Raw genomic sequence first — 50,369 nt, forward strand, 5'->3', positions numbered from 1 at the left:
AAGCTGGCGGCCATCGGCGTCAATCGCGTCGCGCATCGTGCGGAACTTGATCATTTGAAAGGGCTTACCCTCGCGACCGGGCCGGGTTTGTTGGAATAGGACAGGCGAACCCATCTCGCGCTTGATCATTACCGAAATGACAATCAGAATTGGGGAGAAAACGATCAGCCCAATCGCCGCGCCCAAAATATCCAATGCTCGTTTAATCAATTACTGAACTCCTAACACTCTAAACGGTCTATCAACCCGAACGAAGCCTTTTTGCGCGATCTTTCGCTGAACTTCAATCGCGGGAGCCGCCATGCTCCCCCCTGTGAAAAGGCTCCAAACTGAACCCCTTTGCCCATCGTTCCCGTTCCATTCATGGTCCCGCAACTGACGCGCTTCCGGTGACGCCGGATGATGCGACCGACCTGCCCATGGTTGCCATCGCCCTCTACGTCGAAACCGGCGGCACTGTGGCCGATTTCTCGATCCTGCCGCTGGGCACCGTCCGTGTCAGGGCCACCGGAACGACAGCGGCGGGCATCCATGCGCTGGTGCTGGGTGATCTGGCAGCGGCGCGCCGGGCACAGGAACGTCTTAATATCTGGTTGGCGGGCTCCGACGACGACGCCCCCCTGCCCTCGACCGAGTGGATTACTGTCTTTGCTGGCCTTCAACCGCTGGCAGCACGGGCACAACTTGATCTTTCGGTATCACTCTAGCCTGGCGCCACGCCAAAGCTAGAGGTCCATCGCCCTTATCATCACGTGGTTGACCTTGCGCACGTCGTATTTCTCGACCGCGATCCGCCGCGAGGCGACCGTAGCGGCCGTTCTTGGCGTTGTATTCGCGCGCCAACGAGAAGAAGCCGTTCAGGAAGGTGAGCAGCGCTATCAGGATGGCATAGCTCCAGTGCCAGTTCTGCGGTTCGAAATCTTCGACCGCCAAGCCGATCAGCTGGGCGCCAAAAAGAAGCACCACGATGAAGACCACCAGGGTCAGCAACAGAGACACCGTCAGCGCCGCAATCAGGTGGTCTTCCTCCTCCTCGGCGTCCGCGATCTGGTAGAGCGTTTCGATCCTGAGCAGCAGGGCGACACCGATGAAGGTGGAGACCGCGACCACCGCGCTGTACAGACCGAAGTCCGCCGGGGTGAAGAAGAAGGTCAAGAGCGGGTAGGCGGCGAGGTTGACCACCTGGGCGGCCATTCCGGCGGCGACGAGCAACGAAACGTCGTTCGATATCAGCTTGCGCAGGCGCTGGATCATTGGCCGACCTCCCCACGTATCGCGCGCAGCGTCGCTGCACTGCTGCGTCGCGGGGCGGGCAAACCCGGTTGGAGAGTGAGACATGGCAGCACGTCGGGCGCTTCCGGCTCAGGCGCCGGCCGGTTTCAGAGCCGCTTGCAAGACGGCCGCGATGATCCGGTCCTGCGTCTCCGGCTCTATGTAGGGATGCATAGGCAGGCTCATCACCTCCTTGGCCGCTGCGTCGGAATGTGGCACCACCGCGGCCGGTGCGGCGACGGCGGGCTGACGGTTCAGGGGCACGGGGTAGTGCACCGCAGTGGGTACGCCGGCCGCCTGCAACGCCGTCTGTACCGTGTTGCGCTCTACCGCGCGGATTGTGTATAGTGCCCAAGCACTTACGGTACCCTCGGTGACCATCGGCGTGGTGAGCGCTGAGAGGGCGGTGCTGTAGCGCTCAGCCACGGCCTGGCGCGCGGCGATTTCGTTGTCGAGTACGGCAAGCTTCGGCAGTAGGATCGCCGCTTGCAATGTGTCGAGCCGCGAGTTTATCCCGACGCGCACATGATAATAACGCTTTTCTTGGCCATGGCGGGCAATTTGGCGGATCGCTTTGCCCAAATCGGGATCCGAAGTGAAAACGGCGCCGCCATCTCCGTAACAGCCAAGCGGCTTGGACGGGAAAAAGCTGGTGCAGCCGATGGTCGACAGGCTGCATGACTTGCGGCCCTTGTAAGATGCACCGAAGCTTTGTGCACCGGCGATCGCGTTTATCACGTCGAAATCCGCGGGTTGGCCATAAAGCGAAACTGGAATGATCGCCTTGGTGTGCGGCGTGATTGCCGCCGCGATAGCGTCCGGATCGACGTTGTAAGTCACCGGGTCGATGTCAACATAGACAGGCTTGGCGCCCAGCAGGACTGTCGCCTCTGCCGTCGCGATATAGGAAAAGGCGGGCGTGATGACCTCGTCACCGGGCCCGACACCCAAGGCCATCAATGCGATCTGCAGAGCGTCGGTGCCATTGGCGCATGTAATGCAATGCGCGGCGCCCGTATAGGCGGCCAGCTTTTCTTCGAGTTCCTGGACCTCGGGGCCGAGGATGTATTTGCCATGCGACAGAACCCTAGCAATGCCCGCGTCGATTTCCGAGCGCAGTCGGTCTTGCTGGGCGGCTAGGTCGACGAAGGGGATCATGCCGGGATCTCCTGGCGGCTAATGTTGCTTCCATCAAGAACATAACGATCGCCGGTATTGGCGCAGGTCACCGCGCCCTGCCCTTTGGCAGGCAGATCCAGACGTTCGCCATAGGCGCTCATCCAACCGATCTGGTGGGCCGGACACCAACCATCAGGGCAAAGTCCGGCACGTCGCGCTGGACAACCGCGCCGGCACCGACAAAGGCGAACGCACCGACCGTTACCCCGCAAACGATGGTGCAGTTTGCACCCAGGGTCGCGCCGCGCTTCACGAGCGTATCACGATACTCATCTTTTCGCTCGATCAGGCTGCGGGGATTGTAGACATTGGTGAACACCATAGATGGGCCGCAAAACACGCCTTCTTCCAGCGTGACGTTGTCGTAAACCGAAACGTTGTTTTGCACCTTGCAGCGATCTCCGATGATCACCTTGTTACCGACGAAGACGTTTTGCCCCAAGGACACGCCCTCTCCATTGCGAGCACCTCCGCAAACATGGGCAAAGTGCCAGACCCGGCTGCCGTCACCGATCTGCGCGCCGTCATCGACGATGGCGCTGGGGTGGATCTGGACAGTCATTTGACGAGCTTCGCGGCAAATGGGTGCAGTTCGCCGATGCGGCTGAGGTCACAGTGGCGCATACCGGCAACAGTGTTGATCGCCTCGCGGTTGTCAGCGATGCCGAAACCACGACCCGCCAGAATCTCTTCGTAAGAGCGCTGGTGCAGGTCGGTGAAACCACCAGAGAACTCGAACTCTTCACCATCAATAAGGATGGATCTGTAGGTGCGATGCCCGGCGTTGCGGATGGATTGCGGCACATCCTCGAGTTCGACTGACAGGAACCAACGCACACGTGCATGTTCAAATTCTAGATAGCCGGCCGCGTGGGTCTCGTCGCGCAGATGCACCGCGGACTCCTGTACATTGCCGAACATGAAATGAAGCATGTCGAAGAAGTGGACACCGATATTGGCCATGATGCCACCGGACTTGTGCTCGTCGCCCTTCCAGCTTTGCAGATACCACCGCCCGCGCGATGTCACATAGGTCAGATCGACCTCGTGCTTGGTATCGCGGTTTTCGGATTTCACCTTCTCTCTCAGCGCCAGGATAGCAGGGTGCAGGCGCTACTGAAGGATCGAATTGACCCGATTGCCGGTTTCACGTTCGATTTCGGCAATCGCATCCAGGTTCCACGGGTTCACCACAAGCGGCTTCTCGCAGATCACATTCGCCCCGGATCGAAGCGCGAACCGGATGTGGCTGTCGTGCAGGTAGTTGGGCGAACAAATGCTGATGAAATCCGGCGCCTCGTCCGAGGCCGAGCGGCGCAGCTTGTCCACATGCCGGTCAAACCGCTCGAACTCGGTAAAGAAATAGGCGTCGGGAAAATGGCTGTCGATGATGCCAACAGAGTCGAACGGATCATAGGCAGCGACAAGCCGATTCCCGGTTGCCTTGATCGCGGCCATGTGGCGCGGTGCGATATATCCGGCTGCGCCAATAAGTGCAAAATTCTTCATGGGGGTCACCTTGTTCCTCAAAGCCGCAGGTCGCTGTCATTCGTGGGTAGGGCGTATTTCAGATCATAGAGCACATGGTCCTCACGCCCCAGCTTGCGCAGGCCCTCGGCACCCATTGCTGCGAACTCCGAGTGCGCCACGGCGAGAACGACTGCATCATATGCGCCCGCTTGCGGCTGGGCGATTGGCGTGATGCCGTACTCGTATTGTGCCTCAGCAATGTCGACCCAAGGGTCATGGACATCGACGACAATGCCATACTCCTCCAGCTCCGCGATCACGTCGACAACGCGGGTATTGCGCAAATCCGGGCAGTTTTCCTTGAACGTCAGCCCCATGACCAGGACGCGCGCGCCCTGCACGTGAATGCGCTTTTTCAACAGTGCCTTGACCAGTTGCCCAGCGACATATGCACCCATCCCATCGTTCAGGCGCCGCCCTGCCAGGATTATCTGGGGATGATAGCCGATCGCTTCGGCTTTATACGTAAGGTAATATGGGTCGACCCCGATGCAGTGACCACCAACGAGTCCGGGGCGGAAGGGGAGGAAATTCCACTTGGTTCCGGCTGCCTTGAGCACGGCTTCTGTGTCGATGTTCATTCGATTGAAGATTATGGCCAACTCGTTGATTAGAGCGATGTTCAGATCGCGCTGCGTATTCTCGATGACCTTGGCAGCCTCGGCCACGCGGATCGACGAGGCCTTGTACGTGCCCGCCGTGACGATTGACGCATAAAGGTCGTTTACAAAATCTGCGACTTCGGGCGTCGAGCCAGAAGTCACCTTGGTGATCGTGGTCAAGCGGTGGGTCTTGTCGCCCGGATTGATGCGCTCTGGGCTGTATCCAGCAAAGAAATCGACGTTGAACTTCAGCCCCGATACATGTTCCAGAACCGGTACGCAGTCCTCTTCGGTTGCCCCGGGATAGACGGTCGATTCATAAATTACCACGTCGCCGCGCTTGAGTACCTTGCCGATGGTTTCCGACGCCTTGATTAACGGCGTCAGATCGGGACGCTTGTGGTCGTCGATGGGCGTCGGAACCGTGACGATGTACGTGTTGCATACTTCGAGGTCGGAGAGGGACGATGAAAACCGAAGGTCGCCCGCCTCGGCCAATTCATCGTCGCTGACTTCCAGCGTCGAGTCATGCCCGGCCTGCAAGGCCTCGATGCGTTTGGTGTTGATATCAAAGCCGACCACCGGCCGGTGGTTGCCAAATTCCACGGCAAGGGGAAGCCCGACATAGCCGAGGCCAATCACCGCAAGCTTGGAGGCATCAAGAGAGAAAGAATACATATTGACCTCAGACATTGTAATATTCGCGGTACCAATCGACGAAGCGTGCAATACCGTCACGGAAATCTGTTTGCGGACGATATTCCGTCAGACTTTGCAGAAGAGTCGCATCAGCCCATGTCGCCGGAACGTCACCCATCTGCATGGGCATGTAATTGCGGATGGCTTTCTTGCCGAGCACATCCTCGATCGCCTCGACGAAATCCAGCAGCTTGACCTTGTCGGAATTGCCGATGTTTACGACGCGGTAGGGGGCCACGGGCGACAGGCTATCGCCTTCCGGCACGATACCGTCCTCGGGGCGCTCTGGTACCGCGTCGATCAACAGGCGAATGCCCCGCACCAGGTCTTCGACATAGGTGAAGTCGCGATACATGTCACCATGGTTGTAGATGTCGATGGGACGATCTTCGATCATTGCCGCAACAAACTTGTAGAGCGCAAGATCGGGGCGCCCCCATGTGCCATAGACAGTGAAGAACCGGAACATGGTGGTCGGCAGGTTCCACAGATGCGCGTAGGAATGCGCCATGCTTTCGTTGGCCTTCTTCGTCGCGGCATAGATTGTCAACTGGGTGTCGGCTTTTTCAGTTTCGATAAACGGCATTTCGGTGTTGGCGCCGTAAACTGAGGATGTGGAGGCCATGAGCAGATGGTCAACCTCAAGTCGGCGGGCCGCCTCCATGACGTTGAAGGTTCCGATCACATTCGAGTCTAGGTACGCGCGCGGATTCTCAAGGCTATAGCGCACGCCGGCCTGAGCCGCGAGATGGACGATGATGTCCGGCTGGAATTCGTCGGCGAGCTTGTCGAATTTAACCTGATCTTCCAGCATCCCCTCCGTTGCAGAAAAGGCGGAGTTTTGCAGCAGCATCCCATGGCGTCGCTGTTTCAGGGTAACGTCGTAGTAGTCGGTCATTCCGTCATAACCGTGCACTCGAAACCCCTCTGCCAGCAGCAGCCGAGCAAGATGAAACCCGATAAAACCGGCAGTTCCAGTGATGAGTATTTTGCGTTGATTCACTTCCGACTCACTCCATTAAGGCTTTGTTGAAATCGCCGTCGCTTCATCATTTCCCAACTCCGAATTCAGCGCCTCGATCTCTTCCCTCAGCGCCCCGTACTCTTCCATCTTCCTGACCAAAAACGCTCGCGTCAGCGCTGCCTTCCGAGCAATTCCTTTCGGTGTCAAAACATACGCATATCGGCGTTTGTCTTCAGCGGCGGTGAAATTCCCCAATTTCACCAGCCCTTTGTCGATCAGGGCGTTCAGCACATAGTGGATCCCGCCAACACTGACGCCGACCGCCTCTGCCAGCTCACGCTGGGACATCTCTGGGTTTTCTTGCAGGAGGCGAAGCACGCGAAAATGCGTGTCTTCTTGCAGCTTGGTGCGCTTGCCGGTCATTTCAGTATTTCCTCAGGCTACCGCACAAGGGTTGCCCGCGGGCGCCTTGTTGGATGCATAGGTGATGTTGAAAAAAATCCACAACGTTCAACTTTGAACGGTATCAAATGCTGCGCGCGCAAACAAGGGGAAAATTCGAAGGTTAAAGAGGTTTTCCTTAGGCACCCACAGAAGCCGGCTTGCTTCTTACGTGCACCTGCTTTCGTGGCTTCTCAGGGGACGCTACAGCATGCTCATGGGGTTAGTACGCGCCGCCATGGAAAACCTTAACCTTGCATGTAGTTCATAACTGAACGATCCTGTCGACACAAGCTGCTTCGATGTAGCCCCATCGCGATACTCGCCTATCTGTTGTTGTGATGTCTGTGACCGCGTATGTCTCTATAAATGTTCCTAATTTCTGAGCCCGATCGGGCGAGAGGCGACCACAATTTTGTGTTAAATAGCATAGAGGTCAGAAAAAGTCGCGCGGCCAATCCTGCTGCGAACGCACCACTTGTTGCCATCGCAGCACCTTCAATTCCATATTCTGGAATCAATTTGAGGTTGCCGGCAATATTCACGAAAAGCACAAGCGCCATGATTGTAAGGTTCATCCCTACAAGCCCCCTAGATGCCAGGTCACTGGCCAGAATTTGAGATGCCGACAATGCCACAACACCGATTAACAAAATTCGAAATGTTGCAGAGGAAGCAACAAACTCAGCGCCGAACAGAAGAGCGATAAGGGGCTCAGCGCATACTGCCAGGAGACCTGCGGCAGATATTGTCAGCCAAAGAGCTATTCTAGCCATTTGTGGCGCAACTTTGTTTCGTGCATTGTCCGTAATCGTCAGTGTTGAAAACCGGGGGAGAGCAATAGTCGCAAATGCCTGTGAAATTAGCCAAACCTGTTCAGCTAATCGTATGGCGATTGCATACAGCCCTGCAGCTGATGGGCCTGCGATAGCGTTCACGAGAAAAATGTCGGTCCTGTAGTTTAAGTACGTAAGTAGGTTGCTCAAGTGGGATTTTACGCCGTATCCGAAAGCCTTGCGTGCATATTGACCTGTTGGGACCCCGCCACTAACAAGTGGTATGCGTAAACTGAGAGCAACGAGCGCAGAAATTCCAGCAATCCCGTGAGATAAGCTGACCAATATGATCAAAAGCTTCAGGTTGACGGTGTCGAACAGCCATAGAATGACCACGCCAAAAAACGCAAGCACCGGCTGAAAAAGAACAGCTCTATTGAAAGCTGGAAAATCTTGCATGCCCTGCAGGATTGAGGCTGTAGCAGAAACCAAGAGAATACATGGCAATGCGATGAGAGAGATCGCTAATGCGCTTTCATCAATCCCGGCAAAAAAGAGCTCGGATGCAATACTTATGACAACTGCGCCGAGGCACAGGCCGAGCAGGGACATGATGGTCGTCAAATTGCGGGCGTATGCCCATGCCGTCTGAGGTGCGACCTGTCGAGACGCTATGAAATAAACATTTGCGCTTCCCATCCCCAAATTGAGAAACGCAGCCAATACTTTCGGGAAAACCAAGGCGAGAGCCAAGTGACCAGTTTGCGTGGCTCCTAATGTACGAGCTGAGATTAGGATTAAACCTAACTGCGCTGCGCCGGTAAGAAACTGTCGTGCATATGTCATCGCAATGGCGGAAGCGCTGGACTGCTGTTCGCGTTTTCTGGGCTTATTTATCAATGTCTGCAGCCTATCTGTCGCGTCCTCGGTTTGTGTTTGGAAAGGTCCCATTCACGATTATGCTCGGGGCAAGGCAGTTGCCCATACTATCCTTGAGGATCAGTAAGCGAGCTTGAGCCAGTGGGCAAGTTGCCCCCATTATCTGAGTCTAAGCGGGACTCAACAGCTGCTGACGCAGGTGTTTGCTCATGTCCGAACTGTTCCACGGCCTCCTCCATGCTGAGCGTGTTCAGCACCAGTTCGAACTGCTCGAGGATCTCTGACGCATGTCGCGCCACGTAGGACCGGATGGCCTCGTTCTCCATCAGCTTTTTCAGGTAGCCTTTGGCGACGACCAGATTTAGCAACTCGGACCCGTAGTTCTCCTCGGCATGCTTGTACTTTTCCTGCACCTGACTCATCTCACGCTCAAGCTTGACGATCTGTTCCAGCGGATCGCCCTTGGGCTGTTCCGGCTGCGGCGGCTTGTAGTCGGTGCGCTGTTCCGGCGGCGTGGCCTTCAGGAGAGCGTCCGCATGGGCGGCGGTGATCGTATTTGCCGCGATCATCAGCTCGACCGCCTCGATCTGCCGGGCGGCCTTCATCTTGCGCAGGTGCCGGGTCACATCCGGCGTGAACTGGTGGTCCTGCAGCAGTTCCACCGCCTTGGGGCAGATTCCGTGCAGCAGGTTGATCCGACTGTTGATGGCCGAGAGGTTGACATTGAAGGCCCGTGCCAGCCGTTCCCTGCTGACCCCTTTGTCAATGGCGCGGCGCAGCATGTAGTGCTCCTGCACCGTGGCAAGCTGGTTGATCCGGTGATTGTAGGTGTAGGCCTCAAAATCCTTGGCAATAAGGCAGGGGGCTGTGTCCTAGCCCAGCTCCTTTAGCGCCAGCACGCGCAAGTTTCCATCGAGCAGCAGAAACCCTGCAGCATCCGGGTCCGGCTTGATCACCGAGAGCGGTTCGATCAGACCGATTTCCTGAACCGAAGACACAATCTGCTTGAACTTGCGCGTGGTCATCATGCCGTCCGGCACCTTTTTCGAGGGCATCAGTTCCTCCAGTGGGATCTGGACGGTTTCAAGGTCAAAGCCGAGGGTCAGATTTAACGGGGCAGTGGGGTAGGGCGCGTCGCTCTCGCCAGCGCCGGTCTCAGGAAAGGCGCCGGGGTAAAGTGGTTTCACGGTGCTGAGGGCATTCATAGGATGTTCCTTTTCAGGTTTCAGGCGGTTTCAATGCGGTCGGCGAGGTATTTCGGCAGGCTGTCGAGACCTTCGGCGCGTAGGAGCATCACGAAGTGCTCATCGGCAAAGAGGCGCTTCAGTCCCTGGATGACCAAAAGCAGCTGCTGGTGCGCATGATCGGCCTTCAGCATCAGCTTGTGCTGGCGGGCGACCTCGCGTTGATAGGTTTTCACGAGCGAGTGCGCTGAGTTCGGCAGTTTCGGGCGATCGCCGCTGGTCTTGGGCCCCTTTTCGCGGCGCTTTTCAATAAGCCGCTTGGCATCCGTGATCTGGTGACCTTTCAGCTGTCCGGTCTTGTAGGCCTATTCCAGCATGTCGCCGAGGTTTTCGTCGTCATGCTTGGCGCGCGCGATCTCCAGCGCCGTGGTCAGCGGGATGGTGCTGTTTTGCACCGCCTCGATCAGGCGCTCCTCGCCCTTTTCCAGCAGAAAGACGATGTCGCGGACATATCTCTCGGAAAGACCTGTGCGGGTGATGATGTCGTCGATGGTGTAGTCGCGCCAGCAAAAGCTCGATGTCGGCCAAAATCTCCAGCGGGCGATGCCCTTTGCGGGCTATATTTTCTGCCAGCGACATGATGAAGGCGTCTTCATCGGTCACATTGACCACGAGCGCCGGAATGTGGCTTTCACCCAGCAGGCGAAAGGCATTCAATCGGCCTTCGCCGCAGACCAGCAAATAAGCGGGCGCCCCATCGGCGCCCTCGCGCTCCGTCACGGTGATCGGCTTCTTGAGGCCGATGGACCGGATGTTTTCCACAATCTCCTCAAAGACCTTCATGTTGCGGTCCCGGGAATTCAGGACCTCGATTCGGTCGATGGGGACAAGCGTGACGCTCTCGGGCGTGTCAGTCATCATGTGCTTGGTTTCCTTTTCCAGCGTGATTGTTCATGTTTTGTACTCTTGGGGGTTTCCATCATCCCGCCTCTCATCCCCACTTCCGGCGAATGCCGACCCGTTCAGCCATGCCGCAGAAAAAGCCGAGGTCTTCGAACCTGAAGGCCTCGAAGGCCATGCTGGTGCGCTTGCAGAGCCGGATTTCTTGCCCGGGCAGATCGAGCTAGGGCGGCAGGTAGTAATCGAGCTCCTCGCGGCTGTCGGGGTCGAGCCGCACCGCCAGTGTGACGTCTGCCTGATAACGCATCGGGTCAAACCGGATCCGCCAGCGCAGACGTTTGTTGAGCGCGATGCGCTCCTGATCCCGGTCCGAGCGATAGCCAATCATCTCATGGGCCCGAGCTAGCGAGCCGAACCGATTGCGATAGGCCGAGGACGAGGGCATGTCCGGCGTCTGGTCGATCAGCACCCCGGAAAGCTGGCCTGCGTCGGCATAGAGCCGTTTGAGATGATCCAGCAGCTCCTCGTCCGACAGGCGCGCCGACCGCGCCGTGATGATTTCTTGCGCCGTCAAGAAAAACTCCAGCGGCACAATCCCCTCAAAGGCGCCCTCCTTGCGCACCCACATGTCGGGCGGGTTTTCCACATGCAATTTCTTCAGCTTGAAGGAGGAACGGTTGTAGACGTTGTTGCCGATGTATTTCTCGTTGGTCAGGACCGTACGCACCGTGCCGGAATTCCATGGCCGGTCCAGATCAGTGGTCACGCCTTCCTCGTTCAGGCGGACGGCGATCTCGCGGAAGGACAGGTCTTCCTCGATCAGCCATCGATACATCTTGTTGACCCCGGCCACTTCCTCGTCGGGCCCGGGCATCAGGATGACACGGTCGGTTTGAAGCGATTTGTGCTCACCACGCTTCAACTCGCGTTTGATTTCACCGCGCTCATTTACGAGCACCCGGCGCAACCCGAAGCCTGCCGCGCCGCCTTGGCAGAAGCCCAGTTCAATCAACTGGCATCGGCCGGCGAAGACCTTGACCGAGAGCTCTCGACTGTACTCGTCGGCCATGGCGCGCTTGACGCCCTTGACGATGGTCGAGACAGACGAGCCATCATTTTCGAACTGCTCGGCGCAATAGGCGACGTTGATGCGGGCGCGCTTGCAGATGTACTCGTAATACGCGCTCTCGTCGGCGTCTTGGAAACGCCCCCAGCGGCTGACGTCGTAAACCAAGATGACGTTGAAATAGGCCGCGCCAGTTTCCACATCCGCGATCAACTGCTGGAGAGCCGCGCGCCCCCCCGATGGAAAGCCCGCTCTTGCCGTCATCGGCATAGGTCTTAATGATCTCGATGCCGCGCTTTTCAGCGTATTCGCGAATCTTGTCAGACTGGTTGTGCGTTGAATACTGCTGGTGCTCGGTCGACATGCGCACATATTGCGCCGCCCGAAACTCGATAATCTCGCCACTCCCGTCCAACTCAGCCTCCGATCCGTCTTCAAGTCGGTCGGACGTTTGCTCGGGCTGCAAAACGTATCAAGCTGATTGTGCTGGATTATCCCATTATATCAATGCGCTGAGGGCGGGGTGCGCCAGCGTCTTCATCAAAATATCACACACCTTCTGGAAAACCCTACTTGCATCTGTTTAAGTTCGAGCGATATGGGGACGGTAGAGCTTTAATGAGGGTCCGAGATGACATTCCACGATCGCGGCACAAGCTGGTTTCTGGCGCAACTTAAGCCGAACTGCGCCAACATCGCGGATAAGAACCTCAAGCGCCAGGGATTCAACACCTTTCTGCCGATGGAAGAGGAAACGCGGCAGCGGAACGGAAAGTACGTCACTGCCATGCGGCCGCTGTTTCCTGGTTACATCTTTGTCTCCTTCGATGTGGCCCGCGGGTTCTGGCGGACGGTCAACTCAACCCATGGCATCACGCGACTGGTGAGCTTTGGTAAAGAACCGACGGCGGTACCGCTTGATCTGGTCTCGCAGCTCATGCTGCGCTTCGACGCCAAGGGCAAGTTGCTGCCACCGAAGCTCTTGAAGCCTGGCGATCAGGTGACGCTGACTAAGGGACCCTTTGCCAATTTCGTGGCAGAGGTGGAAAAAATCGCGCCAGACCGCCGGGTTTGGGTCCTGATGGAGCTCATGGGCGGTCAGACCCGAGTGGCCGTCGGGGCGGATCAGCTGCGGGCGGTGTGAGCGACCCAGCGTTGATATGACCGTCCTAGACCCTATATCTTCCCTTAGAAGGGAACGATTATGGCAGCGACAGCACTGGTCTTGTCGCGGTTTAGTTCCGGTCTCTTTCGAGCAATGTTTGCAATGAAGGAGATATGGAATGGCAAAGAGATACACAGACGAGTTTCGGCGTGATGCAGTGCGCATCGCGATCAACAGCGGCTTAACACGACCACAGGTTTCATCAGATTTGGGTGTTGGCCTTTCGACGTTGAATAAGTGGGTTCAGAAGCATCAGCATGACGATCTGATGTCCGGGCCGCACGAGGACGTGGAGAAAGAGAACACCCGCCTTCGCAAAGAAGTCCGACTTCTGCGCGAGGAGAGGGAAGTGTTAAAAAAGGCCACCATCTTCTTTGCAGGCCAAAATCAATGAGATTTGCTTTCATCGAAGCCTGGAAAGAAGAATGGCCTGTCGAATTTCTATGTAACATCATGCAGGTCACATCGCGTGGGTTTCGTGCTTGGCGAGTGCGCCCGATGAGCCAGCGTCAGCGTGATGATCCAGCGTCAGCGTGATGATATGGTGCTTTTGGCCCATATCCGTGAGCAGCACCGCCTCAGCCTGGAAAGCTATGGGCGGCCGCGCATGACCGAAGAGTTACAAGAATTGAACTTGAATGTCGGGCACCGTCGCGTTGGTCGTTTGATGCGTGAGAATGGCATCAAGATTATCAGAACCCAGAAATACAAGGCGACAACGGACAGCAATCACACGTTCAACATTGCACCAAATTTACTGGGTCAGGACTTCTCAGCTGATGGCCCCAACCAAAAATGGGCTGGTGACATCAGCTACATCTGGACCAGCGAAGGCTGGTTGTATTTGGCCGTTATCCTTGATCTATATTCTCGCCGCGTCATCGGTTGGGCCGTCAGTAACCGGATGAAGCGGGATCTGGCGATCCGAGCGTTAGATATGGCTGTGGCACTGCGACAGCCGCCCAAGGATTGCATTCATCATACGGATCGCGGGTCGCGATACTGTTCCAACGAGTACCAACGAAGCCTGTCCAAGCATGGATTCAAGGTCTCAATGAGTGGTAAAGGTAATTGTTACGACTGTGAGTATGGTATTGCGGCTTGATGGCCTGACCCATGTTACGATTGACCACGTGTCATTGTGTTGACGTGTCGACCGTCAAGTCGCCCCGGCAACGGGCGAGATGTGACCTCATAGGAGCCTGACGGTCCGCGTACCATCACAGTCCTGTCCCCTCGGATCGATGCCTGGGCATTCTTAGCAATGAGGGCATCATGAAGACCAAACATCCAGTAATCATCGGTATTGATACGCATAAAGCAACACATGTCGCTGTTGCGATTGATACGCAAGGCACCCGATTGGCCGCACTTACAATTCCCGCCAATCCAAAAGGATATCTGGAAGTTGAACGCTGGTCTCAATCTCTTGGCAAAGTTCAAGCCTTTGGAATTGAAGGAACTGGCTCCTATGGCGCAGGGCTTTCCCGATCCTTGCTGGATCAGGGGCACAACGTCGTCGAAGTTACGCGGCCAAACCGTCAACTGCGATATACGCAGGGCAAGACAGACAGCTTGGATGCAGAGGGCGCTGCCAGATCCGTTCTGTCAGGTCAGGCAGCAGCACGGCCCAAGACACAATCGGGATCGTCAGAGATGATCCGGCATTTGAAGATTGCCCGCGATACAGCTGTCAAATCACGCTCACAGGCGATGGTGACACTGAAGACGTTGATCATCAACGCACCTGCCGATCTCCGCGAGGCACTGGATCAAATAGGAGGCAAGGTCGGTTTGATCCGCCACATTGCTGCCTTCAGGCCAAGGAAAATCGATAATACAATGGCCTCTGCCAAAGCGGCTATGCGTGCTTTAGCCCGCCGTTGGTTGTGGTTGCATGAAGAGATCATATCACACGACAAGGAACTGGAGCGGTTTGCCACTGAACGTGCCCCAAACTTGATGGCATCTCATGGTATTGCGACGCTGACAGTCTCAGAGATGCTGATCTTGGTTGGCGACGATCCAACGCGCATCCGCTCGGAAGCTGCGTTTGCAAAGCTCTGCGGTGTTTGTCCAATTCCGGCATCCAGTGGCAAAACACATCGGTTCCGATTGAACAGAGGCGGCAATCGACAAGCCAACGCCGCTCTATATCGTGTGGCCATCATCAGAATGAGAAGCCACGAACCAACGCTTGCATATGTCAAGAAACGCACAAAAGACGGAAAGAGCAAAAGCGAGATTATTCGTTGCCTGAAGCGCTACATCGTCCGCGAAATCTACAGCCAGCTCTGTGTGCCTAAAACAGCCAAAATCGCTGCTTGACGAATATAGGAGCTTCAATTCGATGGTTGAAACGTTCTTCAAGTCCATCAAGGCTGAGCTAATCTGGCGCAACCGTTGGGACACACGCCGTCAGGCCGAGGGCGCGATATTCCAATATATCAATGGGTTCTACAATCCGCGTCGTCGCCATTCATCGCTGGGTGGAAAAAGCCCCTTGGCATTCGAACGAAAGGCCGCATAAATGAGTTCAGAGACCGGAACGCAAGCGGGACAAGACCACCCGAACAGCGTACCGATTACAAGCCGCCACAGCCCGAACAGCCCAAGGGCGATCCGCTCGAGCAGATCGTCAAGCTTGAGCGCGAGATGAGTCAGGTTCAGGAAAAGTATAAACACGCCGAAGAAAACTACGGGTCCGAGCTGCTAAACTTGGGCGTCGCTAAGGGCTACCTGAAAAAACTGATGGAGAACGAGGCCGTACGGTCCTACGTGGCGCGGCACGCGTCCGAGATCCTCGAGCAGTTCGAACTGGTGTTGAACACGGTCAGCATGGAGGAAGCTGTTGGACAGGCCGAGCGGGCGGATTGGCCGAGCGCTGCCGAAGCGACAGCACAAGCCCAACTGGCGAAGAACGACAGTAATGCGGTGTCGGCCCCAGGAATGGATGGCCCACTCGGATGATGGGCTCACTCCGGGATGAGCTTGCAGCATATTGGTTCGGATGCTTGATTTCCGAGCGACAGGGGGCTGGGTCTCGTGGGGCAGCTGCTTCGCCTGGCCGATGTTGGCGAACCACGGCGCCCATGATGGCGGGGTCGCTCAGCTATGAACTTGTCACATAAGCAGGCTATCTATTGGTGGCGCAGTTGAAGGCCCGCTGATGTCCTCAAAGCAAGTGAGGTCCGCCTCTGGTTGGGCCAGCCCCTGAGGGTTGGTGGCTACTTAAGCGTCCTAAGTGACGAAAGCCTCTGAAATTCCGAAATTCCCTCTTGTTTGCGAACGCAGCATTTGCTACCGCTCGGAATTGAGCGATGTGGAAACTATTCTCATCATTACCTTTGCATCCAACAAGGCGCCCTGCGGGCAGTCCTTGTGCGGTAGCCTGAGAAAACCCCAGAATGACTAGCAAGCGCACCAAGCTGCAGGAGGACACGCATTTTCGCGTGCTTCGCATTCTACAAGAAAACCCTGAGATGTCCCAGCGGGAGCTGGCAGAAGCGGTCGGCGTCAGTGTCGGCGGGATTCACTACGTGCTGAACGCCCTGATCGACAAAGGGCTGGTGAAATTGGGGGATTTCACAGCGGCTGCAGACAAACGGCGATATGCATATGTTTTGACGCCGAAAGGAATCGTACGAAAGGCAGCGGTGACCCGGGCGTTCCTATCAAGAAAGATTGAAGAATACGAAGCCCTTCAAAAAGAAATTGAAGCCCTCAAGAACGAACTGCCAGAAGACGGCTACACCTTGGGAGCTGGTCGCCAGAAGCCTGAGACCACAGTGTGCGCCTCAACCGAAGCGACTTTTTTCAAACTAAGCACCCTGAAGAAGTGATTTTTCATCCCGGTGCGCGATATTAGGATTGAGTAACGATGAAGATAGCCATGATTGGAACCGGCTATGTTGGACTGGTATCAGGCGTCTGTTTCTCCGATTTCGGGCATGACGTCGTCTGCGTCGATAAGATGCCCGACAAAATTGCGATGCTTGAACGTGGAGGGGTGCCGATCTACGAGCCTGGCCTCGACGCCGTGCTCGAGCGTAATGTCGCAGTCGGACGCCTGACCTTCACGACTGACCTCGCAACCGCGGTTTCCGGGGCGGATGCTGTCTTCATTGCCGTCGGAACGCCGACCCGTCGGGGCGACGGTCACGCGGACCTGAGCTTTGTGATGGCGGCTGCGGAAGACATCGCGCATGCGCTTACAGATTATGCCGTCGTCGTGACCAAATCGACCGTGCCCCTCGGGACCAATCGCAAAGTCGCCGAAACGATCCGTGCCGCTAATCCAAAGGCTGATTTCGACGTGGCCTCGAACCCTGAGTTCCTGCGCGAAGGCGCGGCGATCGAAGACTTCATGAAACCCGACCGGGTCGTCGTCGGCGTCGAAAGCGAGCGCGCGCAATCGGTGATGAGCGAGGTGTATCGCCCCCTCTACCTGCGCGACTTCCCGGTCGTCTATACAGACCTCGAAACCGCCGAAATGATCAAATACGCGGCGAATGCCTTTCTCGCCACAAAGATCAGTTTCATCAACGATATCGCCGCCCTCTGCGAACGGGTTGGTGCCGACGTGAAGACCGTTGCGCGGGGCATGGGGTTGGACGGGCGTATCGGCAACAAGTTCCTCCATGCCGGCCCGGGTTATGGTGGCTCTTGCTTTCCCAAGGACACCTCTGCGCTGACAAGGATCGGGCAAGAGAACGGCGTGCCTCAGCGCATCGTTGAGTCAGCCGTCATGGTCAATGATGCGACCAAGCGTCGGATGATCGACAAGGTGGTTGATCTCTGCGGCGGATCAGTCAACGACAAGACCATCGCGGTGCTTGGCGTCACCTTCAAACCCGAAACCGACGACATGCGCGACGCGCCGTCCCTGACGATTGTCCCGGCTCTCGTGGAGGGCGGTGCCAAGGTTCGGGTCGTGGATCCACAAGGGCAGAAAGAAGGTATGGCCTTGCTACCGGGGGTAGATTGGATAGGAGACCCTTACTCGGCGTGTGACGGGGCGGACGCAATCGTCATCCTCACCGAGTGGAACGCTTTCCGCGCGCTTGACCTTGCACGGCTGGCCTCCGGCATGACCGCGCCGGCCATGGCCGACCTGCGCAACATCTATAATAGGGACGCGGCAAAATCGGCCGGTTTCAAGAAGTATGTAGGAGTGGGACGTTGAGAACAGCATTCATCACTGGAACAGGCGGGTTCATCGGCTTTCATCTGGCGGAATTGTTGCTGCAGGAAGGCTGGGCCGTCGCCAGCCTTGATGGCATGACCGATTACTATGACGTTCGGCTCAAGGAGCGACGGCTGGAAATGCTGCGCCAGCACCCGCGCTTTTCGTTCACGCAGGCGATGCTCGAGGACAACGACGCCGTGCAGTGCGCTATCGCGCAGGCCCAGCCCGACGTGATCGTGCATCTGGCGGCACAGGCCGGTGTTCGCTACAGCCTTGAAAATCCGCGCGCCTATGTCGATGCCAACATTGTCGGCACCTTCAACGTGATGGAGGCCGCGCGTGCGGTGCCGGTCAAGCACCTCTTGATGGCCTCGACCAGTTCAGCCTATGGCGCCAACACCGAGATGCCCTTCTCCGAAACGCAGAAGGCCGATACACAGCTCACGATCTATGCTGCGACCAAGAAGGCCAACGAGTCTATGGGCCATTCCTATGCGCATATCTACGACCTGCCGACCACGATGTTCCGTTTCTTCACGGTCTATGGCCCCTGGGGCCGCCCTGACATGGCGCTATTTAAGTTCACCAAGGGCATCCTAGAAGAAACGCCGATCGACATCTACAACAACGGCGACATGTGGCGCGACTTCACCTACGTGACAGACCTCGTGCGGGCGATTCGCCTGTTGATCGATGCCGTGCCGGGGGGGATCGAAACGGCGGTCGAGGGTGACAGCCTGTCACCGGCTGCGCCCTTCCGTGTGGTGAATATCGGCAATTCCGACAAGGTGCGATTGCTCGATTTCATCGAGGCGATCGAAGAGGAGATCGGCCAGAAAGCGATCCGCAACTATATGCCGATGCAAACCGGCGACGTGCCCGCAACCTGGGCCGACGCCTCGGTGCTGCAACAACTCACCGGCTATCGCCCGCAAACCCCGTTCCGCGAAGGCGTCGCCCGTTTCGTGCGCTGGTATCGGGATTACTACGGTGTCTGATCGGGCGCATGCCTATCGACCCGAGATCGACGGGCTGCGCGCCTTCGCGGTGCTGCCCGTGATCTTGTTCCACGCGGGCGTTCCGGGCTTTTCCGGGGGCTTCGTCGGCGTGGACGTGTTTTTTGTGATTTCCGGTTACCTCATCACGACTCTTCTGGTGACCGAGCTTGAAGTGACCGGGCGTGTCTCGATCCTCGGTTTTTACGAAAGACGGGCGCGCCGCCTTGTTCCAGCATTGTTCTTCATGCTGGCGATCGTATCCGTGCTGGCAGGTTTCATCCTCTGGCCTGCGTCGTTGATCGAGTTTGGCGTCAATGCCGCAGCGTCTGCGGTGTTTTTGTCGAACGTCTCGCTTTGGTTGCAAGGCGGCTATTTCGGCGGTCCGGGGGAAACAAACGCGTTGCTTCATACCTGGAGCCTCGCGGTAGAAGAGCAGTATTATATCCTCGTGCCTCCGGCTCTGTGGGCCGCATGGTGGCTGGGTCGTCACCGGGCGATTTTGGCCCTGATCTTGATCTCTATTGCGGCAAGCCTGTTCATTGCCGAGATGGGCACGAAATATGCGGCAACTGCTAATTACTACCTGCTGCCCTCTCGGGCATGGGAGTTGATGATCGGCGCATTGGCGTCGGTGGTCTGGGCAAAAGGCAAAAGGGTGTCTGCGCCCCTTCAAGACCCGATTGGATGGCTGGGCCTTCTTATGATCGCAGGCAGCGTCGTGTTTATCACCGAAGACACGCCTTTTCCCGGCGTCTGGGCAATCCCTTCGACGCTGGGAACCGCACTGCTGCTGATCTCCGCCGGGCCGGGCACATGGATCGGACGCTTGTTAACGCTCAAGGTTTTGGTGTTCTTCGGGCTGATCAGCTACAGTTTGTATCTGTGGCATCAGCCGCTGTTGGCCCTGTATCGCGTTCAAGCCGGTGAGGACGCAAGCGCCGTTGGTCTGGGTGTGATGGTTGTCGCATCGGTCGCCATGGGGTGGATCAGTTGGCGATATGTCGAACGCCCGTTCCGAAACCGCTCCTTCATGACTCAGGTCAAAGTCCTGCTTGCGACGGTGGCGTGTCTCGGCTTGGTGGGTGCTACCGGCGTGTTCTTTGTGGCCAGCCGGGGATTGGTTAACCGATACCCAGAGCATATAGGGTCCATGCTGGCGGTTTCGGCGGCAGAGCGCGGGAAGTATGTCCGCACCCGCCACAGTGCCGAAGTTCGCGATCAGGAATTTTCCGGGAACCAGCCGCGTATCTTGCTGATCGGCGACAGCTTTTCGCAGGATTTCTACAATGTGATCCGCGAAAGCGATGCGTTCGCAGACTATCAGATCTCGGCGGATAACATCGCTGCCCGCTGTCAGTTCCACCTCGATGGGGCCGTGCCCGAGGGTGGAATTGCTCCCGGCGACAGCCTCCGGTGCGCGACGCGTGACAACCGGGTGAACGATTTCACGCTCTCTCGGGCGCAAGAGGCTGATATCGTGATCCTCGCGTTCTTCTGGCGGGATTGGGCTGCGCATCAGTTACCACAAACGCTTGCGGCTCTTAACCTGCGCGACGAGACTCAGGTAATTGTCATCGGCAGCAAGTATTTCACCACCCCCGGAATGCGCAGCTTCGAAACCATGACGCTGCAAGACCTGCGTGATTATCGGCAGCCGCTGGATTCTGCCACCGCAGAGGTGAACGCGATCCTGGCCGAGGCCCCGATCGAGGCTGAATTTGTCGATGTCATGGATCTGATCTGCGAGTCACCCGAGGCTTGCCGCGTCTTCACGCCGAGTGGCGGGATGATTTCGCACGACAACCGGCACCTGACGCAAGATGGCGCGCGATACTTGGGTAGCCTACTGTTTTCAAGCGGCGGTCCGATGTCCCGCTTTGGTCGTCATTAGGGGGTCGCGTGAAGATCAAAGTCACTCCCATGGCAATACAGAATGCCTGCGTGATGGTGGTGTGCGTCTGGGCTTTGACGCCGCCGCTGGCGTATAGTGGCGTCGCGCGCCTGGCATCGTTGAGTGCCGTGGGGGGGTGGCTATTGATCGAAGCATATAGGCCGCGTGGGATCGTGCGTGCGCCTACCTTGCCCGTGTTTTTGGTGTTCGTTTATTTGGTCTACACAATTCTGTTGGAGGTTCTGACCCGAGGCGTCAGTGGAATTATCAGCAGTAGTCAGCTCTATATCATGCTGTTCTTCCTGTTGGCGCAGCAGGCACGCCGCAACGAGATGGCTAGCCTCTATACGGTTTTCTGGCTTGTGATCTGCCTGAACGTCATCTGGATGAGCTCGACACTTGCTTACCTCTCGATGGTCGACGCGCGGGCGATGCGCGTTCTTGTTCGCTCGGGTGCAGAAGCGGAAGCACTTAGTGCTCTGGGGGTAGGGGGCTATGCAATGGCGTATGGCGCCGTGCTTTTGCTGCCGGCACTGACAATCTTGTCGTTGAGGCCGCGCCTGATTGATCGGCTTCAGCCGCCGCGTTTCATGAAAACAATTCCCCTGCTTCCCCGACTGACAATCTGGTATCTGACGGCGGTTTCCATCACTTTGATCGTTCGCTCGCAATTCTCGACAGCCGTTCTGGTTCTGGCCGTTGTCTTGTCGCTGACGCTCATTCTGTGGCGCCTTAGCAATCTGCGACTGCTTGCGGCGGTGTTCGCAATATTCTTTCTGGTCCTCTTCGGCGAGGCGCTTATTATCGAGGTTCTGCTAGTGTTGCGCAACTATGCCGAGGAAACCAACTACACGCTCAAGATCAACGATATGCTGGCCGCATTGCAAACCGACGATGTGTCTGGGACGGCGCAAGATCGGATCGAACGCTATGTGCGTAGTGCCAAGCTGTTCCTCGCTTCTCCGCTTTGGGGTGTGTTGGACTATACCGACGTGGGCAAACACTCGACGATTCTGGACGCTTTTGCCCGCTGGGGCGTGGTGATTGGGGCCATTTTGGTTTATCTCGTCTCCTTCGTTCAGATCCGCGCGCTGCGGAGCCTGCATGCCGTGTCCGGAGGGGCGGGTGTCGCCCTTGGGACTTTGGCCGCCGTCTTGCTGGTCTTCGGATTGAACAAGCACTTCATGGCGGCAGGGATCACGATTTTCATCATCTACCCCTTGGTCTACTCGGCGATGAATTCGCGACCGAGCCCCAAAGTACAGATCCGAAGCGAGGCAGCCCATGCGTAACATCGTAATCCTTGCGGGTGGCTATGGGCTGGATACGCGCAATGCCTCGGCTGTCCGGGCTTTGGGTTTGGCGCAAATGATCCAGAGCCTTGGCTATCAGGTGATCGTCATGGGCAAGTTCAAGTCCCCGCCCGCTGCAGCGCGCAGCCCGGACGGGTTGGAAATCGATGGCGTGATGTGCCGCGATATTCAGCGGCCGATCGTCGATCGTTCATGCGTCAGCTATGTCGTTAGCGCTGACCCACTTGTGCAGGTTGTCGATGAACAAGGCGCTGACCGTGTGCTTGCGGTCCTGTGCTACAATTACCCGGCGCGCGGTGCGTGGTCGATGATCCGTCAGGCGCGGCGGCGGGGCATTGCGCCGATCCTTGATTGCACCGAATGGTATGGTTGGGAAGGTCGCAAGATCCTGCGGAACCTGTGGCGGTTGGCCGGCGTTACGATACGTATGCGGGTCCTGACGCGGTTGGCGGGCAATGTCAGTTGCGCGTCGCGGTGGTTTCAGGCGCATGTCGCGAGGCAGCACACGGTTCTGTGGCCCTTCGTTCTGGACACAACGCGTCCCGAATGGCAGCGCAGCCCGGCTCCCGACCCTGCGCGGCGGGCGCATCTTGTGTATTCCGGCTCTCCGGGCATGGGGATGCACAAGGATCGGCTGCCAGTCATGATCGCCTCGTTGGCAAGGCTGGCCGCCGAAGGGCACGATTTCCGCATTTCAGTCGCGGGCATCACCGAGGCGCAGTATCTGCAAACGATGCCCGGACACCGTGACCAACTGGACCGGCTTGGCGGCCGACTGCAGTTCCTGGGTCGGATTCCGCATGCCGATTCCCTGACCTTGCTGCGCTCGGCTGATTTTTCGGTCTTCTTTCGTCAGCCTAATCGGGTATCGAACACCGGTTTCGCCACGAAATATGTCGAAGCGGCGACGCTGGGTGTCCCGGTGATTTCGAACCCCACCAGCGATATCCCGCTGTATTTGCGCGATGGCGAAAACGGGATCATGGCGCGCAGCATCGTCGATGCGGATGTCGATGACGCCTTGCGCCGGGCCATCTGCCTGACGCCGGAGGAGCGCGCCGCGATGGTCGCCGCCTGCCGCGCCGAGAACCCCTTTGACATGCGCGCATTGCAGCGCGAGGCCCGCGAATTTCTTGAAAACCTGCGAGGCCTCAGATGACCGACCGCCCCATCCGCATTCTCTGGACCTCGAATATCGATCTGCCGGCCGCGGCACCGCAACTCGGGCTTGCGCCCGCCCCGTTCGGCGGTTGGCTGACCTTGATGACCAGCCGACTGGGCCGTCTGCCCGGCTTCGAGATCGCGGTCGCCATGCGGTCCGAATCCCGTCAGTTCCAGAAAGTTCAGGTCGAGGGCATCACTTATTTCGCGCTTCCGCAGCAAAAGGACCGCTTTGACGTTGCCCAGGCCGATGTCGACCGGGTTCTGACCGAATTCGCCCCCGATATCCTGCATGTTGAAGGCGCCGAGATGCGCCACGCACGGCGCTTTCTGAACACCTGGGCGGGGCCGCGGCTGTTGTCGATGCAGGGGGTGTTGAACGGTTATGCTAGTTACGAGCTGGGGTTCCTGCCGATCTTCTCGATGCTCAACCCCTTGCGGCCGCGGCTGATGCTGACGGCGATGGCCCTGCTGTTCCAGCGGCAGCGCCAATTCGCCCCGCGCTTACCATCCGAGCGTGAGGCGATGCGCTTGGCAAATCACATCATGGGGCGAACGCTCTGGGATCGCGCACAGGCCAAGGCCCTGTCGCCGCAAGCTCGCTATCACCATTGTTCACGGATCCTGCGCGACGAGTTCTACACATCGTCCTGGGCCGGGACCGCGTGCGAGCCGTTTTCGATCTTCGTCGGCAACGGCGCATCGCCGCGCAAAGGTGCCCATGTCGCCGTCAAGGCACTGGCCCAGCTCTTGTCCGACTTTCCCCAGGCGACCCTATACATGGCCGGGCAAGACCCGCGCAAACTGCCGTGGCAGTCCCCAAAGCGCCATGTCGGCTATCCGGTCTATTTGCTGGACCTGATCCGCAAGCTGGGGGTTGAAGAGAACGTTCGGTTCACCGGTGTCCTGAACGCCCGGCAGATGGTCGACCGGATGGCGCGTTCGCATGTCTGCTTGATGGCCTCGATCATCGAGAACAGCCCCAACACGCTGGGTGAGGCGATGATACTCGGCGTGCCGACCGTTTCGGCCTATGCCGGCGGCGCGCCGTCGATGGCCGGCGACGAGGTCGAGGCGCTGTTCTACCGCCCCGACGATCCTGCAATGCTGGCCCTCCAGATCCGCCGCATCTTCGAAGATCCGGAGCTGGCGGGCCACCTGTCAACGGCGGCGCGTGCGCGGGCCTTGCAAACCCACGATCCCGATAACAATCTGGCCGATCTGATCGCCGCCTACAAGGTGATCATGGCAGAACAATTGGAGGGGCAATCATGATCCAACACGCTCCGATCATCGTGTTCGCCTATAACCGGCCGGAACACCTGTCGCAGACGCTGAACCATCTCGCCCGGGCGCAGGGGGCCATGGAAAGCGACCTCGTGATTTTCTGCGACGGCCCAAAACCGAATGCCGACCGCGCCAAGATCGATGCCGTGCACGCGGTGGCCATTGATACGGTTTGGACTGATCGCTTCCGGTCGGTTCGCATCGAGCTTTCCGAAGCCAACAAGGGTTTGGCACGGTCCATCATCGGCGGTGTCAGCGCGGTGATCGAGGGCGCCGGGCGCGCCATCATCGTCGAGGATGATGTCGTAGTGTCCCCCGATTTCCTAGCGTTCATGAATGATTGTCTGGATTTCTACGCCTCGGATGCGTTTGTGGGGTCGGTCACGGGCTTTTCGCCTCTTGGGGCCGCGCCAGTGGACTACCCGCATGACGTGATGGCAATCCCGCGCAATTGCAGCCAATGTTGGGCAACCTGGGCCGATCGCTGGCGCGACGTTGACTGGGACGCTCGTGATGCGGCGCGGATTTGGCACGATCCGGCTCTGCGTCGTCGGTTCAATGCAGCGGGCAATGACCGCGCCGACCGTTTGCGCCGCCAACTGGCGGGCAAGATCGACTCATGGTCGATCCGGTTCGGGCTGTGGCAGACCCTTACAGGGCGGCACACGATCTATCCGATTCGCAACCGGGTGCGGAACATCGGCTACGATGGCAGTGGGGTTCATACGCGTGGGGGCCAAGACGTGAACGCACGTGCCCTGAACGCGCCCCGACCATACCGGCTGGAACCCGTGACAGAGGATCCCGCGCTGATCCGTGCTGTCGCCCGGGCCTATGGTGGTCCGTGGCACAAGCGCATCCTGCGCGATGTTCGTGGTTGGTTGCGTTCACGAGGGCAAGCATGAAGCGCGTCTTGTTTCATTACCCCGTCCTGAACGTCGGCGGGGCCGAGAAATCCAGCTTGCGCATGATCAAGGCGTTGTGTGACCGGGGCTGGGATGTGACGTTGATCCTTACAACGGGGGGCGGTACGCTTGAGTCCGAGGTCGATCTGCGCGTCAAGCTGGTGCGCCTGCGGCCGCGCGCCTATGGCCACCGATTTACCAAAGCCCGCGGGGCAATCGCCAAAATGCGCGCCCTGCCAGACCTTTTCTCGTATGGCGCGATGCGCCTGATTGGCGGGCTGCGAATGTTGCCGTTTTTGTTTCGTCGGTATGATGCGGCTGCCGTGCTTTTGATGGGCACACCGAGCGGTTTCGTTCGCAAGGTCGTTCGCGCCCGCACCCGCGCGATATGGATCAGAAGCGACCTGTTGGGAGCCGATCCGACGGGGCGCGTGACCAAGGCACTCAGGTCAGCGGCGGACGGAATCGACTATTTCATCTGCGTCTCGGACGTCTCGCGTCGATCGCTCGAGCAGCAGGTCCCCGAGGCCGGGGGAAAGGATGTTGTGGTCCACAATATTCTTGACTCTGCAAAGATGCGCAGCCAGGCAGATCTTGAGCCCGCGCCTTTCGGCCAAGGCCCCGACGGAGAGGTCACAATCCTGAGCGTCTGCCGCCTGAACGACCGGGCCAAAGGGCTTTTCCGCATGGCGCGCGCCTGTTCCGCCTTGAAACGCAACGGGCATCGGTTTCACTGGTATATCGCTGGTGAAGGCGCGGATCGCGCTGCGCTGAAAGCCGAGATTGACGCGCTGGGGATCGGTGATTGTATGACGCTGCTAGGCAGCCTGAAGAACCCCTTTCCGGCGTATCGCGCGGCCGACATCGTCGCCATGTTGTCGAATTACGAAGGGCTGTGCGGCGTGGTCAACGAGGCGCGGGTGCTTGAAAAACCGGTCATCGCAACCCGCGTGTCCGGCATCGACGAGCAGTTGACACATGGCGTCAACGGACTGGTTGTCGACCAAGATGAAGAGGCCATCGTCGCAAGTTTGTCCCAGTTGATCACGGACAAAGCCCTGCGCGAGAAACTTGCCAAGGGCGGCTATCCCGCCGCGTTGCTGGACGACAGCGCCAAGCTGGATCGGTTGGAAACCTTGTTCCTCGGCAATGGGTCGCAGCATGAGTAAACGAGTTTCTGGTGCCGCGCTGTCCTACCTGCTGATTTTCGTCAAGCTGGTTGTCACGCTGTTCTTCACCCCGATCCTCGTCTCGTCGCTGGGAGTGGATGGCTACGGCCTCTATGCTCTGGTCGGGGCGCTGGCAGCGTATCTGTATATTCTCGATTTCGGGATGAATGATTCCGTCATGCGTTTTTTCGTGGCGCACGAAAACGATACTGTCGAGCGCGACGTGTTCCTGGCCAAGATGCTGGGGCTTTACAGTCTCGTTGGTGCGTTGATCTTGCTCGGTGCCTATGCGATGAGCCTGATGGCAGAACCGGTTTTCGGAGCAAGCAACACGCCTGAGCAAGTCGAGATGCTCAGCACCATGATCTTGATCACAGGGATCGGAGCGGCGTTTCTCGTGGCGTTGAATCCGCTCGGGGCGTTGTTGTCCGCGACCGAATCTTTCATCTTCCTGCGCAGCATGGAGATTGCGGCAACTGTCCTGTCCGCGCTGGTGATGGTCGTCGTTTTGCGGGCCGGAGGCGGGGCGGTGCAGATCGTCATGGTGTCAACGGCTTCGGTGATCACACAGGCCGTTTTGCGGCTTGTCTATGCCGCGTTCGTGTTGGATGCGCGGGTCCGTATTGGATTGCCCGATCGCAAGACCCTGACGCGTGTGGCGCGCTACGCTGCACCGATCTTCGTGGTGATGATCGCCGAGACCCTTTTTTGGAAGCTTGACAGCATCCTGATCGGGGCTGTTCTGGGCGCAGCACCCGTTGCCGTTTATGCAATCGGGGTGACGTTCAACAAGTATTTTATGAGCTTTGCCACCGCTCTCTCGCGGGTCATGACCCCTGAGATCATTCGCCAGATTGACCGAGGGGCGGATGCGACGATGCTGACGGATTTGATGATACGGATTTCAAGGTTCCAGGCGATGTTCCTGTTGGTGATCCTCAGTGGGCTGGCGATCTTTGGTCAGCGGTTCCTTGTGCTTTGGCTGGGGCCTGAATTCGCACCGGCCTATTGGGTGATGCTTGCCGTCCTGGTGCCGTATACGCTGGAACTCAGCGGGAATGCGCGCAACATCATCTTGCAGGTCAAGGGGCTTTACTGGCAGCGCTCGGCCATCACGATGGTCATGGCCTTGCTGAATATCCCGCTGACTCTGGCCCTGCTGCAGATCTGGGGCGTGGTTGGCGCAGCGATCAGCACCGGGATTGCGGTGTTTGTCGGCTATGTGCTGATCGCGCTGCTGCTGAAGCTTCGGGTTGGTATGGAGATCGGTCGCTATTGGCTCGAAACCGCGCGGGGCATCCTGCCGCTGGCGGTGGTGGTGACGGCGTTGGGCCTGTGGGCTGAACGCTATCTGCCGGGCGGCTGGGATGCTTTGCTGTTGGGCGGGCTTGTGCATCTCACGGTCTTCGGTCTGGCGATCTATTGGCTGGCCGCCAGCCCGGACGAGCGGGTCTTTATTGATCGGTTCCTGCGGCGCTTTCGGGGGGGCAAGGTATGAGCACGCAGCGCCCCTGGATCGCCTATGTCGGCCCGGTCGCATTCCCCGAGGGCGGGGCTGCGGCGCGGCGTATCCTTGGCAATGCCAAGGCGCTGGCGGGGGCCGGCTATGACGTGGTGATCGTTTCGGGGCAGCGACCGGATGAGCGGGGCGCGCAGTTCGATGTCGCGCCCGGGATCCGCTGCGTCAGCACCAACGAGCGCGACGCCGAACACCTGCACAAGACGCTTCGGTATGCGCGCTACGCCATCATGGGAGCGCGCAGCCGCCAATGGCTGGACGCGCAAGAGACGCCGCCGGACGCGGTGATCTTGTATTCCGGGTATTCGCCTTATCTGCTTCAGTTCACGGGGTGGGCGCGGCGCAAGGGCATCGCGCTGCTGTTTGACGCTGTCGAATGGTATGCTGCGCCCAGCCTCCCGCGCTTCCTTACCTCGCCCTATCTGTGGAACACCGAGTTTGCGATGCGGGTACTGATCCCGCGGCTCGACGGGGTGGTGGCGATCAGTCGCGCGCTCGAGGGATACTATCGCGCGAAGGGTCTGCCGGTCGGGCGTGTTCCGCCGCTGTTCGACCCAGACGAGATCACCGCCCGCGATCCTGTGCCCGATCCGGATGGACAGCTGCGGCTTGCCTATTCGGGGTCGCCCGGCCGCAAGGATCTGATTGATATCGTGATTGAGAGCGTGCTGGAACGCGATGCCGGCAGGGGCCGGATTGTTCTGGACATCGCCGGTGTCACCGAAGAGGAATTGCGCCGTCGGCCACCGTTGCAACGGCGCGGCGGCACGATCCCCGAAACCCTGCGCGCCCATGGGCAAGTCAGCCATGCCCGCTCGACCGAAATCGTGGGCGGGGCCGACTTTACTGTCTTCCTGCGCGCGGTGAACCGCGTCTCGACCCATGGCTTTCCGACGAAATTTGTCGAAAGCCTAGCCTTGGGCACGCCGGTCATCACAAACCTGACCAGCGACCTGGCCGACCATCTGCGCGATGGCGAGACGGGGTTGGAATGCACGGAACCGACCGCCCCGGCGCTGGGCGCGGTTCTGGATCGCGCGCTTGCGCTTGGTGCGGATGCGCGCAGCACCATGAGACGCGCCGCCCGAACCGAAGCCGAGAAGGCCTTTGCGTATCAGGCCCATGTTGCAACCTTGGGTGAATTGATCAATACGACCAGCAAGAATTTTGACGGTAAAGGAATAGAATCATGAAAGCACTTGTGACCGGCGGCGCGGGGTTTATCGGCTCGAATATCTGTGCTGCCTTGCTGCGCGACGGCGCCGAGGTGGCGATCCTCGATGATCTGAGTTCCGGCCATGCCGTGAACCTCGAAGCCCTGACCCAGGCGCAGTTCATCAAGGGCGACATCCGCGATCCCGAAGCCGTCGCGCGCGCGGTCTCTGGGTGCGACGTGGTGTTTCACCTTGCGGCCTCGGTCGGCAACAAGCGCTCGATCGACCACCCCGACGAGGATACCGGGATCAACGTGAACGGCACGCTGACGGTGCTGGACGCGGCGCGGGCCGCCGGGGTTCGCAAGGTTGTGGCGTCCTCCTCGGCCGGGATCTATGGCGAACTCAAGACCATTCCGATCGCCGAGGATCACCCGATCGACCCCCTGACGCCCTATGGGGTCTCGAAACTCTATACCGAAAAGATGTCGCTGGCCTTCGCGCATGTCTACGGTATCGAGGCCATCTGCCTGCGCTATTTCAACGTCTATGGTCCCAACCAGCGGTTCGATGCCTATGGCAACGTGATCCCGATCTTTGCGTTCCGCGCGCTGCGGGGCGAGCCGATCACCATTTTCGGCGACGGCCAGCAGACCCGCGATTTCGTCCATGTCGATGATGTCGTGCAGGCGAACCTGAAAGCGGCCATGAACCGTGGCACCTCGGGCGCGTTCAACGTCGCCAGTGGAACGCAGATGCGTATTCTGGACCTTGCCCAGGCGGTGAATGCGCATGTCGATGCACCGGTCGAGATCCAGCATGGCCCCGAACGGGCCGGGGATGTGGCGCATAGCCTGGCCGACATCGGGGCCGCACGCACCGGGTTCGGCTTTGATCCCGTGGTCGCGATGGAGCCGGGCCTGGCACAATACATGGACTGGGCCAAGCAAGAGGTGAAACGGCAGGACGCCTGACACCGACCCCTGCGCACCGACCATTGCCCTTTGACCCAAGCCTTTTTTACGATTTCCCGAAAGGATCCTTCCATGCTCGACGACGTTACGCTTATGATAACTGGTGGCACCGGCAGCTTCGGCAATGCCGTGTTGCGCCGTTTCCTCGATTCCGATGTCCGCGAGATCCGCATCTTCAGTCGTGACGAGAAGAAGCAAGATGACATGCGCAAGCGCTATCGCAGCGACAAGATCAAGTTCTTCCTGGGCGACGTGCGCAACCGCGACAGCCTGCTGGATGCGATGCATGGTGTGGATTTCGTCTTCCATGCCGCAGCTCTCAAGCAGGTTCCCTCGTGCGAGTTCTTCCCGCTCGAAGCCGTGCACACCAACGTTTTGGGCACCGCCAACGCGATCGACGCGGCGCATCGCTCGGGGGTTCGCAAGATGATCTGCCTGTCGACCGACAAGGCGGTTTATCCGATCAACGCGATGGGCACCTCGAAGGCGATGATGGAAAAGGTCGCGACCGGCAAGGCCCGATCCATCGACCCGGATCGCATGACGATCTGCTGCACCCGTTATGGCAACGTCATGGCCTCGCGCGGATCTGTCATCCCGCTTTTCGTGCGTCAGATCCAGTCGGGTGAGCCGCTGACCATCACTGATCCGGATATGACCCGGTTCATGATGACCCTCGACCATGCCGTCGATCTGGTGCTATTTGGCTACGCGCAGGGGGCTACCGGTGACGTGCTGGTGCAAAAGGCCCCGGCGGCAACGATCATGGTTCTGGCCAAGGCGCTTTTGGAACTGTTTGAAAAGCCCAATCATCCGGTGCGGATCCTTGGCACGCGGCATGGCGAGAAAAAACATGAGACGTTGTTGTCGCGTGAAGAACTCGCCCAGGCGGTGGATCTTGGTGAATACTACCGCGTTCCGGCCGATATGCGCGACCTGAACTATGGCGTCTATACCGACAGCGGTGAGAGCAAGATCAGCGAGAGCTTCGACTATACTTCGGAGAATACCGAACAACTGGATGTCGAAGGCATGAAGCAACTGCTGCTGCAATTGCCCTTCATCCGTGCGACGCTGGCGGGAGAAACCGCCGACCCGGAGGTGTAAGATGCAGGTTCTGATCACTGGAGCGGGCGGATTCATCGGCCGAAACCTGGCGCTGCGGCTGACCGAGACCGGTCATGGGGTCTTGTCGGCCACCCGCCAGACCTCTGACGCCGAGTTGGCGGCTATGGTCGCTCAGGCCGATGCCGTGGTGCATCTGGCTGGCGCCAATCGCCCCGAAACCGATGCCGAGTTCGACACGATCAACGACCAGTATACCGCGCGGCTCTGCGCCTTGCTGAGCGAACGGTCGTCCCCGGTGCCCGTGATCGCCTCATCGACGATCCAGATCGACCGCGACACGCCCTATGGCCGATCCAAACGTGCAGGCGAAGATCATCTGCACGCGCTGGGCACAGCCAGCGGCGCGCCGGTCAATATCTGCCGGCTGGTCAATGTCTTCGGGAAATGGTGCCGTCCGAACTATAACTCCGTCGTGGCGACCTTCTGTCACAACATCGCCCGCGACCTGCCGATCGCCATCAACGATCCCGCCGCCGAGGTCCGGCTGGTGCATGTGGATGACGTGATTGACGCCTGGCTGGCCTGGCTGGCCGCGCCGGGGCAGGGAATTCAGGTGACATCGGTCGAACCGGAATACCGGATCACCCTGGGGGACCTTGCCGACCGACTGCGCGCCTTTCGTGCCGTGCGCGATACGCATACCGTGGGCGAAACCGGCACCGGCCTGGGCCGCGCGCTGTATGCGACCTATGTCAGCTATCTGCCGGTTGCGGATTTCGCTTATTCGCTGACTCGCCACGGCGATCAACGCGGGGTCTTCGCCGAGATGCTGCGCACCGAGCATTCGGGCCAGTTCAGCTTTTTCACCGCCGGACCGGGGATCACACGGGGTGGCCACTACCACCACGCCAAGACTGAGAAATTCCTAGTGCTCAAAGGCACAGCGCGCTTTCGGTTCCTCAATATGGATACCGGCGAAACGCACAGCATCGACACCACAGGCGACGAGTCTGTGGTCGTGGAAACCGTGCCCGGCTGGAGCCATGACGTCACCAATATCGGCGAGGATGAGCTGATCTGCATGCTGTGGGCGAACGAACTGTTCGATCGGGACAGACCGGATACGATTGCCCACCCTCTGACCCAGTGAACCCAGTGCAGTCTAGAATTTGACAGGACTCTTTTGATGACCAAACTCAAAATCGCCACCATTGTTGGCACCCGGCCCGAACTGATCCGCCTGTCGCGCGTGATGGCAGCGCTGGATCGCCATTGCGATCATCTGATCGTGCATACCGGTCAGAATTATGACTACGAGCTCAACGGCATCTTCTTCGAGGATCTGGGCCTGCGCAAACCCGATGTGTTCCTCGAGGCTGCCGGCGAAACGGCCGCCGAGACCATCGGCAATGTGATCGCGAAATCGGCCAAAGTGCTGGCTGAGCATCGCCCGGATGCGGTTCTGGTGCTGGGCGACACGAATTCCTGCCTCGCAGTGATTAGCGCCAAGCGGCTCAAGATCCCGGCGTTCCACATGGAGGCCGGGAACCGGTGCTTTGACATGCGCGTGCCCGAAGAGATCAACCGCAGGATCGTCGATCACACGGCGGATATCAACCTGACCTATAGCCAGATCGCCCGCGAGTATCTGCTGCGCGAGGGGCTGGATCCGCAACGCGTCATTGTCACCGGAAGCCCGATGCGCGAGGTGCTTTTGGCCTATGCCGACCGTATCGAATCCTCGGATGTGCATGCGCGGCTGGGGCTGGAGAAGCATGGGTATTTCGTGGTCAGCGCGCATCGCGAGGAGAACATCGAAGACCCGAAACAGTTCGAGGGTCTGGTGGCCATTCTCAACATGCTGCCCGAACGCTTCGACCTGCCGGTGATCCTGTCGACCCATCCACGCACCCGCAACAAGATCGCGTCCACCGGCACGAAACTGGACCCGCGCGTCCAGCAGATGAAGCCCTTCGGCTTTTCTGACTATAACGCCCTGCAGATGAACGCCCGGGCCGTGCTGTCGGATAGCGGAACCATTACCGAGGAAAGCTCGATCCTGAACTTCCCGGCGCTGAACATCCGCGAAACCCACGAACGCCCCGAGGGCATGGAAGAAGGCGCGGTGATGATGACCGGCATGAACCCCGAGCGGGTGCTGCAAGGCCTGGACATCCTCGCTAGCCAACCGCGCGGAGCAGACCGCGCGCTGCATCTGGTCCATGACTATGCCGCCGACAACGTCTCGGAAAAGGTGCTGCGGATCATCCACAGCTATACCGACTTCGTGAACCGCGTCGTGTGGCGCAAGAGCTGATGCGCATCCGCCACTGCCACCCTCGGTATTGACTTCGGGAGACGACCAAGATGAGCAAGATCACTTTCAGCGATTTGGTGCGTGTCGGCACCTACCGCGCCGGGCGGTTGTTAGGGAACACGGACTATACACCCTTCATCATCCTGTCGCGGTCGCGGTCCGGGTCCAACCTGTTGAATTCGTCGCTGGGCAGCCATCCGAACGTTCATGTCAAAGGCGAACACTTCGGGCATATCGGTCAGGACACAATCGAGAAGCGACATGCGCAGGTCTTCGGCAAGCAACCGTCCTGGATCAAGGCGGCGGGGTGCAAGGTGTTTTACTATCACCCGCATCACGGCGATCCGGCACCGCTCTTTGACATGCTCAAGGCCGATCCCCGTTTGAAGGTGATCCACCTCAAGCGCGAAGACGAGCTGCGCAGCGTGTTGTCGTGGATGATCGCGCGAGAAAACAACACCTACACCGCCACCTCGGATGCCTCCGTCATCGCGGCGGATGACAAGCGGCAGACGGTGGATCCAGATGAAATGATCGACTGGATCGAAAAGACCGTCAACTGGGAGGCATGGGGCGATACGTTCTTTTCCGACCGCGAGACCGTGACGGTCACATACGAGGATATGACCGCCGACCTGCCCGGCCAATTCACGCGGGTTCTCGATTATCTCTACCTGCACGCCCATACGCCTCAAAGCCGTCTGCGGCGCCAGAACCCAGAACCGGTCGAGGAACTGATCGCCAACTGGCCCGAAGTTCGTGATCGCCTGCATGAGCGCGGCTTCGACCGGTTCATTCCGGCCTGATCAACGGGACAGACAATGAAGTATCGCCCGGAAATTGATGGTCTGCGCACGATAGCGGTTCTGCCGGTCGTCCTTTACCATGCCGATTTGGCATGGATTCAGGGCGGCTTCGTCGGCGTCGATGTCTTCTTTGTCATTTCAGGTTATCTGATCACCACGATCATTGCGACCGATGTTGCGCTGGGCAAATTCAGCTTGCGCCGCTTTTACGAACGCCGGCTTCGCAGGATCTTTCCGGTGCTATTTGCTGTTGCCGTTGTCACCAGCCTGGCGGCCTGGCTCTGGATGATACCGTCCGATCTGCGGGAATATGGCAAGTCACTTCTTGGCGTTGCGCTGTTCGTGTCGAACTATCTGTTTTACCGCGAGACCGGGTATTTCCAGCCCTCGTCCGAGTTGATGCCTATGCGGCATACCTGGAGCCTCGCTGTCGAGGAGCAGTTTTACGTCGTCATGCCACTGTTGTTGATGATGACGGCGGCACTGGCGTGGCGCGGGCGCATGGCGTTGGTGGCGGCGCTCTTGGTGATCAGCCTTGCGGCCTGCCTTGTCAGCCAAGCGGGAAACCCGGATCTGACCTTCTATTCCATCCACACCCGCGCCTGGGAAATGCTGGCTGGGTCATTCTGTGCGCTTTGGCTGATACAGCATCCGCTGCGCGGGTCGAACGCGCTCAGTGCGGTTGGCCTAGCGATGATCGCCTTTGCCGTTTTCATGTTCGACAAGACAACCCCGTTTCCATCGGCTTGGGCCTTGGTGCCGGTTGTCGGAAGCGCCTTGATCATCCTGTTCGCCGGCCCCGGTGGTCTTGTCACGCGGATGCTGTCTTTTTCGCCAATCGTTGGCATCGGATTGATCAGCTTCAGCGTCTACATGTGGCATCAGCCGATGATCACCTTCGCGCGCCTGACCGCGTCACATGAACCAAGCGTCGCGTTTCTGACCCTGGTGGCCGCGGCGTCTTTTCCGATCGGTTATCTCAGCTGGCGGTTTATCGAACAACCATTCCGCAAAGGCCCTGTCGCGCGGGCATTGAGCCAGCGGGCGATCTTCGTCGCAGGCGCGGCGGCGACAGGATTGGTCCTTGCAATGGGCCTGCTTTTCTATCTGGAAAATGGCAGTCCGAACCGGATGACCCCTTCGGGCCAGACGTTCCAAGACTTGCGGATCGAAGAGAGGATCGCCGTCAACTCGGGGCTCGATGTGGCCTGCAGACGCGGTTTCACCCTGAGCGATCGCTGCGCAACAGGCGCGGAACCCGAAGTTCTGGTCTGGGGTGACAGCTATGCGATGCACACGGTCGCGGCGGTTGTTTCAGCCCTGCCCAGCGGCGTTGAGTTGCGCCAGATGGCGCTGTCCTCTTGTGGGCCGATTGTGTCGGTGACGATGGTTTCATCTGCTGCCGAAACCGAGGCCTGCGCAGGCTTCAATGATGCTGTGCTCGAGTGGCTGGGCACCGACCCCGGAATCGAAACCGTTGTCTTGTCGTCGCCCTTCGCCTGGCTTGCTACGCCAAGTTTGACCCTCAGGCATGATGATGGCGCGCAAGAGCCGGGCAATTTGACCGCCGCCGTGGCGGCCTTGGCCGATACGATTGAAACACTTCAGGCCATGGAGTTGAAGGTTGTCGTGATTTCGCCCCCGCCCAATCCGGGTTGGGACATTGGCCGGTGTCTGGCGCATCATGCCCAACGCGGCGAGTCGCTGTCTTTTTGCGACTTTTCGTATGATGCCTTGTCGGCACCCATCGATCTTGCCTATCAGATACTCAGCGGGGTCGAGCCCCTTGCCCCCGTGATTTGGCTGGATCAGGTGATCTGTGCCGATGGAGAATGCCGGGCCTCAAACGATGATGTCTTTCTTTACCGCGACAGAGGCCACCTTTCGAATGCCGGGTCCGCTTGGTTGGGTACACAACCCAGGTTCCGGGCCGCGATTGAAGACAGCATTCGAAATTGATCTGAAACGCTGAATTGTCACTTTAGGAAAAATTATGATTCAAACGCATGAAAAAATGGCCGTTATCGGCCTTGGATATGTCGGGCTGCCGCTGGCGGTCGAATTCGGCAAGGCGCGGTCTGTCGTCGGCTTTGATATCAATGCTGGCCGGATTGCCGAACTGAAAGAGGGCAAGGATTCGACGCTTGAGGTCGATGCGGGCGAACTCGCCTCGGCGGCGCATTTGTCGTTTTCCAGCGATATTGAGGATCTGCGCAGCTGCACCATGTTTGTGTCACCGTGCCGACACCCATCGATGCCAGCCGCCGCCCCGACCTGACACCGCTGCTGCGCGCGTCCGAGACCGTGGGCAAGGTGCTCAAGCGCGGCGATATCGTGATCTACGAATCCACCGTTTATCCCGGGGCCACCGAAGAAGACTGCGTGCCGGTTCTCGAACGTGTATCGGGGCTGACCTTCAACACTGATTTCTTCGTCGGCTACAGCCCCGAACGCATCAATCCGGGCGACAAGTCGCACCGGTTGACGACCATCACCAAGGTCACATCGGGCTCGACACCTCAAACCGCCGAAACCGTCGATGCGCTGTATGCGTCGATCATCACGGTGGGCACGCACATGGCGCCCTCGATTCGCGTCGCCGAGGCCGCCAAGGTGATCGAGAACACCCAGCGGGACCTGAACATTGCGCTGATCAACGAATTGGCCATCATCTTCAACAAGATGGACATCGACACCGAGGCCGTGCTTCAGGCGGCGGGTACCAAATGGAATTTTCTGCCGTTCCGCCCGGGGCTGGTCGGTGGACACTGCATCGGCGTCGATCCCTATTACCTGACCCACAAGGCCGAGATGATCGGCTATCATCCCCAGGTCATCCTAGCCGGGCGGCGGCTGAATGACGGGATGGGAGCTTATGTCGCCGGACAATTAGCCAAGGAGATGGGACGCCGTCGGGTCCATGTGAACGGTGCGCGGGTTCTGGTTCTTGGACTGACCTTCAAGGAGAACTGCCCAGATCTTCGCAACACCCGCGTTGTCGATGTGGTGTCCGAGTTGGGCGAGTTCGGTGTAGAAGTCGATATTCATGATCCTTGGGTCGATCCTGACGAGGCCCTTCACGAATACCGTCTGCGGCTCGTCGAGCAGCCCAGGGCCGGAACTTATGATGCGATCATCGTCGCCGTTGCGCATGCTCAGTTTCGTGATCTGGGCGTCGCAGGTTTGCGCTCCTTCGGAAAACCCGGGACACATATTCTCTACGATCTGAAATACGTTCTTGCACCAAACGAAGCGGATCTTCGGCTGTGACCCGGCGCCGCGTTCTGAACATCGTGGGAGTGTCGTCGTCGCGGATCAGCGTTCGCGGTGCTTTACGAGCGTCCTCTTTAATGCATTCGCCGACCTTCACGCTCGGGGGGCTTGTTCAAGACCCTGTTGGTCGACCCTGAAATGTTCGCTGAGAACACTGCGCTTTCAGCAATGTTGGAAAAACACGATCTCGGCGAAACGGTGATCTTGTTCGGACCGCAAGACGTTTTGCCCAGCTGGATGAGCACGTTATGTCCAGTTCGGCCGAGGGCTTCTCAAACGTTCTCGCCGAAGCCATCACCTGTGGTACGCCATGTGTCCACCGATTTGGGCGATACGTTGTTTAATGTCGGCGATATTGGCTGAATCGTGGCGCTGCGTGACCCGCCGGCACTTGCGGATGTGATGGAAATTGCCCTCACGGTGATGCAGGATGGGGACGGCTGGAAAGCGTATTAGTCAGCCGCCCGGACGGGAGACGAAGAGCGGTTCTCGCTTGCCGCCATGGTGACGGCCCATCACGCGGTCTGGTCCACCTGATGTTTTCCCTGATCTGAACAATTTGCTCGAAGGTCTCATGCGCATATTAATTCTCGCCTCCCTGCCCAGCTCGCTCAGTAACTTTCGCGGTGCGCTAATCGAGTCCCTTCTCACCGCGGGGCACGATGTCTATGCAGGTGCGCCCGGCCTCCTCGAAGATAGTGCCACTTGCACGTGGCTGAAGGAACGCGGCGTGCAGTATCATGATTTGCCCCTGTCACGCACTGGGCTTAGCGTAATGGGTGATTTGCGCGCCTTGATGGCATGCCGCCGGATGATGCGGCAAATTCGCCCGGACCTCGTCCTCGCATACACGATCAAACCCGTAATATGGGGCATCATCGCGGCGTGGTTGGCCCGTGTGCCCAAGCGTGTCGCACTTATCACGGGGCTTGGCTATGCCTTTGTCGGACAGGCACGCGGCAAAAGGGCCGTGATCCGTTGGCTGGTCAGCAAGCTCTACAGCATCGCCCTGCGCCGCGCGTCTCTCGTGTTTTTCCAGAACCCCGACGACCGCGATGATTTTCGCAATTGGGGCATCCTACCCGTCAAGGCAAAAGTCACCCTCGTGGATGGCTCCGGCGTCGATACCACGGCCTTTGCTGAGGCACCGATGCCCGAACGCCCACCTCTGCGATTCCTGCTAATTGCCCGCCTCTTGCGGGACAAAGGTGTGCAGGAATATGTCGATGCGGCAAGAATGATACATGAGACCTATCCAGAGGTGGAATGCCATCTCGTCGGCCCCATCGACACCAACCCCGATGCGATATGCGAGTCCGAAATCCACACGTGGCAGGATGCCGGGCACGTGATCTGGCATGGAGCACAAAGCGATGTGCGCCCCTCTATCGCAGCGGCACATGTCTATGTCTTGCCGAGCTACCGTGAAGGGACTCCGCGCTCGGTCCTTGAAGCAATGTCCATGGGACGTCCAATCATAACAACCGACGCGCCGGGATGCCGCGAAACCGTAGAAGATGGCGTCAATGGCTTTCTCGTTCCCGTCCGGGAGGCAGAGCCATTGGCAAAAGCGATGGAGCGCTTTCTCGGGGACTCTGATCTGGTGGCGCGAATGGGCGCGCAATCTCGCAGGATCGCCGAAGAGAAATACGATGTTCACCAAGTGAACGCTGTCATGATAGGCGCGATGGACCTCTAGCAAGCCCATCGCCCGCCCAGCTCAGCACAAGAACAAAACCGGAGAAAGCCTGAGCTTCTCAACCACCGCCTCCCCGTCCCTGCCGTAGTCATCCGGCGTATCGACACGATAGACGACTCCACACGCGTTCTTGCCAAGCGATCTTGTCTTACCGCTTCCTGAAATCGCGATATCGCCCGAAGTCAACGCCGACAGCAGGCCCGAATACCCGCCCCCCGAGGCTTCTCCATCGCGATCTCCAAGTGCCCCGCATCCATATTGGACGGTGACACTAGGGCCGTCCAGTCATCTACACCGTCGGACACGAGCCAGACACATCCGCCCACTTTTCAATACACAGGGCGCGCGATCAGCAAGAGGGTTCATGCGAAAACCTTTCTACTGGGGGACACAAGAGTGCATCCTCGATTGAAGCCCTGTGAAACTTCCGGCAAAAAGGCTGCGTATTGGTTGATCAAACAAACGCCCTGTTAGGAGTTCGTTAATTGTTCAAAAGGGTATTGGATATTTTCGGTGCGAGCCTCGGCCTGCTCCTGTTCTCCCCGCTTCTCATCTTTGTCGCCTGGCAGATTCGTGGCCAGATGGGCGCGCCAGTGCTCTTCCGCCAGACCCGCTCGGGCCGTGACGGCAAACCATTCCAGATGGTGAAATTCCGCACCATGCGCGACGCGGTAGATGCCGACGGCACCCCCTGCCCGATGCCGAGCGGCTCACAAATCTTGGCCGGTTTCTGCGGTCCAGTTCGCTCGACGAACTGCCCGAACTGTGGAACGTGCTCAAGGGCGACATGAGCCTAGTCGGCCCGCGCCCGCTGTTGATGGAATACCTGCCGCTCTACTCACCAGAACAGGCGCGCCGCCACGAAGTGCGCCCCGGCGTTACCGGCTGGGCGCAGGTGAACGGACGCAACGCGATCTCATGGGATGAGAAATTCGCCCTCGATGTCTGGTATGTGGATAATCGCTCCGTCTGGCTCGACCTAAAAATCATCTGGCTGACCATCCGCAAGGTCATAAAACGCGACGGAATATCGGCAGCAGGCGAAGCCACAATGTCAAAATTCACGGGGAACGGATCGTGAGCATGTTGATCTGGTCTTGTCCCGGTTTAGTTCCGGTCTCTTTCGAGCAATGTTTGCTATGAAGGAGATATGGAATGGCAAAGAGATACACAGACGAGTTTCGGCGTGATGCGGTGCGCATCGCGATCAGCAGCGGCTTAACACGACCACAGGTTTCATCAGATTTGGGTGTTGGCCTTCCGACGTTGAACAAGTGGGTTCAGAATCATCAGCATGATGATCTGATGTCGGGCCCGCACGAGGATGTCGAAAAGGAGAACGAACGTCTGCGCAAAGAAGTCCGCCTACTGCGTGAGGAGAGGGAAGTGTTAAAAAAGGCGGCAATCTTCTTTGCAGGCCAAAGCCGGTGAGGTTCGCCTTCATCGACGCCTGGAAAGAAGAATGGCCGGTCGAGTTTCTCTGCCGCATTATGCAGGTTTCATCGCGTGGGTTTCGTGCGTGGCGAGTGCGCCCAATGAGCCAGCGCCAACGCGATGATATGGTGATCTTGGCGCATGTTCGTGAGCAGCATCGTTTAAGTCTGCAAAGCTATGGACGGCCACGCATGACCGAAGAACTCCAGGAGCTGGGACTGAAGGTTGGGTACCGACGCATAGGCCGTTTGATGCGTGAGAACGACATCAAGATCATCAGAACCCAAAAATACAAGGCCACGACTGACAGTAACCACACGTTCAACATTGCGCCCAATCTGCTGGATCAGGATTTCTCTGCTGATGGCCCAAACCAGAAGTGGGCGGGCGAAACATCTATGACAAAGGCGACATAGACGAACCCCTGCCATGTCACGACGTAGGTTCTCTAATTGATCATCCGCGCTCGTTGATTTTGTCGCATGTATCGACCACCTGCCGCTATGATCAGTACGGCAACTGCTGGCAAGCGCACGTGTTACGGCTTGCGCGTTTCGGTCATTCCTTCTTCATTTCGAATTTGGTGCCATCTTTCCAGGCCGCGCGCATGATCACAGGAAGTATTCGGTTGCTTGGCGGGTCATCGCCTTGGTCAAAATTGCCGCCTCCCGAAGGGCCTCAGTACGCAACGTCAAAAACGGCTCGATGATAGGCCCGGATCGGGGCGGCCAGCACCGCGCTTAGCGCAATCATCACCAGTGATCAGCTCGAATTCCATACGTGGAATGTGATTCTGGATCGGACGTCGCTTTGGTTTATTTTTTGCTTCTTCGTCGGGAAGACGCAGCTTTACCGTCATCGTTGCGACAGCTATCTCGCTGGTCTTCAGTGCCAGCTGAAGCTGCTGAATGCTATCTGAGGACTACCCAAACCAGTGGTGGCGTTGACCGGCCAGTTGATGCCGCAGCTTCTCGATCCGGAAGGCGGCGATCTAGCCTCAACCAGTCAAAGAACCGTGAACTGCCTAAGCGCGGCAGGGTATTGCCGACATCCAGCAGCGTTGTAGAAAGCGTCAATCATTCCCTCCCAAAAGAATTACCAGCTGTGCTGCCATCAGCGCCGTGATCTTCTATGAACTGGATCATCATTTCAGTGGGCGGTCGAGATCCGCCTAGGAAAGATATGCGGATGCTTTGCTCAGGATCTCATTTGCTGCAAACCCATTCGCGCACTTCGCGTTCCAACGCCTTTATTTTCTCGACCTTCTCGGTCGTGATACCCCCGCTTTGGCCAGTATCCACCTCAGCCCCTTGGCACATTCGTTCAGCGTTTGCGGCGTACAGCCATTCTCCGATGAAATCGATACGATTGCAGCCCAACCGCTCTCACGCTTCCCGCGCCATACAATACCATCCGCACGGTACGCTCGCGCATTTCTTGTGAATATTTTTCGATTTCTTTGTCATGATGCTCTATCCTACCCATGAGTTGGAGCTTCCGGCACCCTCGGTGCAGTTCAAGGACTCGGACCCTTGAAAATCAGAGAACGGAGGCACGGATCGACGTGCAGGCTATCAACACAATGACCAAACTTGGCCGCCCCGAATTCGAGGCGGTCACCTGAGGCTATTTATGGGTGAGGGTAAGTTCCGGCCTTCACCAGTTCCTTGCAATACGGCTCGTATCAGCACGCTCTATGCCGCGTCAGGGCCGTCACAGCCGGACGCTTACCCTTGTACCGCGCACGTGGGGCCTATTCAGAGAGGCGTTCGCTTTGCAACCAGCTTAGGACAAGAGATACCGCATTGTCTGGGTTCGACGCATTCGCACCAAGACCGGTTCTAAGATAAATTCCGTCGACAAGCGCTGCCATCCCATATGCCAAATCCGAAGCCCGCTCTCCGACAAGGGGACGCAAACTATAGGTCAGGTTAGAGGCGATTCGCCTTTGATAGACACGAAGTAGGCGTTTAGCCTCGTTCGACGACTGTGCCAGAACATAAAAGTTCAACCATGCAGAAACGACCTCTTGTTTAAAGTTGGTAGTCGAAAATGAAGCGCGAATAATGGCTTCAATCCGGGCTTGATCCGTATCTGCCATCGACAATGCCCCGCGCACTTCTGCACCGTAGATCGACAGGATATGGCGCATGGCCGCGAGGAAAATTTGTTCTTTTCCGCCAAAGTAATGGTGGGCGAGAGCGCTCGACATGCCAGCGCGCTTGGCGATCTGGCTCACGGTGACGTCCAAAGACCCAGTTCGACCAATTTCGGCGATTGTGGCTTTGACCAGCGCTTCGCGGCGAATTGGCTTCATTCCGACCTTTGGCATTTATGTTCTCCTGTACTTCCCACTGCTGCCTGTGCGCTTGGGTGTTGCGCTTTTTTGTTGACTGATGAATTAAAGGCCGATCTTAATTGGCCAGTCAATAAATAAAACACATCGATCTACGGGGACTCCTTTATGAAACTCAAATCTACCCTTTCCGTTCTGGCGTTGATGACAGCAACTGCTGCAAGCGCCGAGACCTGCAACGAAATCGTATTCTCCGACGTAGGTTGGACCGACATTACTGCAACGACTGCAGCGACCACCGTTGTTCTTGAAGCCCTAGGGTATGACACTGACATTAAGGTGTTGTCCGTGCCAGTAACCTATACATCAATGGCAAAAGGCGACATCGATGTGTTCTTGGGCAACTGGATGCCAACCATGGAGGGTGATATTGCCCCGTACCGCGAAGCAGGCACCGTCGAAACTGTGCGCGCGAACTTGGAGGGTGCAAAGTACACTCTCGCAGTGAACAAAGTGGCCATGGATATGGGCATCAAAGATTTCTCTGACATCGCAGGCAAGATGGATGCTCTAGAGGGCAAAATCTACGGCATCGAGCCCGGTAACGATGGCAACCGCTTGATCCAGTCAATGATCGACAGCGACGCCTTTGGCCTCAAGGGTTTCGAAGTTGCCGAAAGCTCTGAGCAAGGCATGCTGGCGCAGGTTGCCCGCGCATCGAAAAAAGACGAACCCATCGTATTTCTGGGTTGGGAACCTCACCCCATGAATGCCAATTTTGACATGGGTTACTTGACTGGTGGTGACGATTTCTTTGGCCCAAATCTGGGTGGCGCGACGGTCATGACCAATACACGCAAGGGATACGTCACCGAGTGCCCTAACGTTGGCAAAATGCTGGCAAATCTAGAGTTTTCGTTGGCCATGGAAAACGAAATCATGGGTGCGATCTTGGATGATGGTGAAGATCCTGCCAAAGCCGCTTCGATTTGGCTGAAAGCAAACCCAGATGCGTTCATGGGCTGGCTTGATGGTGTGACAACACGCGACGGCGGTGATGCCGTGGCAGCGGTCAAAGCGGATCTTGGTCTTTAATCGATCAAAATTAAACGGACCCTTTTCCCCCGTTTCGACGGGGGAAAAGGCCGGTTTCTGGTGATCACAGCCCGAATTGCTGCGATAGCAGAAACCAAGAAACCCTTCCCTGAACATTAAAATAGCGAGGCCCGCACGTGGATTGGCTGACCGAAACGAAAATACCTATCGGCAAAACTGCCAAGACACTCTTTAATTGGCTGCAAGAAACTGGCGAACCCTTTTTTGATTGGTTGGCATGGGTCCTTGAAGGGTTGATTGACGCAATTTTGTGGGTGCTGCAAACTCCGCCAGAACTGGCCGTTGTCGCAGTTTTTGTTGCGATCACATGGCTTCTTCAACGCAACTGGAAGACATGTGTCTTTGTTGCGGTTGGGTTTCTATTCATCATGAACCAAGGATATTGGGACGAAACGACCGAAAGTCTCACGCTTGTCCTGAGTGCATGTGTTGTGTGTATGGCGATTGGTGTGCCTATCGGAATTGCGGCAGCCCACCGCCCCAAACTTTTCGTTGCGATGCGCCCGGTTCTGGATTTGATGCAGACACTTCCAACTTTTGTGTATCTGATTCCGGCGATCGTGTTCTTTGGCATTGGTATGGTGCCAGGATTGATCGCCACCGTGATCTTTGTCTTGCCCGCGCCCATTCGTTTGACGCACTTGGGCGTTTCCTCTACGCCGCAACCTTTGTTGGAAGCTGCGCAAGCTTTTGGTGCGACCAATCGGCAAACGCTTTGGAAGGTCGAACTGCCGTATGCCCTGCCACAAATCATGGCCGGCCTGAACCAAACAATTATGCTGTCACTTTCGATGGTGGTGATCGCGGCTCTGGTTGGGGCCGATGGATTGGGCGTGCCCGTTGTGCGCGCATTGAACCAAGTGAACACAGCGTTGGGTTTTGAATCCGGTTTCGTAATTGTTGTTGTTGCCATCATGTTGGACCGCATTCTGCGGGTGGAGCGTTAAGATGACTGAAGTGTCAAACCCCAACGGGATCGCAGTAGAATTTGACAATGTTTCCATCGTTTTTGGGGAAAAACCTCAGGAAGCATTGCCGTTGATGGATGCAGGTCAGGATCGGGCTGAAATTCAATCCGAGACGGGTCAGGTGCTGGGCGTTCACAATTGTTCGCTGTCTGTCAAAGAAGGTGAAATTCTGGTTCTTATGGGCCTGTCGGGATCTGGAAAATCGACTCTATTGCGGGCGGTAAATGGTCTGAACCCTGTTGTGCGGGGGGCGACGCGCGTCTGGAATGGTCGCGAGATGACCGACGTGACGCATGCAGATGCGGCGACGTTGCGCGATATTCGTATGCATCGTGTCGCCATGGTTTTTCAGCAATTTGGGTTGCTGCCGTGGCGCACTGTACGAGAAAATGTTTGGCTTGGCCTAGAGATTTCAGGCATGGCCAAAGCCGAACGCATTGCGCGCACCGACCAGCAATTGGCCTTGGTGGGCTTGACGGATTGGGCTGACCGAAAAGTCGGTGAACTTTCTGGTGGGATGCAGCAACGCGTCGGCCTTGCACGCGCATTTGCAACCGACGCGCCAATACTGTTGATGGACGAGCCGTTTTCGGCGCTGGACCCGTTGATCCGAACCAAGTTGCAGGACGAACTTTTGGATCTTCAGCAAAAGCTGAAACGTACGATTGTTTTTGTGTCACATGATCTGGACGAAGCGTTCAAAATTGGCAATCGTATCGCGATCATGGAGGGTGGGCGCATTGTGCAATGTGGCACTCCACAAGAAATTTTCTCGAATCCATCCAACGAATACGTGGCTGATTTTGTCGCGCATATGAACCCGCTTGGCGTATTGTGCGCGCGCGATGTGATGGAACCTGCCGAAGGCACCCCTGCTGTGACTGTCGGCCCGGGTGATGATATCCGGGAAGTCATGGAAATCGTTGGGGAAACGGGTGCGCCCGTGGGCGTAATAGAAAATGGTGAACTGCTCGGTCAGGTTACCAAGACCAGAGTATTACAGAAGCTTTTGGATCCCCGCAGTTAGCGGGTAGTGAACTAGGGGCTGCAGTTTGAACCGGCGTCGTGGTCTTTATGGCGCCAGAGAACAGCAGCCCGAAATCATATTCAGCGATTGGCCGTCTTTTATCAAAATGTCGATTGAAATGCCAAAGGTGCGATCAGACATGCCATCGGAGCAGTTTACCTCATGCAGCACCCCATTTAGCTGACGCGTGGAGGATGGTGGGGATAATACTGAAAATCCATCACCGGCTTCGAAGCCAAAGTGACCTGTGTGGTTCGCTGACGATGCCCAGTTTTTCAGAGTATAAACGATGTCATCTTGGTCTGGTCCTGAAAAAATGATGTCTCCTGCGAGATCAAGTGACCAGAAGGGTTCTGTTCCATAGCAGGTTTTGGGCTGCTGCGGTGAATGCCAAGGATGCTGTACCGCCAAATGCAGATAGCGCATCGAAACCCATCCACTGGACTCGCCTGAATTCACACGCCCCCAATTGCCTGTTTCGTTCAGTTGAACCACTTCGATATTGCGCTGGCTTGGGGCAAGGGTGCCGACAATGCTGGCGCTTGCAGAAGGGGTGGCGCGGATGTTCAAGACATCGTCATGCGCGACGTCCTGAACTTCGAAAAGTGCCGGAAAGCTTTGGGCGTGGGCAAGCGCAGGACCCAAACAGATCAGCAAAACCCAAAAAAGCTTGATCATCGGCGCGCAATCCAGCTGGCTGATGCACGGCGGCGCGTGTAAAACTCACCCATCAGCCCCAACATGAGAATGGCCAGCGACAGATACAGTGGATAGCTCGTGTTGCTGTTGTGCGGATTATAGTTGATGAACACAAAACCCCGTGCTTGGTCAATAATGTGAAACAGCGGGTTCCAGTCAAACATCGCGACCATAAAGCCGGGCAGAGTGTTGGCGACGAACATTTTGCCTGATGCAATCATGTTCGCTCGCCGCCAAATCAAACTCAGAGCTTCGGTGAAGCCTGGAAACCAAGGGCGAATGGCAAGCAATATCATTCCCACCGAGACGCCCGAGAACCACGCCAACAGCAGCATACCAAGTGCGCCTATCGGTTTGTCAATTTCGATCGGGTTCCACGCAGCATGATAGACGAACAAGATAATGCTGAGTGTCAGGACCTGAATATATAGTGAGCTGATCGCAGAAGAGACAATCGAGATGATGGTATTCATTGGGGCATGCTTCATCATCGGAGACGACGGACCCTCGGATTTGTACACAGCGTCGACAGCTTTGACATGTGTCATGAACATGAAAATGCCCGACATAATGTATAACAGGAAATCGCCGCGCAGGGCGGCGGACCGCATTCCAAGGACAATGAACATTACAAAAAACGCGGCCACAAACAGCACCGCCTGAAACAAGTTCACCAAGATCGAAAAGAGCGCATTGCCGTGCATCTTGCGGATGTTTCGAACAGCCGAATGATAGATCAAAACAGAAATGCTTATGGCACTGCTGAAATTCGACTCTGGGGCGACTTTTTGAAACATATTCACCTGCCTGCACTTTGATTCGGGTATGACACGCAAGTCTTGCCGAACCGTTATGCGCAAAGCATAAGGGGCATAGCTAGGTATTTCAACAAATGCGCAATCAGGAGCACACCATTGAATTATGAAGTCCTTATCCCCGTTATTCGCCGCCTTGCAATTGAAGCAGGTGATAAAATCATGGAGATTTACAACGGCGACGATTTTGAGGTGAAGGTCAAATCCGATGATAGCCCTGTCACCGCTGCAGACGAAGCTGCTGATGCGATCATTTCGGCTGGATTACGTGCAGAGTTTCCAGATGTGATGCTGGTCACCGAGGAGCAATCAGAGAGCCACATTGCGAACGGGGATACGTTTCTGATCGTGGATCCGCTGGATGGAACAAAGGAGTTCATTCACCGTCGTGGCGATTTTACAGTAAATATTGCCTATGTGGAAAAGGGTGTTCCGCAACGTGGTGTCGTATATGCGCCTGCGCGCGATCGCATGTTCTTTACCCAATCTGATGGACAGTCAGTAGAGGAAATTGGCGATTTTGACATCACCAAGGTTGGGGAAACCAAGGCAATTCATGTGGCGCAAGCCGACAATGACGCGCTTATGATCGTTGCATCTAAATCGCACCGTGATCAGGCCACAGATGACTATATCAACAAATATGCCGTCAAAGACTCCAAAAGTGCCGGATCATCTCTCAAGTTCTGTTTGGTCGCGACAGGCGAAGCCGATATTTACCCGCGTGTTGGGCGGACGATGGAGTGGGATACCGCAGCGGGACATGCCGTTTTGCTGGGTGCGGGCGGGCAAGTTGTACGCTTTGACGATCATACGCCATTGACCTACGGTAAAGAAGATTTCGCCAACCCGTTCTTCATTGCTTTTGCACCAACTGTTGAGTTGAAGGAGGCCTGATGTCTGTTCTGATAGCCATCCCAGCGCGGTATGCGTCGACGCGATACCCTGGAAAACCGCTTGTGGCGCTCAAGGGCGCGACTGGAGAAAGCAAGAGTCTGATCCAGAGATCTTGGGAAGCCGCGTGCGAAGTGAAAGGCGTTGATCGGGTTGTGGTGGCCACAGATGATGACCGCATCCGTACCGCAGCAGAAGCGTTTGGCGCCGAAGTGGTGATGACGTCGGAGAACTGCGCAAACGGAACCGAACGATGTGCCGAAGCCTTTGATAATTTGGGTGGTGGTTTTGATGTGGTTGTCAATTTGCAAGGCGACGCCCCGCTGACACCTGCGTGGTTTGTCGAAAACTTGGTCGAGGGTCTGGAAAACGACCCCATGGCTGATGTGGCAACGCCAGTCTTGCGCTGTGATGGCCGTGCGTTGAACGGATTTCTCGAAGATCGCAAAGCGGGGCGTGTTGGCGGGACGACGGCCGTATTTACGCAGGACAAGCATGCGCTGTACTTCAGCAAGGAAGTCATCCCTTACACGTCAGAGGTCTATGATGATGTCGCGCCGACACCGGTCTTTCATCATGTAGGCGTCTATGCGTACCGCCCGTCCGCGCTCGGAGCATATCCGCGTTGGGCGGCAGGCCCACTAGAAGGTCTTGAGGGTCTCGAGCAGCTAAGATTTATGGAGCACGGGCGTCAGGTTCTATGTGTCGAAGTTGATGCGCGCGGCAAACAGTTTTGGGAACTGAACAACCCCGAAGACGTACCGCGGCTCGAGGCAATGATGGCGGAAATGGGCACGCCATGACGCAGATACCTGTCACTGTAATCATCGTAAGTCGGGCTCGACCTGATGCGTTGGTTCGGTGTCTGACAGGTATCGCACAACAGTACTATTCCCTGTGCGAGGTCGTGGTGGTTGCAGATCCGGCTGGGGTTGCGGCAGTCGAAGACAGCAAGTTCGCTGGCGTGGTCAAACTTGTCCGCTATGATCACGCGAACATCTCGGAGGCGCGCAATCTCGGCATTTCCCATGCGGCGGGCGATGTCTTGGCGTTCATTGATGATGATGCAGTCCCGGAACCCACTTGGTTGATGCATCTGATAGCGCCGTTTTCGGAAAGTGAAGTATCTGCATCTGGCGGATATGTACTTGGACGCAATGGCATTTCGTTTCAATGGACGGCCCAGACTGTCGATGCAGGGGGGCGCACCTCCCCTCTCGGCGTCGACCAAGAGAATCCGACCGTGCTGACCGGGTTTGGGGGACGTGCCATCAAAACCGAAGGCACAAATATGGCTTTTCGTCGGGATATATTGGCAAATATGGGCGGATTTGATCCGTCGTTTCGGTATTTTCTGGATGAAACTGACCTGAATTTGCGGTTGGCATCGCAGGGGCTTGCCACGGCCATTGTACCGTTGGCGCAGGTTCATCACGGGTTTTTCGAAAATGCGACACGCAAAACAAACCGCGCGCCCCGCGATCTTTTCGAGGTTGGCGCAAGTCTCGCAGTATTTCTAAACAAGCACTGCCCATCAGATCAAAAAGAGGCGGTTTGGTCCGAGTTTCAGGCGGAGCAGAGGCGTCGCGTCCTCAGGTATATGGTAGATGGTGGTCTTGAGCCTCGAGATGTTCGGCGATTGCTCGCAAGTCTTGTCGACGGCTATCGGGCTGGATTGGAACGCGCTTTCGGGTCATTGCCTGTGATTGAGACGTCCAAAAGCCCGTTTGCAGCGTTCCCT

Annotated in this window: 48 protein-coding genes and 5 pseudogenes; 34 read left to right on the forward strand and 19 right to left on the reverse strand. The window is 57.5% G+C overall.

All coding sequences use genetic code 11. From position 1 onward, the window contains the following. Positions 1-210: sugar transferase (locus tag FAP39_RS14145; RefSeq protein ID WP_138017040.1), on the reverse strand; the 210-nt coding region annotated here is incomplete at its 3' end. A 119-nt stretch (positions 211-329) separates the two neighbouring features. On the opposite strand from FAP39_RS14145, the gene FAP39_RS17820 reads away from it, so the two are divergent. Then, positions 330-707, forward strand: a complete 378-nt coding sequence (locus FAP39_RS17820) for a spike base protein, RCAP_Rcc01079 family (protein ID WP_425471436.1) — start codon at positions 330-332, stop codon at positions 705-707. Here FAP39_RS17820 and FAP39_RS14155 read toward each other — a convergent pair. The 15 genes and pseudogenes from FAP39_RS14155 to FAP39_RS17825 form a co-directional block, all read right to left on the reverse strand. Beyond that, positions 640-1,254, reverse strand: a complete 615-nt coding sequence (locus tag FAP39_RS14155; RefSeq protein ID WP_138017041.1) for a lipopolysaccharide biosynthesis protein — start codon at positions 1,252-1,254, stop codon at positions 640-642. The two genes, FAP39_RS17820 and FAP39_RS14155, sit on opposite strands and share 68 nt — an antisense overlap. Positions 1,255-1,362: 108 nt before the next feature. Beyond that, a complete protein-coding gene (locus tag FAP39_RS14160) occupies positions 1,363-2,430 on the reverse strand; it encodes a DegT/DnrJ/EryC1/StrS family aminotransferase (protein WP_138017042.1) in 1,068 nt (355 codons plus the stop codon). Continuing rightward, positions 2,427-3,013, reverse strand: a pseudogene (locus FAP39_RS14165) (acyltransferase). Before FAP39_RS14165 ends, FAP39_RS14160 begins: the two are co-directional and overlap by 4 nt. Further along, positions 3,010-3,528, reverse strand: a complete 519-nt coding sequence (locus FAP39_RS17920; protein ID WP_281280266.1) for a Gfo/Idh/MocA family oxidoreductase — start codon at positions 3,526-3,528, stop codon at positions 3,010-3,012. The pseudogene FAP39_RS14165 and the gene FAP39_RS17920 overlap by 4 nt, the downstream one beginning before the upstream one ends. A 36-nt stretch (positions 3,529-3,564) precedes the next feature. Continuing rightward, positions 3,565-3,960 carry a Gfo/Idh/MocA family oxidoreductase gene (locus FAP39_RS17925; RefSeq protein WP_281280267.1) on the reverse strand — a complete coding sequence of 132 codons (396 nt, stop codon included), beginning with the start codon at positions 3,958-3,960 and terminating at the stop codon, positions 3,565-3,567. Positions 3,961-3,977: 17 nt separating this feature from the next. Beyond that, a complete protein-coding gene (gene tviB / locus FAP39_RS14175) occupies positions 3,978-5,276 on the reverse strand; it encodes a Vi polysaccharide biosynthesis UDP-N-acetylglucosamine C-6 dehydrogenase TviB (RefSeq protein ID WP_246059171.1) in 1,299 nt (432 codons plus the stop codon). Continuing rightward, positions 5,269-6,285, reverse strand: a complete 1,017-nt coding sequence (locus FAP39_RS14180) for an NAD-dependent epimerase/dehydratase family protein (protein ID WP_138017043.1) — start codon at positions 6,283-6,285, stop codon at positions 5,269-5,271. Before FAP39_RS14180 ends, tviB (FAP39_RS14175) begins: the two co-directional genes overlap by 8 nt. Before the next feature lie 15 nt (positions 6,286-6,300). Then, positions 6,301-6,669 (reverse strand): MarR family EPS-associated transcriptional regulator, encoded by a 369-nt coding sequence (locus tag FAP39_RS14185; RefSeq protein WP_138017044.1) that lies wholly within the window; start codon positions 6,667-6,669, stop codon positions 6,301-6,303. A 344-nt stretch (positions 6,670-7,013) separates the two neighbouring features. Next, the gene (locus FAP39_RS14190; RefSeq protein WP_171006870.1) at positions 7,014-8,363 is read right to left on the reverse strand and encodes an oligosaccharide flippase family protein; all 1,350 of its coding nucleotides are present in this window, start codon (positions 8,361-8,363) and stop codon (positions 7,014-7,016) included. A gap of 86 nt (positions 8,364-8,449) precedes the next feature. Beyond that, complete coding sequence (locus FAP39_RS17675) at positions 8,450-9,196, reverse strand: plasmid partitioning protein RepB C-terminal domain-containing protein (RefSeq protein WP_342777193.1); 747 nt, start codon at positions 9,194-9,196, stop codon at positions 8,450-8,452. Between the two features lie 18 nt (positions 9,197-9,214). Further along, positions 9,215-9,547, reverse strand: coding sequence for a ParB/RepB/Spo0J family partition protein (locus tag FAP39_RS17680; protein WP_212743429.1), 333 nt, complete (start codon positions 9,545-9,547; stop codon positions 9,215-9,217). A gap of 20 nt (positions 9,548-9,567) precedes the next feature. Continuing rightward, positions 9,568-9,762: a hypothetical protein gene (locus FAP39_RS17685; protein ID WP_212743430.1), complete on the reverse strand. Its 195-nt coding sequence runs from the start codon at positions 9,760-9,762 to the stop codon at positions 9,568-9,570. Between the two features lie 160 nt (positions 9,763-9,922). After that, complete coding sequence (locus tag FAP39_RS17690) at positions 9,923-10,447, reverse strand: ParB N-terminal domain-containing protein (protein ID WP_212743431.1); 525 nt, start codon at positions 10,445-10,447, stop codon at positions 9,923-9,925. Positions 10,448-10,649: 202 nt separating this feature from the next. Further along, positions 10,650-11,756, reverse strand: a complete 1,107-nt coding sequence (locus tag FAP39_RS14205) for a recombinase family protein (protein ID WP_425471435.1) — start codon at positions 11,754-11,756, stop codon at positions 10,650-10,652. A 37-nt stretch (positions 11,757-11,793) separates the two neighbouring features. Continuing rightward, positions 11,794-11,856: pseudogene (locus tag FAP39_RS17825) on the reverse strand (recombinase family protein); the annotation flags it as partial. Between the two features lie 267 nt (positions 11,857-12,123). Between FAP39_RS17825 and nusG the strand changes: the two are divergent. From nusG to FAP39_RS18010, 27 genes and pseudogenes are all read left to right on the forward strand, one after another. Next, a complete protein-coding gene (gene nusG, locus FAP39_RS14210; RefSeq protein WP_138017046.1) occupies positions 12,124-12,636 on the forward strand; it encodes a transcription termination/antitermination protein NusG in 513 nt (170 codons plus the stop codon). A gap of 139 nt (positions 12,637-12,775) precedes the next feature. Further along, a pseudogene (locus tag FAP39_RS17830) lies at positions 12,776-13,738 on the forward strand (IS3 family transposase); the annotation flags it as partial. Between the two features lie 194 nt (positions 13,739-13,932). Further along, positions 13,933-14,985 (forward strand): IS110 family RNA-guided transposase, encoded by a 1,053-nt coding sequence (locus tag FAP39_RS14225; RefSeq protein WP_138017049.1) that lies wholly within the window; start codon positions 13,933-13,935, stop codon positions 14,983-14,985. Between the two features lie 16 nt (positions 14,986-15,001). Then, positions 15,002-15,187 (forward strand): annotated as a pseudogene (locus FAP39_RS14230) (IS3 family transposase); the annotation flags it as partial. A gap of 104 nt (positions 15,188-15,291) precedes the next feature. Beyond that, entirely contained in the window at positions 15,292-15,627 is a 336-nt protein-coding gene (locus FAP39_RS14235; RefSeq protein ID WP_281280270.1) for a plasmid partitioning protein RepB C-terminal domain-containing protein, read from the forward strand. Positions 15,628-16,064: 437 nt separating this feature from the next. After that, positions 16,065-16,499: a MarR family EPS-associated transcriptional regulator gene (locus tag FAP39_RS14240; protein WP_138017051.1), complete on the forward strand. Its 435-nt coding sequence runs from the start codon at positions 16,065-16,067 to the stop codon at positions 16,497-16,499. Positions 16,500-16,537: 38 nt separating this feature from the next. Next, complete coding sequence (locus tag FAP39_RS14245; RefSeq protein ID WP_138017052.1) at positions 16,538-17,842, forward strand: UDP-glucose dehydrogenase family protein; 1,305 nt, start codon at positions 16,538-16,540, stop codon at positions 17,840-17,842. After that, the gene (locus FAP39_RS14250) at positions 17,839-18,843 is read left to right on the forward strand and encodes an SDR family NAD(P)-dependent oxidoreductase (protein ID WP_138017053.1); all 1,005 of its coding nucleotides are present in this window, start codon (positions 17,839-17,841) and stop codon (positions 18,841-18,843) included. Before FAP39_RS14245 ends, FAP39_RS14250 begins: the two co-directional genes overlap by 4 nt. After that, a complete protein-coding gene (locus tag FAP39_RS14255; RefSeq protein WP_171006872.1) occupies positions 18,836-20,734 on the forward strand; it encodes an acyltransferase family protein in 1,899 nt (632 codons plus the stop codon). The genes FAP39_RS14250 and FAP39_RS14255 overlap by 8 nt, the downstream gene beginning before the upstream one ends. Positions 20,735-20,763: 29 nt before the next feature. Then, positions 20,764-22,026, forward strand: coding sequence for a hypothetical protein (locus FAP39_RS14260; RefSeq protein WP_138017055.1), 1,263 nt, complete (start codon positions 20,764-20,766; stop codon positions 22,024-22,026). After that, complete coding sequence (locus FAP39_RS14265) at positions 22,019-23,206, forward strand: glycosyltransferase (protein WP_138017056.1); 1,188 nt, start codon at positions 22,019-22,021, stop codon at positions 23,204-23,206. The genes FAP39_RS14260 and FAP39_RS14265 overlap by 8 nt, the downstream gene beginning before the upstream one ends. Next, entirely contained in the window at positions 23,203-24,483 is a 1,281-nt protein-coding gene (locus FAP39_RS14270) for a glycosyltransferase family 4 protein (RefSeq protein WP_138017057.1), read from the forward strand. The genes FAP39_RS14265 and FAP39_RS14270 overlap by 4 nt, the downstream gene beginning before the upstream one ends. Next, positions 24,480-25,400 (forward strand): glycosyltransferase family A protein, encoded by a 921-nt coding sequence (locus FAP39_RS14275; RefSeq protein WP_138017058.1) that lies wholly within the window; start codon positions 24,480-24,482, stop codon positions 25,398-25,400. The genes FAP39_RS14270 and FAP39_RS14275 overlap by 4 nt, the downstream gene beginning before the upstream one ends. Continuing rightward, entirely contained in the window at positions 25,397-26,569 is a 1,173-nt protein-coding gene (locus FAP39_RS14280; RefSeq protein WP_171006873.1) for a glycosyltransferase, read from the forward strand. The genes FAP39_RS14275 and FAP39_RS14280 overlap by 4 nt, the downstream gene beginning before the upstream one ends. After that, a complete protein-coding gene (locus tag FAP39_RS14285; RefSeq protein WP_171006874.1) occupies positions 26,562-28,067 on the forward strand; it encodes an oligosaccharide flippase family protein in 1,506 nt (501 codons plus the stop codon). Before FAP39_RS14280 ends, FAP39_RS14285 begins: the two co-directional genes overlap by 8 nt. After that, positions 28,064-29,281: a glycosyltransferase gene (locus FAP39_RS14290; RefSeq protein WP_138017061.1), complete on the forward strand. Its 1,218-nt coding sequence runs from the start codon at positions 28,064-28,066 to the stop codon at positions 29,279-29,281. The genes FAP39_RS14285 and FAP39_RS14290 overlap by 4 nt, the downstream gene beginning before the upstream one ends. After that, the gene (locus FAP39_RS14295) at positions 29,278-30,216 is read left to right on the forward strand and encodes an SDR family NAD(P)-dependent oxidoreductase (RefSeq protein WP_138017062.1); all 939 of its coding nucleotides are present in this window, start codon (positions 29,278-29,280) and stop codon (positions 30,214-30,216) included. The genes FAP39_RS14290 and FAP39_RS14295 overlap by 4 nt, the downstream gene beginning before the upstream one ends. A 72-nt stretch (positions 30,217-30,288) precedes the next feature. Further along, entirely contained in the window at positions 30,289-31,323 is a 1,035-nt protein-coding gene (locus FAP39_RS14300; protein WP_138017063.1) for a polysaccharide biosynthesis protein, read from the forward strand. 1 nt (position 31,324) lies between these two features. Further along, positions 31,325-32,434: a UDP-2-acetamido-2,6-beta-L-arabino-hexul-4-ose reductase gene (gene wbjC / locus FAP39_RS14305; RefSeq protein ID WP_138017064.1), complete on the forward strand. Its 1,110-nt coding sequence runs from the start codon at positions 31,325-31,327 to the stop codon at positions 32,432-32,434. Positions 32,435-32,470: 36 nt separating this feature from the next. Next, complete coding sequence (gene wecB, locus FAP39_RS14310; RefSeq protein ID WP_138017065.1) at positions 32,471-33,601, forward strand: non-hydrolyzing UDP-N-acetylglucosamine 2-epimerase; 1,131 nt, start codon at positions 32,471-32,473, stop codon at positions 33,599-33,601. 50 nt (positions 33,602-33,651) lie between these two features. Then, the gene (locus FAP39_RS14315; protein WP_138017066.1) at positions 33,652-34,407 is read left to right on the forward strand and encodes a sulfotransferase family protein; all 756 of its coding nucleotides are present in this window, start codon (positions 33,652-33,654) and stop codon (positions 34,405-34,407) included. Between the two features lie 15 nt (positions 34,408-34,422). Further along, positions 34,423-36,366, forward strand: a complete 1,944-nt coding sequence (locus FAP39_RS14320) for an acyltransferase family protein (protein ID WP_138017067.1) — start codon at positions 34,423-34,425, stop codon at positions 36,364-36,366. 34 nt (positions 36,367-36,400) lie between these two features. After that, positions 36,401-37,677 (forward strand): annotated as a pseudogene (tviB, locus tag FAP39_RS14325) (Vi polysaccharide biosynthesis UDP-N-acetylglucosamine C-6 dehydrogenase TviB). A 577-nt stretch (positions 37,678-38,254) separates the two neighbouring features. Then, a complete protein-coding gene (locus tag FAP39_RS14330) occupies positions 38,255-39,379 on the forward strand; it encodes a glycosyltransferase family 4 protein (protein ID WP_138017068.1) in 1,125 nt (374 codons plus the stop codon). A gap of 485 nt (positions 39,380-39,864) precedes the next feature. Then, positions 39,865-40,170: a sugar transferase gene (locus FAP39_RS17930; RefSeq protein ID WP_281280268.1), complete on the forward strand. Its 306-nt coding sequence runs from the start codon at positions 39,865-39,867 to the stop codon at positions 40,168-40,170. Then, positions 40,134-40,460, forward strand: a complete 327-nt coding sequence (locus FAP39_RS17935) for a sugar transferase (RefSeq protein WP_281280271.1) — start codon at positions 40,134-40,136, stop codon at positions 40,458-40,460. The genes FAP39_RS17930 and FAP39_RS17935 overlap by 37 nt, the downstream gene beginning before the upstream one ends. 74 nt (positions 40,461-40,534) lie before the next feature. Then, complete coding sequence (locus FAP39_RS18010) at positions 40,535-40,810, forward strand: transposase (protein WP_138017069.1); 276 nt, start codon at positions 40,535-40,537, stop codon at positions 40,808-40,810. Positions 40,811-42,566: 1,756 nt separating this feature from the next. Here the strand turns inward: FAP39_RS18010 and betI are convergent. Then, positions 42,567-43,145, reverse strand: a complete 579-nt coding sequence (gene betI, locus FAP39_RS14350; RefSeq protein ID WP_138017071.1) for a choline-binding transcriptional repressor BetI — start codon at positions 43,143-43,145, stop codon at positions 42,567-42,569. A 132-nt stretch (positions 43,146-43,277) separates the two neighbouring features. On the opposite strand from betI, the gene FAP39_RS14355 reads away from it, so the two are divergent. The 3 genes from FAP39_RS14355 to choV all read left to right on the forward strand — a co-directional run bounded on the left by FAP39_RS14355 (position 43,278) and on the right by choV (position 46,220). After that, on the forward strand, positions 43,278-44,204 hold the full coding sequence (locus tag FAP39_RS14355; protein WP_138017072.1) for a choline ABC transporter substrate-binding protein: 927 nt from the start codon (positions 43,278-43,280) through the stop codon (positions 44,202-44,204). Between the two features lie 137 nt (positions 44,205-44,341). Next, positions 44,342-45,172 (forward strand): choline ABC transporter permease subunit, encoded by an 831-nt coding sequence (gene choW, locus FAP39_RS14360; protein WP_138017073.1) that lies wholly within the window; start codon positions 44,342-44,344, stop codon positions 45,170-45,172. 1 nt (position 45,173) lies between these two features. Then, positions 45,174-46,220, forward strand: coding sequence for a choline ABC transporter ATP-binding protein (choV, locus tag FAP39_RS14365; protein ID WP_138017074.1), 1,047 nt, complete (start codon positions 45,174-45,176; stop codon positions 46,218-46,220). 45 nt (positions 46,221-46,265) lie between these two features. Here the strand turns inward: choV and FAP39_RS14370 are convergent, their stop codons facing one another. Then, a complete protein-coding gene (locus tag FAP39_RS14370; RefSeq protein ID WP_138017075.1) occupies positions 46,266-46,898 on the reverse strand; it encodes an SH3 domain-containing protein in 633 nt (210 codons plus the stop codon). After that, complete coding sequence (locus FAP39_RS14375) at positions 46,895-47,716, reverse strand: ABC transporter permease (RefSeq protein ID WP_138017076.1); 822 nt, start codon at positions 47,714-47,716, stop codon at positions 46,895-46,897. The genes FAP39_RS14370 and FAP39_RS14375 overlap by 4 nt, the downstream gene beginning before the upstream one ends. 117 nt (positions 47,717-47,833) lie before the next feature. On the opposite strand from FAP39_RS14375, the gene cysQ reads away from it, so the two are divergent. From cysQ to FAP39_RS14390, 3 genes are all read left to right on the forward strand, one after another. Further along, positions 47,834-48,631: a 3'(2'),5'-bisphosphate nucleotidase CysQ gene (gene cysQ / locus FAP39_RS14380; RefSeq protein WP_138017077.1), complete on the forward strand. Its 798-nt coding sequence runs from the start codon at positions 47,834-47,836 to the stop codon at positions 48,629-48,631. Continuing rightward, complete coding sequence (locus FAP39_RS14385; protein ID WP_138017078.1) at positions 48,631-49,431, forward strand: 3-deoxy-manno-octulosonate cytidylyltransferase family protein; 801 nt, start codon at positions 48,631-48,633, stop codon at positions 49,429-49,431. Before cysQ ends, FAP39_RS14385 begins: the two co-directional genes overlap by 1 nt. Next, the coding region (locus FAP39_RS14390; RefSeq protein ID WP_138017079.1) for a glycosyltransferase family 2 protein at positions 49,428-50,369 on the forward strand (942 nt) is incomplete at its 3' end. The genes FAP39_RS14385 and FAP39_RS14390, both read left to right, overlap by 4 nt.

The sequence above is a fragment of the Shimia litoralis genome (assembly GCF_005518135.1).
In the GTDB taxonomy this organism is placed as follows: domain Bacteria; phylum Pseudomonadota; class Alphaproteobacteria; order Rhodobacterales; family Rhodobacteraceae; genus Shimia_E; species Shimia_E litoralis.

Excerpts from the sequence above, each read along its gene's own strand:
- FAP39_RS14290 (WP_138017061.1), top strand. The coding sequence starts at position 28,064 with ATGAGCACGCAGCGCCCCTGGATCGCCTATGTCGGCCCGGTCGCATTC.
- FAP39_RS14245 (WP_138017052.1), top strand. The coding sequence starts at position 16,538 with ATGAAGATAGCCATGATTGGAACCGGCTATGTTGGACTGGTATCAGGC.
- FAP39_RS14185 (WP_138017044.1), bottom strand. The coding sequence starts at position 6,669 with ATGACCGGCAAGCGCACCAAGCTGCAAGAAGACACGCATTTTCGCGTG.
- FAP39_RS14240 (WP_138017051.1), top strand. The coding sequence starts at position 16,065 with ATGACTAGCAAGCGCACCAAGCTGCAGGAGGACACGCATTTTCGCGTG.
- betI (WP_138017071.1), bottom strand. The coding sequence starts at position 43,145 with ATGCCAAAGGTCGGAATGAAGCCAATTCGCCGCGAAGCGCTGGTCAAA.
- FAP39_RS14205 (WP_425471435.1), bottom strand. The coding sequence starts at position 11,756 with ATGACGGCAAGAGCGGGCTTTCCATCGGGGGGGCGCGCGGCTCTCCAG.
- FAP39_RS14275 (WP_138017058.1), top strand. The coding sequence starts at position 24,480 with ATGATCCAACACGCTCCGATCATCGTGTTCGCCTATAACCGGCCGGAA.
- FAP39_RS14375 (WP_138017076.1), bottom strand. The coding sequence starts at position 47,716 with ATGTTTCAAAAAGTCGCCCCAGAGTCGAATTTCAGCAGTGCCATAAGC.
- FAP39_RS14295 (WP_138017062.1), top strand. The coding sequence starts at position 29,278 with ATGAAAGCACTTGTGACCGGCGGCGCGGGGTTTATCGGCTCGAATATC.
- FAP39_RS14160 (WP_138017042.1), bottom strand. The coding sequence starts at position 2,430 with ATGATCCCCTTCGTCGACCTAGCCGCCCAGCAAGACCGACTGCGCTCG.
- FAP39_RS14280 (WP_171006873.1), top strand. The coding sequence starts at position 25,397 with ATGAAGCGCGTCTTGTTTCATTACCCCGTCCTGAACGTCGGCGGGGCC.
- tviB (WP_246059171.1), bottom strand. The coding sequence starts at position 5,276 with ATGTCTGAGGTCAATATGTATTCTTTCTCTCTTGATGCCTCCAAGCTT.
- FAP39_RS17925 (WP_281280267.1), bottom strand. The coding sequence starts at position 3,960 with ATGAAGAATTTTGCACTTATTGGCGCAGCCGGATATATCGCACCGCGC.
- FAP39_RS17680 (WP_212743429.1), bottom strand. The coding sequence starts at position 9,547 with ATGAATGCCCTCAGCACCGTGAAACCACTTTACCCCGGCGCCTTTCCT.
- FAP39_RS14270 (WP_138017057.1), top strand. The coding sequence starts at position 23,203 with ATGACCGACCGCCCCATCCGCATTCTCTGGACCTCGAATATCGATCTG.
- choV (WP_138017074.1), top strand. The coding sequence starts at position 45,174 with ATGACTGAAGTGTCAAACCCCAACGGGATCGCAGTAGAATTTGACAAT.
- wbjC (WP_138017064.1), top strand. The coding sequence starts at position 31,325 with ATGCAGGTTCTGATCACTGGAGCGGGCGGATTCATCGGCCGAAACCTG.
- FAP39_RS14355 (WP_138017072.1), top strand. The coding sequence starts at position 43,278 with ATGAAACTCAAATCTACCCTTTCCGTTCTGGCGTTGATGACAGCAACT.
- FAP39_RS14370 (WP_138017075.1), bottom strand. The coding sequence starts at position 46,898 with ATGATCAAGCTTTTTTGGGTTTTGCTGATCTGTTTGGGTCCTGCGCTT.
- FAP39_RS14265 (WP_138017056.1), top strand. The coding sequence starts at position 22,019 with ATGCGTAACATCGTAATCCTTGCGGGTGGCTATGGGCTGGATACGCGC.
- FAP39_RS14285 (WP_171006874.1), top strand. The coding sequence starts at position 26,562 with ATGAGTAAACGAGTTTCTGGTGCCGCGCTGTCCTACCTGCTGATTTTC.
- FAP39_RS14225 (WP_138017049.1), top strand. The coding sequence starts at position 13,933 with ATGAAGACCAAACATCCAGTAATCATCGGTATTGATACGCATAAAGCA.
- FAP39_RS14260 (WP_138017055.1), top strand. The coding sequence starts at position 20,764 with ATGGCAATACAGAATGCCTGCGTGATGGTGGTGTGCGTCTGGGCTTTG.
- FAP39_RS14320 (WP_138017067.1), top strand. The coding sequence starts at position 34,423 with ATGAAGTATCGCCCGGAAATTGATGGTCTGCGCACGATAGCGGTTCTG.
- wecB (WP_138017065.1), top strand. The coding sequence starts at position 32,471 with ATGACCAAACTCAAAATCGCCACCATTGTTGGCACCCGGCCCGAACTG.
- nusG (WP_138017046.1), top strand. The coding sequence starts at position 12,124 with ATGACATTCCACGATCGCGGCACAAGCTGGTTTCTGGCGCAACTTAAG.
- FAP39_RS14155 (WP_138017041.1), bottom strand. The coding sequence starts at position 1,254 with ATGATCCAGCGCCTGCGCAAGCTGATATCGAACGACGTTTCGTTGCTC.
- FAP39_RS14315 (WP_138017066.1), top strand. The coding sequence starts at position 33,652 with ATGAGCAAGATCACTTTCAGCGATTTGGTGCGTGTCGGCACCTACCGC.
- FAP39_RS14385 (WP_138017078.1), top strand. The coding sequence starts at position 48,631 with ATGTCTGTTCTGATAGCCATCCCAGCGCGGTATGCGTCGACGCGATAC.
- FAP39_RS18010 (WP_138017069.1), top strand. The coding sequence starts at position 40,535 with ATGGCAAAGAGATACACAGACGAGTTTCGGCGTGATGCGGTGCGCATC.
- FAP39_RS14300 (WP_138017063.1), top strand. The coding sequence starts at position 30,289 with ATGCTCGACGACGTTACGCTTATGATAACTGGTGGCACCGGCAGCTTC.
- FAP39_RS17690 (WP_212743431.1), bottom strand. The coding sequence starts at position 10,447 with ATGATGACTGACACGCCCGAGAGCGTCACGCTTGTCCCCATCGACCGA.
- FAP39_RS14330 (WP_138017068.1), top strand. The coding sequence starts at position 38,255 with ATGCGCATATTAATTCTCGCCTCCCTGCCCAGCTCGCTCAGTAACTTT.